Genomic DNA, 54,128 nt, shown 5'->3' on the forward strand with positions numbered 1-54,128 from the left:
GTTGATGATCATCGAGTGGGCCGTTGGGTAGTCGCAGGGGAGAAAATTATGGGGCTGGCAAAAAAACGTTCAGATGCAAAAAACCCAGCAACAGGCTGGGTTTTTGACTGGTATGCACCAGGAATTCAAATCGTTGGGGTGTCGAATCGAGCCGCTTTGATGGCCTCGGCTTTCTGCACCACGTCACGCTGAGAGGCGCTGGCCTTGCTGATGACGCCTTTCAAGACGTCGCGTCTCGTTTCATCGCTGGTGTTGGAAAAAAACTCAGTCAACACACTGATTTTCCCGGTATTTGCTGTATTCATAAATTCATACCTCTGCTAGCAGCTCAGTGAGCTGGGCTTGATCATAGGTCTCGGGTATTAGGGCGTCAATCGCTACAGTGCTGGCGTCAAGCTCTACAAGCTCACTGAGGCCGTCAAAATCCTTGATCAGCAGATCTACGTGGATTAGCCCACCGTATAAGCGTTTCAGCTCAATGACATTTCTCCGGGCTGCCAAAAACTGCCTGGAAAACTCTACCAAAGGGATATTTCTCCCCTCTGTTATTTCCCGTGCTTGAACAAATTGCCAGGCAAGCTCCGGCCGCTGGTAAACATACATGATCTGGGCATTCCGACCATTTCCCAAGACCCTGTCAATATTCCGCTTGGCTACCTCAATATTGGCCATCGTCCCATCAAGAATGAACGACAGACGCTTTTCAAATGCTCGATCCAGTACATTTTCCAGAATTTTGGTGACAGCACGCTGAAACAGGTATGAATTACTACCCTCATAGCCAGGGATCAAACATCTGAAATCATCAGGATCGATGCGAAGAACTCGCTGGACCTGAGGATTTGCGCTTCTCGCCTCCAAGACCTCTGCCATCGCTTTGGAAATTTCCGCTTTCCCGGCACCGGGAGAGCCTGCCATAAAGACCGTAAATGGCGCGTCTTCACTGAAAAATACTGCGGTATCGGCAACATGCCGCGCCAGGGATGCACGATTGGCCTTGGCAAACTCAAAGGCGGCTTGCTCGATGACTATCTCTTCTGGAGTCATAGGTAACTCGTATCTCAGCACTGACCAGTGGGTAGCCTAGAGCATCAATTATCAGCGTACAGGCAGAGGGCTCCGTACGAGCCGACATTCATCCCAAAAAACATACGGCCATACATTTCAGCCAACAATTTGCGGCGACGAGAAACGGTGCTTCTGGAAAGCGTCAATACTGACAGCTCTAATTCAAGTAATGTTTTACGGTAGGCGAGCTATCCAGCCCCCTTGAAACGTGAAGACAGCGATTAACTTCAGCTCCACTCTTTTCCATTCACCCCTACCTACCGGCAGCGCAACCAATGGATCAAACAATAAAAAGGACTTCCAGCCCGGCACCTCTCCATCGCGTGCTTCGGCCGGGATTGTGGCTACTGGGGCTGCTCTGCCTTGCAACCCTGGGCTTCTTTGCCTGGCAAAGCTTCTACCCGGTCAGCGCTGCCGATGACTGGAGTGTTCAAGTGATACACCGCGATGTGGCAAAGGCCGCATCGCTGATGCCGATGCCCGACGGCTCACTGATGGTCAGCCAGGAGTTGAGCGACGGACTTGGCAGTATCGTGCGCATTCTCCCGGACGGAAAGCGCGAACAGGTGGTAGGCAACCTCTCCAAGCCCGACGGGATGGTCGCCACTCAGGGCGGTTGGGTGTTCAGCCAGGAAGTAGACGGCGCGCCCGTCAGCTTCCTCAAGGACGGCGTGATCACCGAGCTGTTCAAGGGAAACAGCGTGCAAGGACTATGGGACGACGGCGAGTACCTCTACGCCATCGAGGACCGCAAGGTCGGTGCGCGGATCCTGCGCTATCGCTGGAGCGCCAAATCATTGAGCGTCGTGCGTGACCAACTCAGTGAAGGCGAGTCGATCGTTCGCTGCACGGATGGCCGCATGCTCTACACGGAAAAGAAAAAGGGCGTGGTCCGGGAACTGACCGACGATGGCAGCGACCCGGTGGTGTTGAGCCATCTGAACAAACCCACCTTCCTGATGTGCGATGAACGCGGGTTATGGATCAACGAGGATTCAACACACCGCGCGCGCTTGTTGTTGATCGACAAGCAAGGGCGCCAGCAGACGATTCTGTCTTTCCTGAAGGCGCCACAATCGATTGTGCGTACGACCAAGGGAACGTACCTGGTGGCCGAAGGTGGCCGTGACCGTATCCTGGAGTTGGTGCCCTCCGTGGCACAGGTAGACCCCGTTACAGCTGAAACCGCGCCACCGCCTCATTGAGGGACACCGCCAACCGCGCCAGCTCGTGGCTCGAGCCGTTGATCTGCCCCGCGCCCGAGGACGATTGCGCGGACAGGTCGCGAATGTTGACGATGTTGCGGTCCACTTCCTTGGCCACCTGAGCCTGCTCCTCGGCAGCGCTGGCGATGACCAGGTTGCGCTGGTGAATCTGGTCGATGGAGTCGGTGATCTGGCTTAGCGCGCCACCGGCCCCTTCGGCCAGGATCAAGGTTTCACTGGCCCGCTGGGTGCTCGACTGCATCGACGTCAATGCCTCGCTGGAACCGGTGCGCATCGCGCTGACCATCTGGTCGATCTCCAGGGTCGATTGCTGCGTACGATGGGCCAGCGCGCGCACTTCGTCGGCCACCACCGCAAAGCCACGCCCCGACTCTCCGGCACGCGCAGCTTCGATGGCGGCGTTCAGGGCCAGCAAATTGGTCTGCTCGGCGATGGAGCGAATCACGTCCAGCACCTTGCCGATATCCCGCGATTGATCGGCGAGGTTCTGCACCAGGTTTGAGGTTTCACCGATGTTGGTACTCAGCGCCTGAATCGCGCTGACCGTTTCGCCGACGCGCTGCTGGCCGTCGCGGGCCGTTTCATTGGAGAGCCGGGTGGACTCGGAGGTGGAGACAGCATTACGTGCCACCTCATCGGCCGCCGAGGTCATCTCGTTGACGGCGGTGGCCGCTTGCTCGATTTCAGCGGTCTGCTTTTGCAGGCTGCGACTGCTCTGGTCGGTGATGCCGTTGAGGTCGGTGGCCGATGCCGCCATTTGCCCGGCCGACTGGCGAATCAGTTGCAAGGTACTGCGCAGGCTGCCTTGCATGCTCTGTAGTGCCACGAGCAGGCGCGTCACTTCGTCATCACCCGTCACTTCAACAGTCTGGGTCAGGTCGCCCTGGGCGACGTTTTCTGCGGCGCGCACCGCGTGGCTCAACGGACCGACAATGCTGCGTGTCAGCAACCAGGCCAGCGCCACGGTGCTGAACGCCGCCAGCAGCACAAAGCCAAAGACCATCGTGCGTGAGCGGCTGTACTGCGACTCGGCCGTCTGGCCCTGCAGGTTTATCTGGGCGTTGTAATAATCGGCCAGGGCATTGAGCTGATTGCCGGAACCGTCGACCACGGTTTTCATGTCCACCAGCAGCAACTTGTTCAGCTCGGCAATCTGCTGCTTGTCAGCAAGGATGAACGACTGGGTGAGACCTTGCTGATACTGACGCAGGGAAACCTGGAACTGATCGTAGAGATTGCGCACCTCAGGGGTGTCGATGACCGCATTCAGGTCAGCGAGTTTTTTCGTCAGGTCCTGGCTGCGGGTGTCCATCTGGCTGCGGTATTGCGGGATGCTTGCCGCATTGGAATCCAGGGCCATGCGCAGGGAAATGGTGCGGATGCGCAGCATGATTTCGCGAATGTCCGACACCAGGCGCATTTTGGGCACCAGGCCACGTTCAACCTGCACCGCGCTTTCGCGGATGCTCGCCATGTTCGAGAGCGCAAAGAATCCCAGCAGCGCCACCAGCAAGGCAATCAAGGCAAAACCGAGACCCGCACGGCGGGCGATGGACAGATTGCGGAGCGACATGGCGATTGTTCTCATTATTGGCATACGACATCGTATGACATAGTTTCGGCCAGTCAGGGCGGGACTTGAGGGAGATTCGAGGGAAGTGTTCAGATATAAATTTTGCAAGAAAAAGCCCGCTGGCTTTTAGCTACAGCGGGCTTTGCGGGGCATCGTGGGCGATCACAGATTGGTGGGTTGATCCGCCGCAAATTGTCGGTCGAGTACCGAGTCCACCAACGCCCGAGCGTTCTCGATCAACTGCGCCAGGCCCATGGTCAATCGGTAGTGGGCGCTGTCTTGGCCTTCGGCGCAGCGGTAGGCCGTTTCCAACGCTGACGACAGGATTTCGGTGGCGTTGGCCAGTGCCTCTTCCGTACCTACATCGGCGCCTACGCTGAAAACCCTGCGGGGCGGGCGCTCGTCGATTTCAGCCGGTTCAGGCGCGGGGTCGCGCAAGTAATGGTCGAGTGCCCGTTGCGCCGCTTCAGACATTTTGTCGTCGGTGAATCTGTTATGCGCACGGGCGCCATAGGAATCAGGGGGATTGGGGGTGATCTTTTTCATGGTGTAGCTCCACGTTGTCAGAAGGAGCTGCCATTCCCCTGCTGTCAAACAGGATTGGGTGGCAGCTGTACGCGGGTTGACAGACCGGAAACGTGGAAACCCGGCGCACCCGAAGATGCCCCACGTACAACCGCCATAACACATAGGCACAGACAAGCGCCTGGAGCCATATACGGGGAAGTACAAAGATCGCACGTTATTCGGCCTGTCAAAACCGGTCGCCATGAGGGCAACGGGGCGAAGGTTACCGCCGAGCCTCAGGCAGCGCAACCCTGCATCGGCTGCTTGAGAATCAGGCTACAGACATCAGTGAAATGGCGTAATTTGCAAGTCACTTGGCCCCCTCTCGCTAGTGTATGAGACGGGCCCGTCCACCATCATTCGTTCACAGGTTGCTCCCGCTGTCTCAAACGAAGAGGTGTTCGAATGTCCAAAATCTGGTTTATCACCGGCAGTTCCCGTGGCCTCGGCCGCTCGATTACCGTCGCCGCGCTGCGGGCCGGTGATCGCGTGGTCGCCACCGCGCGCAATCCCAAGCAACTGGATGACTTGGTGGCCGAGTATGGTGATGCGATTTATCCCGTCGCGCTGGATGTCACCCACAACCAGCAGGTGCTGGAAGCAGTGGACGCCGCGGTGAAACATTTTGGCCGCCTGGATGTGGTGGTCAATAACGCCGGCTACGGCGATCTGGCTTCGGTGGAAGACGTGACGCTGGAAGATTTTTCGGCACAGATCGACACCAACTTCTATGGTGTGGTGCATGTCAGCAAGGCGGTAGTGCCGGTGCTGCGCGCCCAGGGCAGCGGTCATATCTTCCAGGTATCGTCCCTGGGTGGACGCATCGGCATGGCCGGCCTGGCCGCGTACCAGAGTGCGAAATGGGCGGTGGGTGGCTTTTCCACGGTGCTGGCACAGGAAGTCACACCACTGGGCATCCAGGTGACCGTGCTGGAGCCGGGCGGCATGCGTACGGACTGGTCGGGCAGTTCCATGACGATCCCCGCCATCAGTGAGCCCTACCAGCAAACCGTCGGCGCCCTGGCTGAATTGCTCAATTCACCCGGCATCCTGCCGACCGGCCCGGACCGGGTTGCCGAAATCGTGCTTGAGTTGGCACTGAACAAAGACGCCCCGCTACGCTTGCTGATCGGCAGTGACGCGGTGCAATACGCAGCCCGGGCAGCGGCAGACTTGGCCGAGTCCGATAAAAAGTGGCATGACCTCAGTGTGTCAGCCTCGGATTAATCTCACGGTTTGGAAAAAGGTGCGGCATGTCTGACGCGACCCAACCCCGTTTCAACGTACCGGATGTGTTCTGGCAAGCCCTGAAGAGCGTCGGGCTGGAGCCGTCCGTGGTGTTGCGCCAGGCACGCTTGCCCATGACCCTGCATATCCGCGAGCGGCGCGACCGGCGGCAGGTGACGACGCTGGAGTTCTTTCGCTTGTGGGAGGCGGTGCGGGTGCTTAATCCTGATCCGGCGGTAGGAATTCTGCTGGTGACGGGGCTTGATGTCACCGCGCTTCCGCCGTCCAGCTTTGCGGCCTTTATCGCCCGGGATTACCGCGATGGCCTGCACCGCCTCGCCCGCTTCAAGCAACTGTGCACGCCCGAGCGCCTGCAGGTTTGCGAGGAGGGTCGCAGGTGCACGGTGACCATCGACTGGCCGCACACGCCTGAGCCGCCACCGCCACTACTGGTGGACGCGGCGTTTGCCACGTTTATTGAATTGGGACGGCGAGGTTCCCGTGCGCCCATCATCGCGCTCAAGGTTGAACTGGCTCGCCCGGACGACGGCAGCACCGTACTGGCAGAGTTTTTCGGCTGCGCCGTGCGCTTTGGTGCCGAGCGCAACGCGCTGGTGTTGGACGCCGCGGATCTGGATCGCCCCTTTCCGGGATACAACCCGCAGATGCTGGAAATGCTGAACCCCGGCTTGGTGGCCGCACTCGCCGAGGCATCGGCACCGGCCAGCATTCGCCATCAGGTCAAGATCACCCTCAAGCGCTTTCTGGCCAGTGGCCGCCCGGAGATGGTCGAGGTGGCGCGGGAGTTGGGTATGAGCGAACGCACGTTGCAACGGCGTATTACGGAGGCCGGCACCAGCTTTCGACAACTGATGCTGGAGACCCGCCAGGAAGTGGTGCGCCATCTGCTCAGCGAGCCGACGATTGAAATAGACGAGATCGCCTGCCTGGTCGGTTATGAAGACACCAACTCGTTTTATCGGGCGTTTCGCGCCTGGGAAGGCACGACACCGGCCCGATGGCGGGCGCTGCAAGCCCCTACTTGTTGATAAACGCCGGTTGCTTGCACAGGGTCAGGTTGTTGAGGTTCTCGTTGATGTCGAGCTTTGACGAGCCAATATCAAATTGGTAGTAGACCTTCCACGAAATCGCCGCCCGATTGCCCGTGGTGCAGAACTTTATCAACTTGGCCTTGCAGGTGGCCTCGTAGAAAGAGCCCGCCAGCATGCGCGCCGGGCTGGCACCGGGGTCCTTCGACTGGCAGGGACAGTGGGACAGGAACACCTCGGCTTTGGCCGGCGGCCGGCCGCGCAGGCTGACGAAGTTTTGTACGCACTCGTCGAAGTGTTCGATCATCAACTCTTCCGCGTGGCGGCTTTCGACGTCGACTTGGCGCTGCGCCACCAGGTCCTGGGCCACTGGCAGCATCGACCGATATTTCTCCTGGTGCTGATCCGCCGTCAGCTTCGTTTTCATCAACTCTGCATGCAGTTTCAACTTGCTGCCCACCGCGCTGTTGGCGACTTGCTCGCGGGATTGACGACTGACAAACACATAGTACCGCGCGCCTTCCAGGCTCAATACCAAGCCGATTGCACCTGGGCGCTCACGAAGCGGCAGCGCTTCTTTGAGTGTGTCTCGGTAAACCAGCATAGGCCTCTCCCTCACCAATCGATAAACCCGAATCAACAGGACGCCAGATTCGGACAGGTACGTTGGTGAACGGTCGAGGGGCCTGGTTTATTCCATCCCGGTGACTACACGGCCAGGCTCTTCTCGGCACTGCGCGCCATGATTTGCAGATCTTCGAAAGGATTTCTGCCAATCAACATGAACGCATGGGTTGGGCTGGACCAAAACACCACGTTCAGGCCACGGCGCTGTTCAGTGGCCATGGCCACGGCACCATTTTTTGCCGCTGTGATGCACAGTGCCAGCGGGCCGTGGCGCGGGTCGAGGTAGGTCAGTTGGCCGATCAGCACGCCATCGTAATCGAGAATTTGTGCGCGCCTGAACGCCGCGCCCGGCAGGTTGATCGCTTCGGGGCTCAGCGGCAGACCGAGTTGGCGGCCTACCGAACTCAGTTGGGCGATATGCGACTCGGGATCGGTGCTGAGGTTTTCCAGGGTCTGGGGCGTGTACAACGCCATGTACTCGGCCACCGAGGCGCGCCAGCCCGAACCGGGCTCAGGTCGGGGCCATGCCATGAACAGTCGGTCAGCGACCACGCCAGCCACCGCAAAACTTGCGGCCACCGCAAGAAACCTGCGCCGGCTCAAGGTGGGTGTTTGTGCCGATGGCAAGCTGTCGAGCATCGCCTGCAAACGCTCGGTGGGAGCTTGATCGAGAACCGAATCGAAGGCAGGTTTGAACGACAAGTCACCACGCTTGAGCTGCTCCACGCGGGCAGCCATGGCGGGATCGATGCCCAGCAGGTTATCGATAATCTGGCACTGCCCGGGGTCCAGCTCACCGTCCAGATAAGCCACCAGCTGTTCATCCGACGGTGGGGTATGTTGAGTCATCGTCGTTCTCCGCTCGATTTATCCAACAGGCCGCTTGAGTGCGCCGTTTGCGCCAGTTTCAAGCGCGCAGCGGCCAGCCGGCTCATCACCGTTCCCACCGGGATGTGCAGGACCTCGGCAATTTCCTTGTATGAAAGCCCTTCGACGTAAGCCAGAAATACCGTCTCCCGCTGGGCTTCGGGTAGCGCATTGACGCGCTTGATGACCTGCGCGGCCAACACCTGGTCCTGCGCCTGGGTTTCGCCGTCGAACGACAATTCCTCCTCCGCGTCGACAAATCCCTGGCCCTGTCGTACTCGTTGCGAGCGCAATTCGTTCAGCCAGATCGAATGCATGATCGTCAGCAGCCAGCGGTCCAGCCGCGTGCCGACCACAAACTGGCCGGCGCGCTCCAGCGCCCGCACGCAGGTGGCTTGCACCAGGTCATCCGCCACGTGCTTTTGTCGCGACAGCACTAAGCCGTATCGCCATAAACGCGGCAACAGCTGGCTCAACTCACGGCGCACCTCAGCGTCTTGGGTGATGGCGACCTCCCGACGGTTTACCCACGGGCTTAAGCCTGAGGCGCGGCGGCGATGGCTTCGGCCAGGTCTTCGTACTCTTCGCAGGTGATACTGCACAGGGCTTTGATTTTCACCAGTTGCTCCTGGGCCAAGTCCACGCGGCCCTTGATCACATAGGCCTCGCCGAGGTACTCGCGCACTTGGGCGTAGTTGGGGTCCAGCGCCACGGACTTGAGGTAGTAGCTGATGCCTTCATCGGTGCGACCCAGCTTGCGGGTGGCGTAGCCGCGGTAGTTCAGCGCTTTGGCTGTGTTCGGGTTTTGCAGGGTATCGAGCAGGGACAAGGCTTCTTCATAACGCCCGTCCTTGGCCAGCCGATAGGCGTAATCAGTGCGGTCGGCGTCCGAGGTGGCCTTGCTCGTCTGCAACACACACTTGCCGGTCTTCGTGTCCCAGACCTGGCCTTTGGGGCAGTTGGGCTTGGGCGGCGCCGATTCGTCACCGGAAGCGTGGGCCTGGCCGGCCAGTAACGCGGCGGCCATACAGGCACCGAAGAACAGCGCAGTGCGGTAACCAACGGCGTATTCGTGACGATTCTTCATGGTTGTGATGCTCCGTAACGATAGGGAAAGTACCGCAGCAAACTCAGTGTTGAAGATCGCCCCGAGGGCCGGGCAGCATGCGGCGCAGGGTGCTGTCACGCTGGACATAGTGATGCCACAGCGCGGCGCAGGCATGCAGCCCCGCAAGCACGATGATCGCCCAGGCAACGTTGTTGTGCAGGCCACCCAGGGTGCCCCGCAATTCATGATCGATCACAAATGGCGCAGGCACCGGGAACAGTCCAAAAAAGTTGAAGGGCTCGCCCTGGGCCCAGCGGAACAGAAAGCCGAGGATGACCTGCGTGAGTAATAACAGGTATAGACAGCCGTGGGCGATTTTGGCGGCCACGTTCAGCGCTGGGTGCGTGTCGGCCTTTGGGTGATTGCCGCCGAACAGCCGCCAGAGGATACGTGCAGCAATCAGCACCGCCATGGCGATGCCCAGGGAGATATGCACGGATTGCAGGCCTTTGCGCAACGGCGTGCCTTTTTCCAGGTTTTCCCAGATGTGGGCGCTGGCGAACATGAAGATCACCAGGGCGGCGGTCAGCCAGTGGAAGGTGCGGGTCAGGCGGTCGTAGCGGTCGGCGGGGCTGGTCATGGGCGTTTCCTGGGTGGTCTGTGTGGTGAACACCGCAGCGGGGGGAGTTATTCGGTCGTGAGTGAAGTTTATGTGAGCGCGAACGAATACAACGCTTCTTGGGCTGGGAGGAAAACACCCAGAAACCAAATCACTCGCCTGCCACTTCGCGTTTTATGGGACTTACGGCTTATCTGAACATCACCCATCGGATGAAACGCACTTGAACAAGTCCCATGCTGGGACTAGGATCTTTAATGAGAATTGTCGCTGTCAGCCAACTAAAGGCCTTTTGGCAAAAACGCCCGGATGCAGAGCAATCATTCCTCGCCTGGATTGATGAGGTCAAAAAAGCAGACTGGAAGACCCCGGCTGATATCAAGGCTCAGTTTCGTCACGCCAGTGTTCTAAAAAGCCGCAGGGTCGTGTTCAACATCAGAGGTAACGACTATCGGCTCGTGGTTGCCGTTGCTTATCGCTACGGCGCCCTCTATATCAAATTCGTCGGTACGCATAAGCAGTACGACGTCATTGATGCCGATACCGTTGAAATGGAGTAAGCCATGAATATTCGCCCTATCCACACCGAGCAAGACTACCGGGACGCGCTGAAGTCTGTATCTCAATTGTTCGACAATGAGCCTGAACCCGGCACACCTGAAGGCGACTATCTTGATGTGATGATTACGCTAATTGAAGTCTACGAAGCGAAGCACTTCCCGGTGGATTTGCCCAACCCGGTGGATGCCATCCGTTTCAGAATGGAGCAGTCGGGGCTATCGGCAGCTGACCTGGTACCTGCTATTGGCCGACAGAATCGGGTTTATGAGGTACTGAACGGAAAGCGGGCTCTTACGCTACCGATGATTTGGAAGTTGCATGAGATGTTTGGGATTCCGGCAGAAAGCCTGATAAAGCCAGTAAAGATTGCTTGAGATCAGAAACGAAAAAGCCCCGTAGTTTATTCAACTACGGGGCTTTTTCTATGTAATGGCGGAGAGATAGGGATTCGAACCCTAGGTACCGGTGAAGGTACAACGGATTTCGAATCCGTCCCATTCGGCCACTCTGGCATCTCTCCAACGGCGCGCATCATAACAGCCTGTTTCGTGGAAGCAAAGCGCCTAAGCGATTTTTTTCCGTGCTATCAGATGCTTGCGTCGATTACAGCGGTACGCCAAGACGGTTGGCGACTTCTTCGTAGGCTTCAATAACGTCACCGAGGCCCTGGCGGAAGCGGTCTTTGTCCATCTTCTTGCGGGTGTCTTTGTCCCACAGGCGGCAGCCGTCCGGGCTGAATTCGTCGCCCAGGACGATGGAGCCGTCGTGGAACACACCGAATTCCAGTTTGAAGTCCACCAGCAGCAGGCCGGCGTCGTCGAACAGTTTGCTCAGGACGTCGTTGACCTTCAGGGACAACTCCTTCATGCGAGCCAGTTGCTCAGCAGTGCCCCAACCGAATGCCACCACGTGGGATTCGTTGATGAACGGGTCGCCCTTGGCGTCGTCCTTCAGGAACAGTTCGAAGGTGTAAGGGTTGAGCTTAAGGCCCTCTTCCACGCCCAAACGCTTCACCAGGCTGCCGGCGGCGTAGTTACGCACGACGCACTCGACCGGGATCATGTCGAGTTTTTTCACCAGGCATTCGTTGTCGCCCAGCAGCTTGTCGAATTGGGTCGGAATACCGGCCGCTTCGAGTTTCTGCATGATGAAGGCGTTGAACTTGTTGTTCACCATGCCTTTGCGGTCAAGCTGTTCGATGCGCTTGCCGTCGAACGCCGAGGTATCGTTGCGAAACAGCAGGATCAAGCGGTTGGCGTCGTCGGTCTTGTACACCGATTTGGCTTTGCCGCGGTAGAGTTCTTCACGTTTTTCCATGATGGGCTCCGCTTTACGTTAGGTGGGCTAGGCGATATGTCGCCAGTCGAGCCCTGAATCTTGATCGGCCAGTTGCAGCCAGTCCGGGTCGCACCCAAGGGTGTCGACAAAACATTGCCGGGCAAGCGTCGGCAGGTTGTTCTTGCTGCTCAGGTGGGCCAGGACCAGGTGTTGCAGGTCTTGCCAGCCCAACTCATACACCAGGTACGCCGCCTGATGGTTGTTCAAATGTCCAAACTGCCCGCCGACCCGCTGCTTGAGAAAGCTCGGATAGTGACCACGCGCGAGCAGGTCGCGGCAATGGTTGGACTCAATCATCAAGGCATCGAGGTCCCGATAACCGTCCAGCACCTTGGCGCAGTAGGAACCCAGGTCGGTGAGCAGGCCGAAGCGCCGCTCACCGTCACTGAATACGTATTGCGTCGGTTCCTGGGCATCGTGGGCCACTTCAATTACATCGATGCTCAAGGCACCGATCTGCAATTGCTCGCCACCGGCCAGCAAACCTGCGGGTTCAATCGGTTTGCGCATCCCGCGCAAGGTACCGCGACTGAGGTACACCGGAAGATTGTAGCGCCGAGACAGCAAACCCACGCCATGCACGTGGTCGGCATGTTCGTGGGTCACCAGAATCGCACTCAACTGCGTGGGGTGAACCCCCAGGCGCAGCAGGCGCCGCTCGGTTTCCCGCAGGGAGAAACCACAATCCACCAGGATATACGTGTCGTCGTGGGCTACAAGCGTGCCGTTCCCTTGGCTACCGCTGCCGAGAACGGCAAAACGCATCGGATCAGCCCAGGTTGTCCTGAATCACGCCCAACACTTTGCGCGCCACATCGGCCGGCGCCACGGTGTTGATGTTTTTCTCGACGGTGACTTGCACGCTGTCGCCGACCTTGCTCAAACGAACCTGGTAGCGATCGGCACGAGTCTCGATCTCTTCCTTGGTCGGCTTGCTGCCAAACAACTTGCTGAAGAAACCTGGCTCGTCGTCTTTCTTCTCGGCTTTTTCGGCCAAGTTGATGTAGTACAGGCCCAGGCTGCGGTTGATGTCTTCAACGCGCCATTCGCCGTGTTCCAGCGCGCGGCCGACACTCGACCAGGCGCGGTCCAGGTCTTCACCCAGGTTGAGTACCACGTTGCCGCTGCCGTCTTCACTGAGGCTGACGCGGTTAGGTGTGTCAAAGCTGCCGGCGGCGAGCAAGGAGACGGAACCGCCTTTCTCGGAGATACGGCTCATGCTGGCGAGCATTTCGTCGACCAGGGCAGCGTCCACGCCGGTGTTGACCGAGCGCGGGGTGAAGTCGACGTTGGCGGTGCTGCCGGCAGGACGCTCGGCGCTGACCACATAGACTTCACTGGTATTACGTTGCACGCCAGGCTCAATACGCACGCGGATGCGGGCTTCGCTGTCATTGGCGACGCCGCCGGCCTGCAGGCGCTTGGCCATGGATGCCGACAGTTCGCTGGTGTGCTGCCATGCAGTGGTGAATTCACCGGTCTGCGGGCGTTGCTCGTCAATGCGGAAACCGTTGTCCTCGAAGAACTGCACGGCCACCGGCCAGACTTCGGCAGGTGGACGCTGGGCCATCACCCAACGGGTGTCGCCGCTCTTCTGCAGGCTGTAGTCGCTGGCATCGGCCACGGCCGACAGCGGCTGTGGACGCGGCACTTCGTACTCACCCTTGAAGGTGTCGTCGGCCACGTTGCGCGGAATCGGCAGCAATGGGTCAAGGCGCTTGGCGACATTGACGTCCGGCGGCAGTTTCATCGGGGCGGTTTGTTGGGCTTCCAGGTAATCGCTACCGCGGTCGCGGAAGTAGCCTTCCGGGCCCCAGATCCAACCGCAGCCACTGGTGCTGGAGATAATCAAGGCAAGTGCGGAAAGTCCGGCCAATCGCTTCATGCGTAGTGCTTCCTCAATTAAACCAGGACGCCGGACTGGCGCAGGGCCTGTCGCAGCGGTTCGTGACAGGCTTCGCTGAGCCAGGTGAGCGGCAGACGGATACCGTCCGGCATCAGGCCCATCTCATGCAGCGCCCATTTCACGGGGATAGGGTTGGATTCGATAAACAGGGTTTTGTTGAGCGGTGCCAGTTGTTCGTGGATCGCCCGGGCCTTGACCGCATCACCGGCGATGGCCGCGGCGCACAGCTCGCTCATGGCGCGAGGCGCGACGTTGGCGGTCACCGAGATATTGCCTTTGCCACCCAGCAGGATCAGCTCGACGGCCGTGGCGTCGTCACCGGAATACACCAGGAAGTCGCTGCTGACGCCGGCCAGGATGTCCTTGGCGCGCTGCAGGTCACCGGTGGCTTCCTTGATGCCGATGATGTTCGGCACGGTGGACAGGCGAATCACGGTCTCGGCCTTCATGTCGCAGGCGGTGCGACCGGGCACGTTGTAGAGGATCTGCGGGATGTCGACGGCTTCGGCGATGGCGCGGAAGTGCAGGTACAAGCCTTCCTGGGTCGGCTTGTTGTAGTACGGCGTCACCAGCAGGCAGGCATCGGCGCCGGCTTGCTTGGCGTTTTTGGTCAGTTCGATCGCTTCGCGGGTCGAATTGGCGCCCGTGCCGGCGATGACAGCGATACGCCCTGCAACGCGCTTGACCACGAACTCGATCACTTCGATGTGTTCTTCCACATCAAGCGTGGCCGATTCACCCGTGGTGCCGACCGCCACAATGGCGTTGGTGCCCTCTTGCAGGTGGAAGTCCACCAGTTTGCCCAGGCTGTCCCAGTCGAGATTACCTTGTGCATCCATGGGTGTGACCAGTGCCACCATACTGCCCGCAATCATGCAACCGCTCCTGCCGGAAAAAGAGAGCGGTAATGGTACTGGCGCCAAGATGCTTGTACAAGCGAAGTACCGTCTGAGGATGCGTTCTGGATCAACTTAGTTCGCAGCAACGCCATCATTGGGCCAAAGCGGGGTTTGATGAAGCTGATTACGTAATGAAAACGCCACCTCCTAGCCCTTGGCGATGGTTTTCGCTACCCTTCATCCTTTGATTGATACCGCTTTCATCGTATCGACCGCTCATCGCTTTAGGAAGGCTGCATGTCCACCCCCACAGTCCGCGAACAATTCCTTGTCATCAGTGCCCTTGGCGCCAACCCCATGGAGCTGACTAACGTCCTGTGCCGCGCCAGCCATGAAAACCGCTGCGCCGTCGTGACCTCCCGCCTGACCCGCCATGGCGAGTGCAGTGCGCTGGTCCTGCAGATTTCCGGAACCTGGGATGCCCTGGCCCGCTTGGAAACCGGTTTGCCGGGTTTGGCCAAGAAGCATGACTTCACGGTCAACGTGGTGCGCAGCGCGGCCCTGGAGAACCGTCCCCAGGCCTTGCCTTACGTGGCCTATGTCAGCTCGGCCTACCGCTCGGACATCGTCAACGAGCTGTGCCAGTTCTTTATCGACCACAACGTCGAGCTGGAAAACCTGACCTGCGACACCTATCAGGCCCCGCAGACCGGCGGCACCATGCTCAACGCCACGTTTACCGTGACGTTGCCGGCCGGCGTGCAGATCAGTTGGCTGCGCGACCAGTTCCTGGATTTCGCCGATGCCCTGAACCTCGACGCACTGATCGAGCCATGGCGCCCACAGAACCCAATGTAAGGAAGTTTTCATGGCTGTAGTCATCGACACACCGGTAGCCGACTTCGAAGCCCAGGCCACCAGCGGGCAGACCTTCAGCCTTGCCGGGCTCAAGGGCAAGCAAGTGGTGATCTACTTCTACCCGAAAGACAGCACCCCGGGCTGCACCACCGAAGGCCAGGGCTTTCGTGACCAGCACGCAGCGTTCGAGGCAGCCAACACCGTGGTGTTTGGCGTGTCCCGGGACAGCGTGAAGTCCCACGAGAACTTCAAGGCCAAGCAGGCATTCCCCTTTGAGCTGATCAGCGACAAGGACGAAGCGGTTTGCCAGCTGTTTGATGTGATCAAGCTGAAGAAGCTGTATGGCAAGGAATACCTGGGCGTTGATCGCAGCACCTTCCTGATCGACAAGGAGGGCGTGCTGCGCCAGGAATGGCGTGGTGTGAAAGTGCCAGGCCACGTGGATGCTGTATTAGCAGCAGCGCAGGCGCTAAATAAAGCCTGACACCGAACCTGTAGGAGCGAGCTGGCTCGCGAAGGTCGTTAACGATAACGCGCCCTGCCTGAATGACGCGTTGCCTGTGAACTCTTCGCGAGCAAGCTCGCTCCTACCGTTACAACAATGGCGCTACAACGGGCTCCTGCCGCGGCCAGGCATCCAGCACCGCCTTGAATAGCGTCGCCAGGGGAATCGCAAAAAATACCCCCCAGAAACCCCACAACCCGCCAAACAACAACACCGCACAAATGATCGCCACCGGATGCAGGTTCACCGCCTCGGAGAACAACAGCGGCACCAGTACGTTGCCGTCCAGCACCTGAATGATGCCGTAGACCGCCATCAGGTAGATGAACTGATCACTCCAGCCCCACTGGAACAGCGCGATCAACATCACCGGCACCGTCACCACCACCGCGCCGACGTAAGGCACCACCACCGAGACGCCTACCAGCAGTGCCAGCAGCGCCGCGTAGTTCAGGCCCAGTGCGACAAAGCCAATGTAAGTCACCCCACCGCAGATAAAGATCTCAATGACTTTGCCACGGATGTAGTTGGCAATCTGCCGGTTCATTTCCTCGGCCACACGAGTGATCAGCGCCCGCTCACGGGGCAGGTAACCGCGCACCCAACGACCGATCATCTCGCGGTCCTTGAGGAAGAAAAACACCAGGATCGGCACCAACACCAGGTAGATCATGATGTTGACCAACAGCGGCAAGCTCGACAGGGAAAAAGTCAGCGCCCATTGCCCGAACTTTCCGATTTCACCGCGGGCCACTTCAATGGCCTGCAGTACCTGCTCGTCCGACACCAGGTGCGGATAGCGCTCGGGCAACAGCAAGAGCAGCGATTGCCACTTGGCGAGCATCCCCGGCAGCTCGTTGAACAAGGTAATCAACTGATGCCATAGCAACGGCACCACGATCACGATAAACACCAGCAAAAGCCCCATGAACAAGGCAAATACCAGGCCCACCGCCGCCCCGCCCGGCAAGCGCAAACGCTCCAAAATGGAGACCAGGCCTTGCATCAGGTAAGCCAGCACCATCCCCGCCAATACCGGCGCCAACATACCGCCCAAGGTGAGCACGGCCGTAAAGGCGAGAAACAGCAGGACGGCCAGCACCACAGCTTCTTCGTCGGAGAAGTAGCGCTGAATCCAGTCACGTAACACTTTGAACATCAATAAACCTCAGGCGATAAAGACGGCACATTCAAGTGATTCAGGCCTTGCGCAACCAGTAACGATACACGCCAGCTTCGTCCTCTTCATGCAATAAGGTGTGGCCGGCCAGTTTGGCAAATGTACGGAAGTCCCGCTGGGAGCCCGCGTCCGTGGCGATCACCTTGAGCACCGCGCCGCTGGCCAGCCGATTGAGTTCCAGCTTGGCCTTCAGCAGTGGCAGCGGGCAGTTAAGGCCACTGGCATCCAGTTCGGCATCGAAGGCTACAGCGTCGGTCATGGTTTTGCTCCGGGTGGGCGTCGGGGGCGCTTAGAATATCTGGTCCGAAGCTCAGTGTCCGGCTACAGTAAGCTCTTTGTCGAAAGGCTTTGTGCATGACTTTTTTGCGCCCTACCCTGCTGACGCTGGCTTGCCTGCTGGCCTCTCCAGGCTTCGCCGACGACCTGCCGTCACTTGGCGACGCCAGTTCTGCCATTGTCTCGCCAAAACAGGAATACGATTTGGGTCGGGCATGGCTGGCCTACCTGCGTGGCCAGGTCTCGCAACTCAACGACCCGCAACTCAAGGATTACGTCGAAACCAGTGTTTATAAACTGGTGGAGACCAGCCAGGTCAATGACCGGCGCCTGGAATTCATTCTGATCAACAGTCCGCAGCTGAACGCCTTTGCCGCACCCGGCGGTATCGTCGGGGTCAACGGCGGCCTGTTCCTCAACGCCCAGACCGAAGGCGAATACGCGTCGGTGCTGGCCCACGAATTGGCTCACTTGTCCCAACGCCACTTCGCTCGAGGCGTGGAAGCGCAACAGCGCATGCAGATCCCGATGATGGCCGCCCTGCTCGGCGGCATCATCGCAGCCGCCGCCGGGGCAGGCGATGCGGGCATTGCTGCGATTGCCGGCAGCCAGGCCGCTGCCATCCAGGAACAACGCCGCTTTTCCCGGCAAAACGAGCAAGAGGCTGACCGCATCGGCATTCTCAATCTGGAGAAGGCCGGCTACGACCCGCGCTCCATGCCGACCATGTTTGAACGCTTGATGCGCCAGTACCGGTTCGACGCCAAGCCGCCGGAGTTCCTGCTGACTCACCCGGTCACCGAATCGCGGATTGCCGACACCCGCAACCGTGCGGAACAAGCCAAGCCGGGCGGCATTGAAGACAGCCTGCGCTATCAACTGATCCGCGCTCGTGTGCAGCTGTATTACGAAGACACTCCAGGCCTGGCCGCCAAACGCTTCCAGGCTCAGCTGGATGAAAACCCGAAAAACGATGTGGCGCGTTATGGCCTCGCCATTGCCCAGATCAAAGGGACGCAGTTCAACCTGGCCCGGGAAAACCTCAAGCCGCTGCTGGCCAAGGCGCCCAACGACATCACCTACAACCTGGCGCAGATCGAGTTGGACATGACCAACAACCGCCTGCCGGATGCCCAGCAGCGCACCGACCGGATGTTGACCCAATACCCGGGCAACTACCCGCTGAACCAGGTACGGGTGGACCTGCTGCTCAAACAGAACCGCACCGCCGACGCCGAAAAAGCCCTCGAAGGCCTGCTTAAATCACGCCCGGACGACCCGGACGTCTGGTATCAGGTCGCTGAAACCCGTGGCCTTTCAGGCAATATCATCGGCCTGCATCAGGCCCGCGCGGAGTACTTTGCGCTGGTGGGTGATTTCCAGCAGGCCATCCAGCAACTGGACTTCGCCAAGCGTCGTGCCGGCAGCAACTTCCCGCTGTCCTCCCGCATCGATGCACGCCAACGTGAGCTGATCGAACAGGAGCGCCTGGTCAAAGGCATGATGAGCTAAACCTTTCAGCCACAAAAAAGCCCCGCTCTCGTGCATCGAGAGCGGGGCTTTTTATGGGTCTAGCGGATTACTCAGCCAGTTTGAAGGTAATGAAGCTGGCACGGCCCTGACGCAGGACACGCATCGACACCGAGCGGTTCTTCGGCAGCGCCTTGGCGATGTCGGTGAACTCTTTGGTGGAGTTGATGGCCTGGTTGTTCAGGTGAGTAATCACATCACCCGGTTGCAGGCCGATCAGGGAGGCAGGACCGTCCTGGACTTCCTTGATCACGACACCGCTCTTGAGGTCGAAGCTTTTCTTCTGTTCGTCGGTCAGCTCGACCACGGCGATGCCCAGGCGGTTACTGCTACGCTCGGCACCCGGCTTGCTGTTGCCCAACGCATCAAGCGCCGCGCCTTCTTCCGGGATCGCGCCTACTGTCAGCTCGACGTTCTGGCGCTTGCCGTCACGAATCACTTCCAGCTTGGCCTTGCTGCCGGCCTTGAGCGCGCCCACCAGGTGTGGCAAGTCTGCAGACATGACGATCGGCTGGCCGTTCATGCTCAGGATCACGTCACCGACCTGCAAGCCGCCTTTGGCTGCAGGGCCATCGTCCTGGATCTGAGCGACCAGGGCACCGGCCGGTTTGTCCAGACCGAAGGACTCGGCCAGGTCTTTGTTCACTTCCTGGATCACCACACCCAGCCAGCCACGGCTGACTTTGCCACCGGCTTTCAGCTGGTTGGAAACGTCCATCGCCACGTCAATCGGGATCGCGAACGACACGCCCATGAAACCACCGGAGCGGGTATAGATCTGCGAGTTGATACCGACCACTTCGCCCGCCAGGTTGAACAACGGACCACCGGAGTTACCCGGGTTGATCGGCACGTCGGTCTGGATGAACGGCACGTAGTTTTCATTCGGCAGGCTGCGGCCGATGGCGCTGACGATACCTTGGGTCACAGTGTGGTCAAAACCAAACGGAGAACCGATGGCGACGACCCATTGCCCGGCTTTCAGGTCCTGGGATTTACCCAGCTTGAGCACCGGCAGGTCCTTGCCTTCAATTTTCAACAAGGCAACGTCGGAGCGTGGGTCAGTGCCCACCAGCTTGGCTTTCAGCTCACTGCGGTCAGCCAGGCGCACCAGAATCTCGTCGGCGTCGGCAATCACGTGATTGTTGGTGAGGATGTAGCCGTCCGGCGAGATGATGAAACCCGAGCCCAGGGACTGGGCCTCACGCTGGCCGCCACCGCCACGAGGTGTGCGCGGCTGAGGCATGCCACGTTCAAAAAACTCCCGCAACATCGGCGGCAGGCCTTCCAGGTCAGGCATCTGCTGGTTGGAGACTTTACGATCCGGCAGCTTCTGCGTGGTACTGATGTTCACCACGGCAGGCGACGCCTGCTCCACCAGTTGGGTGAAGTCAGGCAGCTCGGCCGCTTGCGCGGTAACGGCCTGACCCAGCACCAGCACCGTGGCGACTATGGATAGGTAAGACTTCAAACGTGGTATCGACATACAGCTCCCGTTACGACGAGCAGGGTTGAGCGACAGGGTTCAATAAACGCCGAAAACTACGACCGACATTTTTGTTCCGCGAACAAAACAAGGCCATGGCCCATAAGCCCTGACCTATAAAAAACATAGGGGATTTTAGCAAGTGAAAATAATGGTCCATACATTTCATATTTCCCGGCAGAGGCAGGCATCGACTTCCCTCTGCGCAACATTGAAATATCAGGATGAACATAGGATTAACAGCTCACGGTTTAGCGGGCGTGCTGCCGATGCGGGCAGACAGCGCAATTCGCTCGGCGGTGCCAATCGGGATTTCACCGACGACGGTCACCATCACTTCGCCCTCCACGGTATTCAGACGCCGTGACACGGCGACGGTCGGGCCCAGTTGAGTGCGGGTTTCCATCACGGTCGCGCCGTTAAGCGGCTCCAGAAACACTGAAAAACGCGCCAAACCATCGTCATACATCAAACTGCTGACGATGACCTTGGTGTGGGCATCTTTGTGGGCGCCGCTGTTGACCAACTGGAAGCCTGGCGGCAACCAATCGAGGTGCCAATCCTGAGGAATATCGACCGCAGGGGCCTTGACGCTGGTAACAGCGATAGGCGTGCATTCACCGCTTGGCTGCAAATCACGATCATCGGGGACCGACGTATTGAGCTGGGTGAACTGGAATCGCTCCAACAACTGGCCCTGATCGTTAAGCAATAACGACTTCAGTGGCAGCGCGGTTTCGCGGTCGAGGTGCAACTCAAATCCGTAGCGGTATTGATCACGGGGCGCTACCGAGACGATCACTGCATTTCGGCCGGCCACGCGTGATTTACCGATAACGGCAAGGTCGTAGAAGGCTTTGAGTTTTTGCGGATCAAGGGCGCGTGCAGGGGAGTCAGGGGAGCCCCCAAGCCCGGCAACCAGTGTGCCGCTTACGCATTGGGTATGGCCGTCGACACGCACGACTTCCTGGGCAGAACCATCGAGCTGCAAAAGCCGCTCACGGACCTGACCGTTCTGGACGCGATGCCAGATGTCATGGGTAGAAAAACTACCGTTACGCTCGTAGATGAAGGTGCCCTGGAAGCTTTGTTGTTGCTCCGCCCGCCCAAGACGCGTCAGCCAGTCTTGGGCTTCGTCGGCATGGGCGGGGACTACAAACCAGCCACTGAGCAAAAGCGCAAGGAGCGGTATGGCGCGCATAAAGCTCCTTGGCGGACTAGCGGTTTTCCAGGCTTGCAGCGCGAGCGTATGGCAGAGCGCTTTCAGTGCCTTTCAAGGCCGATTCCTGTGCGTGTTGGCGCAGGTAGCCTGGAAGACGCTGATCTTGCCAGCCGGATTGCCCTTGAAGTACACCGTTGGCCATAGGCCCGGTGGTATCGGAGCTTTCCTTGTAGCCGGCCAGTACGGCTGGGCCCTTGACCTGCGGGCCGGCCATGACCGGTTGCTGGGTCTGCTGGGCCAGTTCGGCACCGGCGATTTCGTCCTGGTTGTACAGGCGAACACCTGCCAATACAGCGACGGTCACCGAAGCAGCAACGGCCAGACGACCCAGGCTACGCCAAGGACCGCGAGCAGCTTTTGCCGGAACGGCTTCATCAGCCAGTGCAGCAGAAACGGCCGCAGCAATATCCAGACGAGGGATTAGAAGATCCTTGTGCATCACCGCCCGAGCGACTTGGTAACGAGACCAGGTATCACGGGTTTCGGCGTCATCAAATGCATTAAGCACTCGACGAAGTTCCAGTTCATCCGCTTCGTTATCCATCACTGCGGACAGCGATTCCTGCAGGGCATCACGACTCATGGCGGTTCCTCTCTTGGCTGTCGCCGCTGTCTCAGTTTTCCTGCAACAACGGCTGCAGGGCTTTATCGATGGCTTCCCGAGCCCGGAAGATCCGGGAACGTACGGTACCCACCGGACATTGCATGACGCTCGCAATGTCCTCGTAACTCAGACCATCGAATTCACGTAAAGTTAATGCCGTACGTAAATCTTCTGGTAGTTGCTGAATAGTGCGATGAACGGTTCCTTCGATCTCGTCGCGCAGCAATGCACGCTCCGGCGACTCGAGATCTTTGAGGCCGTGATCACCATCATAAAATTCAGCATCTTCCGAACTAACATCGCTATCCGGCGGGCGGCGACCGCGAGAAACCAGATAGTTCTTCGCCGTGTTGATGGCGATGCGGTACAGCCACGTATAAAACGCACTGTCACCGCGGAAATTACCGAGTGCACGGTACGCCTTGATAAAGGCTTCCTGTGCAACGTCCTGCGCTTCATGGGTGTCGTGCACAAACCGCACGATCAACCCGAGAATTTTGTGCTGGTATTTCAGCACTAGCAGATCAAATGCCCGCTTGTCGCCGCGTTGAACGCGCTCGACCAGCTGCTGATCCTCTTCCTGGGTTAGCATGAACACTCCTCGTTGTACTTGAAGGAGGCTTGCATAACTAATCGATCAGGCTTGCAAACATAGACTCGGACTTTTCGCAAAAGTTCTCCCCCCTCCAAGCAAGTTTCCGGTACGCACTGATTTGGCACACACGAAAAACGCAGCGCGGACAATGCCGGCTGCGCGAATAATCTGTCGCCAGTTTCCTGACGCGTCTGACGCAGACGCCGATCAGTGAATCCAGCGTGTTCCCAGCTTTCGGGCATCCTGCTATTGAGTCGAGGCTTATGCAAAAAGTTCCCATCTCAATCGCTGTCCGCTTCATGAAAGCCGTGCAGTTCGTTGCCCGTAGTCTCACAATGCCACGAATGCCCGGCTATTGTGCCGCTCCCCCCCTCTATATACTAGTGGGCCGTGTGACCCTTTGATTCGCCGATCCAGGCGTCCTGTTTGCGCCCCCTTCGGATCGCTTTTTGCGGAATCCTTCAAATGAGCCAACAGTTTCAACACGATGTCCTGGTGATTGGCAGCGGCGCCGCGGGCTTGAGCCTTGCACTGACCTTGCCGAGCCACCTGCGCATAGCCGTACTGAGCAAGGGCGACCTGGCCAATGGCTCGACATTCTGGGCCCAGGGCGGTGTCGCCGCGGTGCTCGATGACACCGACACCGTGCAATCCCACGTCGAGGACACCCTGAATGCCGGCGGCGGCCTGTGCAATGAAGAGGCGGTGCGCTTCACCGTCGAGCACAGCCGCGAAGCCATCCAGTGGCTGATCGACCAGGGCGTACCCTTCACCCGCGATGAACATTCCGGCACCGACGACGGCGGCTTTGAATTCCACCTGACCCGCGAAGGCGGCCACAGCCATCGGCGCATTATCCATGCCGCCGACGCCACCGGTGCCGCGATCTTCAAGACCTTGCTCGCCCAGGCCCGGCAACGCCCGAACATTGAACTGCTGGAACAGCGTGTCGCCGTCGACCTGATCACCGAAAAACGCCTGGGCCTGCCCGGCGAACGCTGCCTGGGCGCCTACGTGCTCAACCGTGCCAGCGGCGAAGTCGACACCTATGGCGCGCGCTTCACCATTCTTGCCTCCGGCGGCGCGGCGAAGGTCTACCTCTATACCAGCAACCCCGACGGCGCTTGCGGTGATGGCATCGCCATGGCCTGGCGTTCGGGTTGCCGGGTGGCGAACCTGGAGTTCAACCAGTTCCACCCCACCTGCCTGTACCACCCGCAGGCCAAGAGTTTCCTGGTCACCGAAGCCCTGCGCGGCGAAGGGGCGCACCTGAAGCTGCCCAACGGTGAACGCTTCATGCAGCGCTTCGACCCGCGTGCCGAGTTGGCCCCGCGAGACATCGTCGCCCGGGCCATCGACCATGAAATGAAGCGACTGGGCATCGACTGCGTCTACCTGGACATCAGCCACAAACCCGAAGCCTTCATCAAGACTCACTTCCCGACGGTGTACGAGCGCTGCCTGACGTTCAATATCGACATCACCAAAGGCCCGATCCCGGTGGTCCCGGCGGCGCACTACACCTGCGGCGGCGTGATGGTCGACCAGCACGGGCGCACTGACGTGCCCGGCCTGTACGCCATCGGCGAAACCAGCTTCACCGGCCTGCACGGCGCCAACCGCATGGCCAGCAACTCGTTGCTGGAATGTTTCGTGTACGCCCGCTCCGCCGCCGCCGACATCCTCGAACAACTGCCGCGCATCCCGGTGCCGGCCGCCCTGCCCCGCTGGGACGCCAGCCAGGTCACCGATTCGGACGAAGACGTGATCATCGCCCACAACTGGGACGAGCTGCGGCGCTTCATGTGGGACTACGTGGGGATCGTGCGCACCAACAAACGCCTGGCACGGGCGCAGCACCGGGTTCGGCTGCTGCTGGATGAAATCGACGAGTTCTACAGTAACTATAAAGTCAGCCGCGACCTGATCGAGCTGCGCAACCTGGCCCAGGTGGCGGAACTGATGATCCGCTCGGCCATGGAACGCAAGGAGAGCCGGGGCCTGCATTACACCCTCGACTACCCGCAAATGCTGCCCGAGGCGCGCGACACTATTCTGGTGCCAACCACCTACGGCGGCTGAACTTCAAGCGCACCCGCAGGCGCCGATGCACATCGGTGGCCTGCGAATCCGCCGGGATACACATCGAACGCACCCGCCAATCACCCTGCACCCGAAAGCGCAGCACCACGATCATAGGCAACGCCAGGCTGTCGGGACGCAGTTGCACGCTGTGCCAACCCCGTGCGGCGCTCCATAACTGCCAGCCGTCCTCATCCCGGCGCAGGCCACGGATCGACGAACGGTGAGTCAGCAGAATGTGACGTGGCAACACCCAGCCGGCGTGAGCCAGGCACACCAAGGCGCCGAAAGCGGCTATCCACGGGGACACATCGAGAAACCACAACGCACCCAGTGCGAACGCCTGGGCGAACAGATAAGCCGCCAGCAACTGCCCGGAGGCATGCCAGCGGCATTCGAACGTATTACTTGGGCTGGACACGATCCAGAATCATCCGGACCATGCGCTGCAGCTCAGGGTCTTCCGATTCGGCGCGTTCCATGAACCAGCCGAACATGTCCTGATCTTCGCATTCCAGCAGCTTGCGGTAGCAATCGCGGTCGACGTCGTTAAGGTGCGGATAGACCTCCCTGACAAACGGTACCAGCAACACATCCAGCTCAAGCATGCCACGGCGGCTGTGCCAATAGAGGCGATTGAGTTCTACATCTTCGACCATGGAGCGCTCCTCAAATAGAGCGCAAGTATACAGGCCGATGCTGCCTGGAACAGTCGGCTTTGGTCGGCCATACCGAAACTATCCATTTGCCGGGCGCCCCTCTATGATGCACCCATGACTTTTTAACCTGCGATGACCCATGGCTGACTCTGCTTTCTTCTGCCCCCTGTCCCACGAAGGCGTTCTCGCCGTCCGCGGTTCCGACGCTGCCAAGTTCCTCCAGGGACAACTGACCTGCAACCTCAACTACCTGAGTGACACCCAGGCCAGCCTGGGCGCGCGCTGCACGCAAAAAGGGCGCATGCAGTCGAGCTTCCGCATCCTGCTGCAAGGTGATGGCGTGTTGCTGGCCATGGCCTCTGAGTTGCTGGAGCCGCAACTGGCGGACCTGAAGAAATACGCCGTGTTCTCCAAATCCAAACTCACCGACGAAAGCGCCGCCTGGGTGCGGTTCGGCGTGTCGCAGGCGGATCCTGTATTGGCCAGCCTCGGCCTTGAGCTCCCCGCCGAGACCGACAGCGTGGTGCACAGCGACGAGTTGATCGCCATCCGCGTATCGCCAGGCCGCGCCGAACTCTGGGCCCCTGCCGCCCAGGCCGAAGCCCTGCACAGCCAACTCGCCGCAAAATTGAACGAAGGTGAACTGAACCAGTGGCTGCTGGGCCAGATCCGTGCCGGCATCGGCCAGGTCATGCCCCAGACCCGCGAACTGTTCATCCCGCAAATGCTCAACCTGCAGGCCGTCGGCGGCGTCAGCTTCAAGAAAGGCTGCTACACCGGCCAGGAAATCGTCGCGCGCATGCAGTACCTGGGGAAGCTCAAGCGCCGCCTGTATCGCCTGAGCCTGAACGCCGGCGAATTACCGGAGCCTGGCACCCCGCTGTTTTCGCCGACGCATAACAGCGCCATCGGCGAGGTGGTGATGGCCGCCCGGGCCGGCGAGTTGATTGAACTTCTAGCGGTGCTGCAAGCCGAAGCAGCAGAGAGTGGCGATGTGCATGTAGGCACGCTGGAAGGCCCGGGCCTGCAGTTGCTCGACCTCCCCTACTCGCTGGACCGTGATCGCGAGATCCAGCGCTGATCGTCGTACCTTTTTGCAACACCCTAGAGATCATGAATGAACAAGCTGGCGGAAAGAGTCCAACAGGCTTTGGTTGTGGCCATCGATAACGATGACCTGGTTCTGCCAACGCTACCGGAAGTGGCCCTGAACATTCGTCAGGCCGCCGAAGACCCGGACATCAGCATCAGCCACCTGAGCAAAGTGATCAGCCGTGACACCGCCTTGTCGGCGCGGTTGATCAAAGTGGTCAATAGCCCGCTGTTGCGCGCCACCCAGGAAGTCACCGACCTGCACACCGCCATCACGCGCCTGGGCACCAACTACAGCAGCAACCTGGCGATCGGCCTGGTGATGGAACAAATCTTCCATGCCCGTTCCGACGTGGTCGAACAGAAGATGCGTGATGTCTGGCGGCGCAGCCTGGAAGTGGCGGGCGTCAGCTATGCGCTGGGTCGCAACCACAGCCAGTTGAAACCTGATCAGGCAGCCCTCGGCGGTTTGGTACACCAGATTGGCGTGCTGCCGATCCTGACCTACGCCGAAGATCACTATGAACTGCTGTCAGACCCGGTCAGCCTCAATCACGTGATTGAAAGCATCCACCCGCTGCTGGGGGACAAACTGCTGCAACGCTGGGACTTCCCGGAAATGCTGGTGAGCCTGCCTGGGCAGTACATGGACCTGGAGCGCGATTCCCAGCGCCTGGACTATATAGACTTGGTGCAGGTCGCCGTGCTGTATTGCCACCGCGACACCGATCACCCGCTGGCCAGCGTGCCCATAATGGAGCTGCCCGCGATGAAAAAACTGCGGATCGACCCCTACAGCGATACCTTGCGCGCCGAGCTGGATGAAGCGCGGTCGATGTTCTACTGATTACCCCGCAATAAAACTGACCCGCACCTTCAACCCCGCCGACTCACCGTCATGCAAACTGATCTGCGCCAGGTGCGCCCGGCAGATCTCACCGACAATCGCCAGCCCCAAGCCTGAACCCAAGCCCTGCTGACTGCGCCGATAGAAGCGCTCGAACACCCGGTCCCGCTCATCCTGCGGAATGCCCGGGCCGTCGTCTTCCACCTCAAGTATGGCCGGCGCCGTGACCCGCAGAATCACGTTGCCTCCCGGTGGCGTATGGGCCAGAGCGTTGTCCACCAGGTTGCTCAACAACTCGTTCAACAAGGTCGGCTCGCCCCGTAACCACACCGGCTCGTCCGCCTCCAGCGCCAGGGCCACGCCCCGCGCATGGGCCAGCGGGGCCATGGCCATGCCCAGCTCGCGGGCCAACTGGCTCAAGTCGAGCAATTGCGCGCCGCCTTCGGCAATCGCACGGGCGCCGTTTTCGATGCGCGCCAGCGAGAGCAATTGATTGGCCAGGTGCGTCAGGCGATCAGTGCCCTGGGCGGCGCTCTCCAGGGTGGTGCGCCAGGTGGCCGGGTCTTCGGCGCGCAGGCCAAGCTCCAGCCGGGCCTTGAGCGCCGCCAGGGGTGTGCGCAGCTCATGGGCGGCATCGGCAATAAACTGCGCCTGGCGTTCGAACTGCCCGCGCAGGCGTTCGGTGAAATGGTTGAGGGAGCGCACCAGCGGGCCCAACTCATGCTGCACTTCCACCAGCGGCAAGGGCCGCAAGTCATCCGGCTGGCGCTCCTCTACCGCGGTACGCAAGCGCTCCAGCGGCCGCAGGGCCGCACTCACGGCAAAGAACACCAACAACAACGCACCAATGGCCAGCATTCCCAGGCGCAGCAGGGTATCGGCCATCAGGCTGCGGGCCATGGCGACTCGCGCCTCATCGGTTTCGGCCACGCGAATTTCCGCCATGCCGTTCATGTTCGGTTCGGACACCGCCTTGAGCAGGCTGACCACCCGCACGTTCTGCCCCTGATACTTGGCGTTATAGAAGCGTGCCAGCGCCGGATAGTCATCGGTGCGCGGCGTACCCGGTGGCGGGCCCGGCAGGTGTTCGTAGCCGGAAATCAGCTTCTGCTGAATATCGTTAACCTGATAGTAAATACGCCCGGCGCTGTCATACGCGAAAGTATCCAGCGCCACGTAGGGCACATCGGCACTCAAGGTGCCGTCGCGGTTGGACACGCCGGCGGCGATGGTCCGTGCCGACGCCAGCAGCGTGCGGTCGTAAGCCGTGTCCGCCGCCTCGCGCCCATTCCAGTAAGCGCTCAAGCCACTGGCGATCATCAGCACCACCAGCAGCAGCGCCAGGTTCCACAGCAGGCGCCAACGCAGGCTGCTGGGCTTATGCATCGCGGGATTCCAGCAGGTACCCCAGGCCACGGAAGGTGACGATGGCCACAGGCTGGCCATCGAGTTTCTTGCGCAGGCGGTGCACGTAGATTTCGATGGCATCGGGGCTGGCTTCTTCATCCAGGCCGAACACCTGGGAGGCCAGTTGCTCCTTGCTCATCACCCGGCCGGGGCGGGCGATCAGCGCCTCAAGCACCGCCTGCTCGCGGGAGGTCAGGGTCAGCAGTTCACCCCCCAGGGTGAAACGCCGCGTATCGAGGTCGTAAATCAGCACGCCACACGCCTGCTGCCGCTCACCGCCCAGCACGCTGCGACGCAGCAGCGCCTTGACCCGCGCTTCCAGCTCGGTCAGCTCAAACGGCTTGGCCAGGTAGTCGTCCGCCCCCAGGTTGAGGCCATGCACGCGGTCCTTCACATCGCTGCGGGCGGTCAACATCAACACCGGCAGATTTTTCCCACGGGCCCGCAAGCGCGCCAACACCTCAAAACCGTCCATGCGTGGCAACCCCACATCGAGGATCGCCACCGCGTATTCCTCGCTGCTCAAGGCCAGGTCTGCGGCCACGCCATCGTGCAGCACATCGACCGTCAAACCCGTGCTCTTGAGCGCCTGGGCGACGCTTTCGGCCAGTTGCAAATGGTCTTCGACCAGAAGGACACGCATGGGTTTTTACCTCGTTCGGGGGTGGTCGGTGCCACGCTTTGCCGGGGAGTTTACAGGCGCCACCTGCGCTGTGAAGCCCGAAAACATTGAAAGGCGACTGAAAGGTTAGTGAAAGCTTCACCCTTTAGCATCCAACCACGGTGGGTTTCGCCTGCCGAGCTATTTCACCGATAGCGCCCGAAAAACGCCTCGAAGCGTTTTCGCCAAAATAAGAACAATAACGGAGTACACCCACGATGCTGCGCACACAGCCGCCTGCTCGTTCTTCTCGTTTCACCCAGACCGCCCTTGCCAGTGCCGCCGCCCTTGCCGGTTTTTCGCCCGCAGGCCACGCCGCGTTTTTCGAGGACAGCAGCGCCACCCTCGAAACCCGCAACATGTACTTCAACCGCGACTTTCGCGACGGCACCAGCGCCCAACAATCCAAGCGCGACGAATGGGCCCAGGGCTTCATGCTCAACCTGCAATCGGGCTACACCGACGGCACCGTCGGCTTTGGCGTGGATGCGCTGGGCATGCTCGGGGTCAAGCTCGACTCCAGCCCCGACCGCACCGGCACCGGCCTGCTGCCCACCCATGATGACGGCCGCGCCGCCAACGAATACTCCAAACTCGGCCTGACCGGCAAAGTGAAGATCTCCGCCACGGAGCTGAAAATCGGCGCGCTGATCCCCGAACTGCCGATCCTCAAGCCCAACGACGGGCGCATCCTGCCGCAGACGTTTGAAGGCGGCCTGTTGAGTTCCAAGGAATTCAAGAACCTGGTGTTCACCGGCGGGCGCCTGAACAAGGCCAAGGACCGCGACGACACCAACTACGAAGACATCGGCCTCAACAACAAGAACAGCCGCTTCCTCAGCGGCGCCACCGGCAAGCATTTCGACTTCGGTGGCGTGGACTACAAGTTCGCCGACAAGATCACCGGCAGCTACCACTTCGCCCAACTCGACGACGTGTACCGCCAGCACTTCCTCGGCCTGGTGGCCTCGCGTCCGATGGGCCCGGGTACCTTCGGCGCCGACCTGCGCCTGGCCGTCAGCGATGACACCGGTGCAGCCCGCGGCGGCAAGATCGACAACACCTCCCTCAACGGCCTCTTCAGCTATGCCCTCAATGGCCATAAGCTCAGCGCCGGCTACCAGCACATGTCCGGCGACAGCGCCTTTCCCTATGTGGATGGCAGCGACCCGTACCTGGTCAACTTCGTGCAGATCAACGACTTTGCCGGTGCCGAAGAACGCTCCTGGCAAGCACGCTACGACTACGACTTCGCCAAACTGGGAATTCCCGGCCTGAGTTTCATGAGCCGTTACCTGTCGGGTGACAACATCAAGCTCAAGAACGGCGAGACCGGCAAGGAGTGGGAACGCAACAGCGAGATTCGCTACGTGGTGCAAAGTGGCACCTTCAAGGACGTGGCCGTGCGCCTGCGCAATGCCACCTACCGTTCCAACTATTCGGCCCGTGATGCGGATGAAGTGCGTTTGCTGGTGAGCTACAGCGTCGCCCTTTGGTAACAGCAACCTCATAACAACAATGATGGAGATGAACATGACCCTTTCACTGCGTAAATTCGCCCTCGCGGCCGGCTGCATGCTGTTCGCAGGCCAACTGCTGGCGGCTGATGGCGAGCCCAAGCGCCCGGAATGCATCGCCCCGGCTTCCCCGGGCGGTGGTTTTGACCTGACCTGCAAACTGGCGCAAAGCGCGCTGGTCAACGAGAAGTTGCTGAGCAAGCCGATGCGCGTGACCTACATGCCGGGTGGCGTAGGCGCGGTGGCCTACAACGCGGTGGTCGCCCAGCGCCCGGCAGACGCCGGCACCTTGGTGGCGTGGTCCAGCGGTTCGCTGTTGAACCTGGCCCAGGGCAAATTCGGCCGCTTCGATGAAGACGCCGTGCGCTGGCTCGCCGCCGTCGGTACCAGCTACGGTGCCATCGCCGTGAAAAGCGATTCGCCCTACAAAAACCTCGACGATCTTGTTCAAGCGTTGAAGAAAGATCCGAGCAAAGTGGTGATCGGCTCCGGCGGCACCGTCGGCAGCCAGGACTGGATGCAAACCGCGCTGATCGCCAAGGCCGCCGGGATCAACCCCCGTGACCTGCGCTACGTGGCACTGGAAGGCGGTGGTGAAATTGTCACGGCCTTGATGGGCGGCCACATTCAGGTGGGCAGCACCGATATTTCCGACTCCATGCCCCATATCCAGAGCGGTGACATGCGCCTGCTGGCGGTGTTCTCCGAAGAGCGTCTGGACGAGCCGGAAATGAAGAACATTCCGACCGCCAAGGAGCAAGGCTACAACATCGTCTGGCCCGTGGTTCGTGGCTTCTACCTCGGGCCAAAAGTCAGCGATGAAGACTACGCCTGGTGGAAAGCCGCCTTTGACAAACTGCTGGCTTCCGACGAGTTCGCCAAGCTGCGAAACCAGCGCGAGTTGTTCCCGTTCGCCATGACCGGCCCGGAGCTCGACACCTACGTGAAGAAACAGGTGGCTGACTACAAAGTGCTGGCCAAAGAGTTCGGCCTGATCCAGTAATCGCCCCTTGTTCGCGCGGCCACGCCCTTGCGCATCAGGGGCGTGGCCCAGGAGTTTTCCATGCTCTTACAACGCATTTTTTGTGCCGCGCTGTTGCTGGCCTGTGCCGGCCTGGCGCTGATGGCGTGGCCGTATCACGCGTCATTTTCCTACGAACCCGTAGGACCCCGGGCCTACCCGCTGCTGATGCTCGGGCTGATGAGCCTGGCGCTGATCTACATGCTGTTTCGTCCGCAAGCGACCAAACACACCGAGGAAGAACCCGCGCTGGATCGCCCGACGCTGATCAAGATCGGCCTCTGCGTGCTGCTGTTGCTGGTGTTTGCCGGCACCTTTGAATCCCTGGGTTTCATCCTCAGCAGCATGCTGATCGGTATTCCGATGGCACGGCTGTATGGCGGCCGCTGGTTGCCTGGTGCGGTGATCATCACCTTGATGAGCGTCGGCCTTTATCTGTTGTTCGATAAAGCCATGGACGTACCGCTACCCCTCGGTCTGCTCGACGTACTGGAGAACTGATATGGATACGCTTGGCTATTTGGGCCAGGGCTTCGGCGTTGCGCTGACCCCTTACAACCTGGTGACCGCACTGTGCGGCACCCTGATCGGCACCGTGGTCGGCCTGTTGCCGGGCCTGGGCCCGATCAACGGCGTGGCGCTGCTGATCCCCATCGCTTTCGCCCTCGGGCTGCCGCCTGAGTCGGCGCTGATCTTGCTGGCGGCCGTGTACCTGGGCTGCGAATACGGCGGGCGTATCAGCTCGATCCTGCTGAACATTCCGGGCGAAGCCTCCACCGTGATGACCACCCTCGACGGCTACCCGATGGCCCGTAAAGGCCTGGCGGGCGTGGCGTTGTCGCTGTCGGCATGGAGTTCATTCATCGGCGCGTTTATCGCCACCTGCGGCATGGTGATGTTCGCCCCGCTGCTGGCGAAATGGGCGATTGCCTTCGGCCCGGCGGAATATTTCGTCCTGATGGTGTTTGCAATTGTCTGCCTGGGCGGCATGGCCGGTGACAAGCCACTGAAAACCTTTGTGGCGGCGCTGATCGGCCTGTTCCTGTCAGCGGTGGGTATCGACGCCAACAGCGGCGTGTACCGTTTTACCGGGGACAACATTCACCTGACCGACGGCATCCAATTCGTGGTGCTGGTGCTGGGCCTGTTCTCCATCAGCGAGATCCTGTTGCTGCTGGAAAAAACCCACCACGGCCAGGAAGCCGTCAAGGCCACCGGGCGCATGATGTTCAACTTCAAGGAAGCTTCGTCGGTGTTCGTGGTGAACATCCGCTGTGGCGTACTGGGTTTCATCATGGGCGTGCTGCCGGGTGCCGGTGCTACGTTGGCGAGTGCCGTGGCCTACATGACCGAGAAACGTATCGCGGGTGCCAGCGGCGAATTCGGCAAGGGTGACAAGCGCGGCCTGGCGGCGCCGGAAACCGCCATCGGCGCGGCGGCCTGCGGTGCCTTGGTGCCGATGCTGACCCTCGGTGTACCGGGCTCCGGCACCACGGCGGTGATGATCGGCGCGCTGTCGCTGTACAACATCACCCCCGGCCCGCTGCTGTTCCAACAACAACCGGACATTGTCTGGGGCCTGATCGCCTCGTTGTTTATCGCCAACATCATGCTGGTGATCCTCAACATCCCGATGATCCGCATCTTCACCCGCATCCTCGCGGTGCCGAACTGGGCACTGGTGCCGGTAATCGCCATCATCACCGCGATCGGTGTGTACGCGGTTCACGCCACCACCTTCGACCTGTTCCTGATGATCGGCATCGGTATCTTCGGCTACATCCTGCGCAAGCTGGATTTCCCGCTGTCGCCGGTACTGCTGGGCTTTATCCTCGGTGGCTTGATGGAACAGAACCTGCGTCGTGCGCTGTCGATTTCCAACGGCGAATTGCAGATCCTCTGGTCCAGCCCGATCACCTTCGGCGTGTGGGTACTGACGGCTCTTATGCTGCTGATGCCGATCCTGCGTATCTGGCGCAAGCGTTCCCTGCAGCGTCGTGCCGTGGCCGATGTCTGAGGCCACGTTTAAAAACTGGTGGGCAACACCGCTGGTCGGTCTGCTGGGCGGTTACCTCGCCAGCCAGATCGGCTGGCCACTGCCGTATATGGTCGGCTCGTTGCTGGCGATCATCCTTGTGCGCTGCCTCACACCCTGGCAGCTCGCAGAAATTCCTGGCGGCCGCAAATGCGGCCAATGGGTGGTGGGCATCGGCATCGGCCTGCACTTCACCCCGGTGGTGATCGAGCAGGTGATGAGCCACTTCGGTTTGATCTTCTTCGGTGCACTGGTCACCAGCCTCTCCAGCGTTGTGGGGGTGTGGTTGATGCGCCGCAGTGGTGAAGACCGCGCCACGGCTTTTTTCTCCAGCATGCCGGGTGGGTCCGGCGAGATGGTCAACCTCGGCGCACGCAATGGCGCGGTGCTCAGCCGTGTCGCGGCGGGGCAGAGTTTGCGGGTGTTGGTGGTGGTGCTGTGTGTGCCGGCGGCCTTCAAGTATGTGCTCGGTGAAGGGGCGCCGCAGTTTCATCCGGCGAATGTCGACTGGGCGTGGCTGGCGGTGCTGTTTCCCGTCGGCGCGCTGGTCGCCTGGGGCTGGCAGCGCTTGCGCCAGCCGAACCCGTGGCTGTTCGGGCCGTTGCTGGTCAGTGCCGCCGTCAGCATTACCTGGGACTTGCACATCGGCCTGCCCGACGGTGGCAGCCAGATCGGCCAATGGCTGATCGGCAGTGGGTTGGGCTGCCACTTCAACCGGCAGTTCTTCCGGCGTGCGCCGTTGTTCATGGGCCGGACCTTGATCGGAACCGCGTTGACCATGTTGATCGCGACGCTGGCGGCGGTGGGTTTGAGTGCCCTCACGCAACTGGACCTGCGCTCATTGACGTTGGGCATGATGCCCGGCGGGATTGCGGAAATGAGCCTCACGGCAGAAACCTTGCAACTGTCGGTACCGCTGGTGACCGCGATGCAGGTGATGCGTTTGTTGTTTGTGTTGTTCCTGGCGGAGCCGTTATTTCGCCACTGGAACCGACAGCCAGACAAGGTTTGAAGCCATACAACGTTCAACAGTGGGAGCTGTCGTGCTTTAGCGAGGCTGCGATAGCGGTGGTTCAGCCAACCTTTATGTCGACTGTGCCGCCGTCTTCGCAGCCTCGCTAAAGCTCGACAGCTCCCACATTGGATGGGTGTCAGCTCAATAACGCTGCGCTTACACCGGCGGCAATCGCCACTCGATCGGCGCCTCGCCGTTTTGCTCCAGAAACTTGTTGGTGCGGCTGAAATGCCCGCAGCCATGGCGACGTTCAACGGTGGGAGCTGTCGAGCTTTAGCGAGGCTGCGATAGCGGTGGTTCAGCCAACCTTTATGTCGACTGTGCCGCCGTCTTCGCAGCCTCGCTAAAGCTCGACAGCTCCCACATTGGGTGGGTGTCCGCTCAATAACGCTGCGCTCACACCGGCGGCAATCGCCATTCGATCGGCGCCTCGCCGTTTTGCTCCAGAAACTTGTTGGTGCGGCTGAAATGCCCGCAGCCAATAAATCCTCTATACGCCGACAACGGTGACGGATGCACCGAGGTCAGCACCAGGTGCTTGGTGGCATCGATCAGTTTCTGCTTGCCCTGCGCGTGGGCGCCCCACAGCAGGAACACCAGATGGGGCTGATGGGCGCTGACAATCTCGATGATCCGGTCAGTAAAGAACTGCCAGCCCTTGCCCGCATGGGCGTTGGCATTCGCGCGCTCCACGGTCATGGTGGTGTTGATCATCAGCACGCCCTGGTCGGCCCAGCTTTGCAGGTAGCCGTGGTTGGGGATGTCGATGTTCAGGTCGCGCTTGAGTTCTTTGTAGATATTGACCAGCGACGGCGGCGCAGGCACGCCCGGTTGCACCGAGAAGCACAACCCGTGGGCCTGGCCGGGGCCGTGGTACGGGTCCTGCCCGAGGATCACCACCTTGACCTTGTCCAGGGGTGTGGAGTTGAGCGCATTGAAGATCATCGGGCCCGGCGGGTAGATCTCCTTGCCGGCGGCGTGCTCCTGGCGCAGGAATTCCCGCAACTGGGCCATGTACGGCTGGTCGAACTCGTCACGCAGGGCGTGTTTCCAGCTGGGTTCGAGTTTGATACGGTCGTCGGTGGTCATGGTTGCATCCAGAAAAAACAATGGTGCGAACCCTAGGAAAGCCCACCCTGCTTGTCAATTGATCTGACGCAGAACCGGCACTTTCCCACGAACCGATCATACTGAACCTTCACTTTCTCGATTGAGGTCATGATGAACCTGCACTTCGAAGAGCTGATTGGCACCGACGGCGCCCGCATTGGCATCGCCAGCCTGGACGCTGAAAAATCCCTCAACGCCCTCTCCTTGCCGATGATCCTGGCCTTGAGCGAACGCCTGGACAGCTGGGCCAAAGACCCGCAGATCGTCTGCGTGCTGCTGCGGGGCAATGGCCCCAAGGCGTTTTGTGCCGGTGGCGAAGTACGTAGCCTGGCCCAGGCCTGCCGTGAGCACCCCGGCGAAGTGCCGGCGCTGGCCGCGCAATTTTTCGCGGCCGAATACCGCCTCGACTATCGCTTGCACACCTACCCCAAACCGCTGATCTGCTGGGGCCACGGTTATGTGCTGGGCGGCGGCATGGGCTTGCTGCAAAGCGCCGCGGTGCGCATCGTCACCCCGAGCAGCCGCCTGGCCATGCCGGAAATCAGCATCGGCCTGTACCCGGATGTGGGCGCCAGCTGGTTCCTGTCACGCCTGCCCGGCAAGTTGGGCTTGTTCCTCGGCCTGACCGGCGCCCACATGAATGGCCGCGACGCCCTGGACCTGGGCCTGGCTGATCGCTTCCTGCTGGATGAACAACAAGACGAACTGCTGGAAGGCCTGCTGCAACTGAACTGGCAGGAACAGACCGACATGCAGCTCAACAGCCTGCTCAAGGCCCTGGCCCAGGAAGCCGTCGGCCAGATGCCCGAAGCCCAATGGCTGCCGCGCCGTGCGCAGATCGATGAATGGCTGGATGTGGGGGATGTACGCTGTGCGTGGCGGGCCCTTAGCCAATTGCGCGACCACGCCGACCCACTCTTCAACCGCGCCGGCAAGACCCTGAGCGAAGGCTGCCCGCTGACCGCGCACCTGGTGTGGGAGCAGATCCAGCGGGCGCGGCATTTGTCCCTGGCCCAGGTGTTCCAGATGGAATACACCTTGAGCCTGAACTGCTGCCGTCACCCGGAATTCAGTGAAGGGGTGCGGGCGCGGTTGATCGACAAGGACCAACAGCCCCACTGGCATTGGCCGGACATCAATCTGATCCCCGAGGCGGTGGTGCAGGCGCACTTCCACAAGGTGTGGGAAGGGCGCCATCCACTGGCGGATTTGTCCGACTACTGAAAACCCTCAGCGGTGCCCGCCGCCATGGCCGCCACCCTGATTGCCGCCACCCTGGCCACGGCCACCGCCATTACCCCAGTGATTGCCCCCACCCTGGTTGGGGTAAGGCCGGTAACCGGCTCGCGGCCCTGAAGGGTAATAACGAGGCGCCGGCTGGTAATAACGCGGCGACGGGTAATAACGCTGTGGTGGCGGGTAGTAACCCTGGCGGTAGTGATAGTAGGGGCCGCCGCCGTAGTAATACGCGGGCGCAGGCGCTGTGTAGACCTCGGAACCGTAATAGGCCTGGCCGCCACCGTAATACGGCGCGCACGCAGACAGGGTCAGACCGAGCAAAGCGATGAGAAGCAGTCGACGATACATGGCGGCCTCCTGGACCGCGGAAGAGCACACCCAGCGACGCTGGGGGGCGGCAAACAGCTTTCACTGCTTGACGAAATATCTGACATCAAAATCGGAATCTGGTGCGATTTCGACATAGATTGATACATCTGATCGTCGCCTCATTGCAGTGCAACCCCGCACCAGCACAACGCACAGTCTGCGCGCCCTGCGCCCTCCTCCTCGCGCCAACCCGCGCCGTTGCTGCGCCGGTGCCACTTGGCACGACTCTCGCTTTACCTCTTCCGTGCAGGAGTCATCACAGGTTCGCGGCACCACAATTTGCAATGGCTGACTAGGGTTCCGGCTCGCTAAGGCGAGTGGCTGGTCCGAGAGTTGGCGACCTCCAGTTGAGGTTACACGGCGGGATAAAAGCCCGGGAGACAAGCCACCGTTTACGGTGCCGCGTTGCTCCTGCTCGCCCTTGATCAACTGGAGAACCATCCATGCCCTCAATACGTTTACCCGCCCTGCTCGCCGCCGCCTTCGCCGCCGTGGTGAGTTTTTCCGCCCAAGCCGCCCCCAAAGACCATTTCAGCGTGTGCTGGACGATTTATGCCGGTTGGATGCCGTGGGAGTACGCCGGCAGCCAAGGCATCCTCGACAAGTGGGCCAAGAAGTACGGCATCAAGATCGACATGGTGCAGCTCAATGACTACGTCGAATCCATCAACCAGTACACCGCCGGCCAGTTCGACGGCTGCACCATGACCAACATGGACGCCCTGACCATCCCCGCCGCCGGTGGCGTGGACAGCACCGCGCTGGTGGTCAGCGACTTCTCCAACGGCAACGACGGCGTGGTCATCAAGGGCGAAGGCAAAACGGTCGCCGACCTCAAGGGCATGAACGTCAACCTGGTGGAACTCTCCGTGTCCCACTACCTGCTGGCCCGCGCCCTGGAGTCAGCCGACCTCACCGAAAAAGACCTGAAAGTGGTCAACACCTCCGACGCCGATATCGCCGCCGCCTTCAACACCGAGGAGGTCAAGGCCGTCACCACCTGGAACCCGATGCTCTCGGAGATCAAGGCCAAGCCCGGCGTCACCGAAGTGTTCGACTCCAGCAAAGTGCCCGGCGAAATCATGGACATGATGGTGGTCAACACCCAGACCCTCAAAGACAACCCCAAGCTGGGCAAAGCACTGACCGGCGCCTGGTTTGAAGTGGTCGCCCTGATGAACGCGAAAAACGCCGCCAGCACCCAAGCCCTGGAACACATGGCGAAGGCTTCCGGCACTGACCTCAAGGGTTTCCAGTCCCAACTGGACACCACCAAGCTGTTCGCCACGCCCAAGGAAGCCCTGGCCTTCGCCACCAGCGCGCAGTTGCCCGCCACCATGCGCAAGGTCGCCGAGTTCTCCTTCCAGCACGGCCTGCTGGGTGAAGGCGCCAAGGACACCAGCGCCGTGGGCATGAGCTTCGCCAACGGCGTGACCAGCGGCGACACCGCCAACCTCAAGCTGCATTTCGACCCCAGCTACGTGCAGATGGCCGCCGACGGCACGCTGTAAGAGGACCCGGCCATGCGCCTGATCAACCGTCACCCGGAACGCTCCAGCCGCCTGCTGTTGGTGCTGCTGCCGTTCGCTTTGCTGCTGTTCGCCTACTTCGTGGGCTCGGCCGAGCGCCTGGCAGACAACCCCAACGACAAGCTGCTGCCCAGCGCCGTGCAAATGGGCGACGCGGTGAAACGCCTGGCCTTCAGCGCCGATAGCCGCACCGGCGAGTACGTGCTGTGGCAAGACAGCGCCTCCAGCCTGCGCCGCCTGGCGATTGGCTTGGGCATCAGCGCCCTCGCCGGCCTGTGCCTGGGCATCGCTGCCGGCACCTTGCCGCTGTTCGGTGCGCCGTTGTCGCCATTGTTGACGGTGCTGTCGATGGTGCCGCCGCTGGCGATTCTGCCGATCCTGTTCATCGTGTTCGGGCTGGGGGAATTGTCGAAAGTGATGCTGATCGTGATCGGCATCACTCCGGCCCTGGCACGGGACCTGGAGCAGCGCGCCCGGGAAATTCCCGTGGAGTTGCTGGTGAAGGCGCAGACCCTCGGCGCCTCCACCTGGACCCTGATGCTGCGGGTGGTGCTGCCGCAATTGCTGCCGCGCCTGCTGATCTCCCTGCGCCTGATGCTGGGCTCGGCGTGGCTGTTCCTGATTGCCGCCGAAGCGATCGCCTCCACCGACGGCCTGGGTTACCGGATCTTCCTGGTGCGCCGCTACCTGGCGATGGACGTGATCCTGCCCTACGTGGTGTGGATCACCCTGCTGGCATGGCTGATGGACTGGGGCCTCAAGGCCCTGACCCGGCGTGCGTTCCCCTGGTACGAAGGAGCGCGCGCATGAGTTTTATCAGCGTCAACAATGTGTGGCAGCGCTACGGCGACCAAGTGGTGTTGGAACGCTTGAACCTGCACGTGGCCGAAGGCGAGTTCTGCACCTTGGTCGGCACTTCCGGTTGCGGTAAATCCACCTTCCTGCGCCTGCTGCTGGGCCAGGAAACCGCCAGCCATGGCGAGATCCTGCTGGACGGTAACCCCCTGGCCGCCGAACCCGATGCCAGCCGTGGCGTGGTGTTCCAGCGCTACTCGGTGTTCCCGCACTTGACGGTGCTGAACAACGTGGCGCTGGGCCTCGAACTGCCCCGCTCACCGTTACTCGGTCGCCTGTTTGGCAGCGCAAAAAAACAGGCACGGGAACAGGCCGCGGCCTTGCTGCATAAAGTCGGTTTGGGCCATGCCCTGGACAAGTACCCGGCGCAGCTTTCCGGCGGCATGCAACAGCGGCTGGCCATCGCCCAGGCGCTGATCATGAAGCCTCGCGTGTTGCTGCTGGACGAACCCTTCGGCGCCCTCGACCCGGGCATTCGCAAAGACATGCACCTGCTGTTACTGGAGCTGTGGCGCGAAACCAGGCTGACGGTGTTCATGGTCACCCACGACCTGAGCGAAGGCTTCAGCCTCGGCACCCGCTTGCTGGTGTTCGACAAGGTGCGCCTCGACCCGCACGCCCCCGGCGCTTACGGCGCCCGCATCACCTACGACATCCCTTTGAACAGCGAGCGCCGCAAGGCGATCGCCGCCGAACTTGGAGCCACTTCCAAATGACCGACTCAACGCAATTGTTCCCACCCTTCGCCGAGGAAATGCTCCCCGGCGGCGGCCACCGTTCCTTCGTGCTCAAGCGCGGCCAACTGCTGCGCCTCACCGACATCCGCGGCGGTGCCAACGTCAGCCTGACCCTGCTCAACGCCAACGAAAAAACCGAGCGCCTGAACCTGCCCGACAGCCTCAAATGCCAACACACCGCCAAACTCACCAGCGGCCATTGCTTGTACTCGGACATGGGCCGCGTGCTGGCCGCCATCACCGCCGACACCTGCGGCTGGAGCGACAGCATCGGCGGCGTGCTATGCGCCTCCGAGGTTGCGGAAAAATACGGCAATGGCCGCTATCAAGAGCTGCGCAACGGCTTCTACCGCAACGGCACCGACAACCTGCTGGTGGAATTGGGCAAGTGGGGCCTGGGGCTTTCCGACCTGCTGATGACCCTCAATCTGTTCAGCAAAGTCACGGTGGATGACGCCGGCGGCCTGCATTTTGTGGCCGGTCATTCCAAGGCCGGCGACTACATCGAACTCTACGCGCCGATGGACACCCTGGTGGTGCTCACCGCCCTGCAGCATCCCATGGACCCGAACCCCGAATACGCGCCGCAGCCGCTGAAACTCAGCTGGATGAACGCCGACAAAAGCGTCGCCGAACACTGCCGCACCTCGCGCCCGGAAAATGAGCGCGGCTTTATCAACACCGACCGTCTGTTCGCCTGAGGACCTGCCATGTCTATCGCACTCGCCAAACAACCGGACGCGGCCGTGTACCGCGCGACCATCCCCGCCGGCGAACCCTGGCTGATGGAAGTCAAGGCCGGCCAGACCCTGCGCATCCTCGACCTTGAGGGCAACCAGGCGGTCGACACGCTGTTCTACAGCCTGCAAAACCCCAAGGAACGCTACGACGTGCAGCGCACCTTACGCCGGCAAAACAGCGTGTACCTGAGCACCGGCAGCGTGCTGTATTCCAACCTCGGCCAGCCGATGCTGACCCTCATCGACGACACCTGCGGGCGCCACGACACCCTCGGCGGCGCCTGCGCCCAAGAGAGCAACACCGTGCGCTACGCCCTGGAAAAACGCTACATGCACAGCTGCCGTGACAACTACCTGCGGGCCTGCGCCCACGATGGCCGGCTGGGCAAAAGTGACATCGGGCCGAACATCAATTTCTTCATGAATGTGCCGGTGACCGCCGATGGCGGGCTGACGTTTGAAGACGGTATTTCCGCCCCCGGCAAATACGTCGACCTGCGGGCCGAGATGGACGTGATCGTACTGATCTCCAACTGCCCGCAACTGAACAACCCGTGCAACGGCTACAACCCCACCCCGGCGGAGTTACTGGTATGGAACTGAAAATGAAGCGCTTGCGTCAGTGGTTGTTCGCCCTGTGCCAGGCCCGAGCGGGGCAGTGCCTCCAAAAACGCTGAAGACCAACTGTGGAAGATGACCTGTGGGAGCTGGCTTGCCTGCGATAGCGGTGGATCAGCCAACATATGAGGTGACTGACCCACCGCCATCGCGGGCAAGCCCGGCTCCCACCGTTGATCTCCATTGGTGTTGAAATTTGCGCTCCGGACGACCGCAGCGCCCTCCACTTTTGCGGGACGGCCCGCATCCCAGGACAAGGCCGAGCACTCATCGGCCTGCGGGGTTTTGCCATGTTCGAAAAACTGTTGATCGCCAACCGTGGCGCCATCGCCTGCCGCATCCTGCGCACCTTGCGCGAGCTGTCGGTAAAGGGCGTGGCGGTGTATTCCGAAGCCGATGCCGCCAGCCTGCATATCCAGCAGGCGGACGAGGCCTACAGCCTGGGCGAAGGCGCGGCGGCCGGCACGTATTTGTCGGTCGAGAAAATCCTCGCCACGGCCAAGGCCTGTGGCGCCACCGCGATTCATCCCGGCTACGGCTTTCTCTCGGAAAACGCCGCCTTCGCCGAAGCCTGCGAAACAGCCGGCATCGCCTTCGTCGGCCCGACGCCGGAACAGCTGCGGGTGTTCGGCCTCAAGCACACCGCCCGTGCGTTGGCCAAGCAGCACCACATCCCGCTGCTGGAAGGCACCGAACTGCTCAACAGCCTCGACGCCGCGCTGCTGGCCGGTGAAACCGTGGGCTATCCGATCATGCTTAAAAGCACCGCCGGCGGTGGCGGCATCGGCATGCGCGTGTGCCACAGTGCCGATGAATTGCGCGACTGTTTCGAGGCGGTCAAACGCCTGGGCCAGAACAACTTCAGCGACGCCGGTGTGTTTATCGAGAAGTACATCCAGCACGCCCGGCACCTGGAAGTGCAGGTGTTTGGTGATGGGTGCGGCGAGGTGATCGCCCTCGGCGTGCGCGATTGTTCGGTGCAGCGGCGCAACCAGAAAGTGCTCGAGGAAACCCCGGCGCCAAACTTGCCCGACGGCATGGCGGATGAGCTTTGCCGTGCTGCCATCACCCTGGCCAAGGCGGTGAATTACCGCAGTGCCGGCACCGTGGAATTTATCTTTGATAGCGCCGATGGCCGCTTCTATTTTCTGGAAGTGAACACCCGGTTGCAGGTGGAGCATGGCGTCACCGAGCAAGTGTGGGGCGTGGACCTGGTGCGCTGGATGGTGCAGTTGGCCGCCGACGAATTGCCGCCTTTACACACGCTGGAACTGAAGCCTCACGGCCACGCGATTCAGGCGCGCCTGTATGCCGAAGACCCGGGCAGGGATTTTCAGCCAAGCCCGGGCTTGTTGACCTGTGTGGAGTTCCCGGTTGCTGAAGGCCTGCGCGTCGACACGTGGGTGGAGGCCGGTTGCGAGATCCCGCCCTACTTCGACCCGATGATCGCCAAGCTCATCACCTGGGCGCCGACCCGCGAACAGGCGCGGCTGGACCTGCATCAGGCGCTAAGCAACAGCCAGTTGTACGGCGTGGAAACCAACCGCGATTACCTGCGCCAAATTCTGCTGGCCGCACCCTTCGCCAGCGGGCAGCCGTGGACCCGCTGCCTGGAAGATCTGGTGTACCACGCCGATACGTTTGAAGTGCTGAGCGCCGGCACGCAGACCAGTGTTCAGGATTACCCCGGGCGCCTGGGTTACTGGGCCGTGGGCGTACCGCCGTCGGGGCCGATGGACAGCCGCGCCTTGCGCCTGGGCAATCGCCTGCTGGGGAATGCCGAGGGTGCCGCCGCGCTGGAAATCACCATGAGCGGGCCGTTGTTGCGCTTCAAGTGTGCGGCGGTGGTGGCGGTGACCGGCGCGGACGTTGCGCTGCGATTGAGTGATGAAGCGGTGCCGATGAACACCGCGTTGTTGATCCCGGCGGGCGCGACCTTGAGCCTGGGCACCATCGCCGGGGCCGGTGCCCGCAGCTACCTGTGCGTGCGCGGCGGGCTGCAGGTTCCGGATTATCTGGGCAGCAAAAGTACCTTCACCCTCGGGCAGTTTGGTGGGCATGGCGGGCGGGCTTTACGGGCGGGGGATGTGTTGCATTTACGGCCATTGGAGGATGGCAGTTGCGGCAAGACCTTTACGCCCGAGCCGCTGGCCGAGGTTCGCACATTGCGGGTGATTTATGGCCCTCATGGCGCGCCGGAATACTTCAAGCCGGAGTACATCGAAACGTTCTTTGCCACTCAGTGGGAAGTGCATTTCAACTCCAGCCGCACGGGTGTGAGGCTGATCGGGCCGAAGCCGTTGTGGGCACGTACGGACGGTGGCGAGGCGGGGTTGCATCCGTCCAACATCCACGACAATCCCTATGCGATTGGCGCGGTGGATTTCACCGGGGACATGCCGGTGATCCTCGGCCCCGATGGCCCGAGCCTGGGTGGGTTTGTGTGCCCGGTGACGGTGATCGAGGCGGACTTGTGGCAGTTGGGCCAACTCAAGGCTGGCGACAAAATCCGCTTCACCCCGGTCGACATAAAGACCGCCCGCGATCTCGCCTTGAAATGGGACCACGTGTGGGAGTCGGGCTTGCCCGCGATGCAAGCAACACGGTCCGACAGGCAGACCGAGGCGATGCTTTCGCGAGCAAGCCCGCTCCCACAGTTGATCGAGTCGCCGGAGGTGTTGGAGGTTGGCCGTGACGACACCCGCCTCGTCGCCCGCCTCGCCGGCGACACCCACCTGCTCCTGGAAATCGGCGCTCCTGAACTGGACCTGGTGCTGCGCTTTCGCGCCCACGCCCTGATGCAAGCCTTCGAAACCCGCGCCCTGCACGGCGTCATCGACCTGACCCCCGGCATCCGCTCCCTGCAAATCCACTACCAGCCTGAGCAACTGCCCCTCGCCGACCTTCTGGCATTGATCACCACCGAATGGCACACCGTCTGCGCCAGCCACAACCTTCAAGTGCCGTCGCGCATCGTTCACCTGCCACTGTCCTGGGACGACCCGGCCTGCCAACTGGCCATCGAAAAATACATGACCACCGTGCGCAAAGACGCGCCCTGGTGCCCGAGCAACCTGGAGTTCATCCGCCGCATCAACGACCTGGCCAACCTCGACGAAGTGCGCCACACGGTCTTCGATGCCAGCTACCTGGTAATGGGCCTGGGCGACGTCTACCTCGGTGCACCGGTGGCCACGCCGCTGGACCCGCGCCACCGCCTGGTCACCACCAAATACAACCCGGCGCGCACCTGGACCGCTGAAAACTCCGTGGGCATCGGCGGCGCCTACCTGTGCGTGTACGGCATGGAAGGCCCCGGCGGTTATCAGTTCGTCGGGCGCACCTTGCAGATGTGGAACCGCTACCGGGAAGTGGCGGCGTTCGATGGTAAACCGTGGCTGCTGCGCTTCTTCGACCAGATCCGCTTTTACCCGGTGAGCGCGGATGAGCTGGTGCAGATTCGCCGGGATTTCCCCCTTGGCCGGTTTGAACTGAACATCGAACACAGCCAATTGAACCTGACGGATTACCAGGCGTTCCTCACCCGGGAAGCCGAGAGCATTGGCGCGTTTCGCGGGCAGCAGCAACGCGCGTTCAACGCCGAGCGCGACCGCTGGATCGCCAGCGGCCAGGCGCATTTCGACAGCGAGGAACTCGCCGCACCACTGGGCGCAGACACGCCGTTGCAGGCCAACGAATACAGCATCGACAGCCACATCGCCGGCAATCTCTGGCAAGTGCAGGTGACTACTGGAGAACGCGTTGCTGCGGGTGATGTGTTGGTCATCCTGGAGTCGATGAAAATGGAAATCCCGGTGCTCGCGCCGTTCGCCGGCACCGTGCGCGAGATCCCCGTGCAACCGGGCAGCGGTATTGGTGCAGGGCAACGGGTGGTCGTGCTGGAGCGTGATTTGCAATAACGCGGCGGGGCTGTATCGTGCAAGGCACACCGGGTTTCACCGGGACCTTGTCCGATACAGCCTGAACCGACCGATGACCACGCCAACCCTCTGCCCCGCCTGCGGCGCCCGCAACGACTGCGCCCTGGCCGACCCGCGTACTGCCGACCAGGCCTGCTGGTGCTACTCCGTGAGCATCGACCCGGCGGTGCTTGAAGCGTTGGCGCCGGAGTTGCGCAACAAAGCCTGCCTGTGCCCGCGCTGCGCCCAGGTCGACGAACAACTGCGCGGGAACGAGCGGTCGTAATGCGCGTAGATCGCTTCCTCAGCAACCTGCCCCGTTTCAACCGCAAGCAAGTGCGCCTGTTGCTGGTGGAGCGGCGGATTACCGTCAACGGCCAGGCCGTCAGCGACCCGCACCACCCGGTAAGCGAGTTCAGCCGCGTGTTGCTGGATGACGAGGTGCTGCAAGCCGGCAAACCTGCGCGCTACTTCATGCTGCACAAACCCCAGGGCTGCGTGAGCGCCACATCAGACCCGCAACACCCCACCGTGCTCGATCTGCTGGACGAACCGGACAAGCACGAGCTGCACATCGCCGGTCGCCTGGATTTCAACACCACCGGCCTGCTGCTGATCACCAACGACGGCCAGTGGTCGCGCCGCCTGACCCAGCCGCAAACCAAACTGCCCAAGGTCTATTACGTCGAGACCGAGCAGGATATTGGCCCGGAATACGCGGCCACCTTCGCCGCCGGCCTGTACTTCGCCTTCGAAGACCTCACCACCCAGCCGGCGGAACTGGCGCTCTTGGGCCCCAGAACGGCGCGCCTGAGCATCATTGAAGGGCGTTATCACCAGGTGAAGCGCATGTTCGGGCACTTCGACAACAAAGTGATGCGCCTGCACCGCGAGCGCATGGGGCCGCTGGAACTGGATGCGGCCCTTGCCCCAGGGCAGTACCGGGCGCTCACGGACGCTGAAATCCAACAGGTCTGATGACCGTTCAGCCGATGATGGCAAAAAACCACGCCGTCGACTGGCGAACTGGCATCCCTGATGCTTGAATCAACCCAGCCAGCCGCAATCTGACTGGCGAGTCACCCCTACCTACAAGAAACACTTTGCCCGTCCGCACGCTTGATCTGCGGGCCTCTCACGGCAAATTGCCCGCCATAACAACACCCGTCGGCCTGCCAGTACCGGACCGACATGGGCCCTCACTTTCAGGCGTATGCCTACCTGTCACAAAGCTCGTGCAGAGTGATCTGCGCGCATTACCCGCTTGCCAGGAGTCTTACGACATGAGGCCAGAAATCGCTGTGCTGGATATACAGGGTCAGTATCGGGTTTACACGGAGTTCTATCGCGCGGACGCAGCCGCCAAGACCATCATCCTGGTCAACGGCTCAATGGCCACTACCGCGTCTTTCGCCCAGACCGTGAAAAGCCTGCACCCGACGTTCAACGTGGTTTTGTACGACCAGCCCTACGCCGGTCGCTCCAAAATCCACAACCGCCACGAGCAGATGCTGACGAAAGAAGTCGAAGGCCAGATCCTTCTGGAACTCATCGACCACTTCGCCGCCGAACACGTGCTGTCCTTTTCCTGGGGCGGTGCCGCGACCCTCGTCGCCCTCGCCCACCGGCCACGCCGTGTGGAAAAGGCGGTGATCAGCTCATTCTCCCCGGTGATCAACGCGCCCATGCGCGACTACCTGGAGCGCGGCGTCGACTACCTCGGCAACCTCGACCGCGACCGCGTGGGCCACCTGGTCAACAACACCATCGGCAAACACCTGCCGTCGCTGTTCAAACGCTTCAACCACAAGCACGTGAGCAGCTTGGCCGAGCATGAATATGGGCAGATGCACTTCCACATCAGCCACGTGCTGAACAGCGACCGGCTGTGCTACCTCAAGGCGGCGAAGCAGATTGATATACCGGTGCTGTTTTTGAACGGCGAATGGGACGAGTACACCAGCGCTCAGGACGCCAAGCTATTTGGGCAACATATTGCGAAAAGCAGCTTCGGGACGATTCAAGCGACCGGGCACTTTTTGGACATGGAGCACAAGGCGGCGTGCCGGGATAGCCGAGAGGCGTTGATGGGCTTTTTGCGGCCGGAGCAGCAACCGAGCCGGTTGCGGTACCACGCGTCGCAGCCACAGCATGCCTTCGCGCTATGAGCCACCGCCCACCTGTGGGAGCGGGCTTGCCCGCGATGGACGTCAACGATAACGCGGGTTTCCTGGAAAAACGCGGCGCTCTTGAGTCCATCGCGAGCCAGCTTGCGCCTGCAAAGGGCCGTTGCTGGTTTGCTGAACGACCGCAAACCACACATTTTTCGAAGAAAAACTTCAAATCCGCGAGCACATCTGGTACAAAGTCAGCCGCTCTGAGCGGGTATAGTTTAGTGGTAGAACGAAAGCTTCCCAAGCTTTAGATGAGGGTTCGATTCCCTCTACCCGCTCCACTCAGATTTAGGTCCTGCGTCAGGCTGGTTGTTGACGGGGGATGTGTAAAAAAACCGGCTCTTGGTGGCCGGTTTTTTTATGGGTGCGTCAAAGCCCCAACTCCAACGCCAGCAAGTCCGACAACGGTTGCGGGCGTCGAATCAATTTCCCCTGCCCGTGCTCGATCAAGACTTCGGGCAACAAGGGGCGGCTATTGTAATTGGACGACATGGCGGCGCCATACGCGCCAGCATCGTGAATCACCAACCAATCACCCACCTGCGCTTCAGGCAACATGCGCGGCGTGATGCCTTGGTCATCCTGGGTGAAAATATCGCCAGCCTCGCACAACGGGCCGCCCACTACGCACAGGTGCTCCGAGCGGCTGACCGGCACACCGTGGGCATCCAGTAATGTCATGTGGTGATAGGCACCATAGAGCGCAGGCCGCATCAGGTCATTGAAGCCGGCATCCACCAGGATGAAGTTCCTGCTACCCACTTTTTTTACCGCCCGAACTTCGGTGACCAGATAGCCCGACTCCGCGACCAGGAAGCGGCCCGGCTCGATCTCCATCCGCACCGGATGAGCAAGCCAGGTTTCAATCTCCTGTTTGGCCTGGCGCCAGGTGCTCGCATAACTCTGGATATCCACCGGTTCGTCCTCCACACGATAAGGCGTGACAAGCCCCCCACCGATGGAAAACGCTTCGATATCGTGGTCCAGTGCCTTCACCACTGAGACCATGGCACAGCCCACTTGCTCAAGGTGTGCGTAGTCCACACCGGAGCCGATATGCATGTGCACGCCCACCAGCTTCAGGTCGAATTGCCGGATCACGTTGAGCGCGTCCTGCACCTGCTCGTGCCAGATGCCGTGTTTGCTGTTTTCGCCACCGGTGTTGGTCTTGCGGCTGTGACCGTGACCAAACCCCGGGTTGATCCGCAGCCACACGCGGTGGCCGGGCGACCGCTGACCCAGTTGGCGCAGCATATCAATCGAGCCGGTGTTCACTTCCACCTGCAGCTCCACCACACGGCGCAACGTCGCTTCATCGAATAGATCACAGGTAAAAACAATGCCGGCCGGGTCGCCATCAGGGCTGAATCCAGCCAACAGTGCCCGCTCGATTTCCCCCAGCGACACCGCATCGATCCGTACGCCTTGTTCGCGAATCAACCGAAGAATATGCAGGTTGGAGCAGGCTTTCTGCGCGTATCGAACCCCATCAAAACCCTGCAATTGATGGATGCGGGCCCTGATGGTCTCGGCCTCATAACACCAGAGCGGGGTACCGTGCTGTCTTGCAGACTCGGCCAATGACTGGAAAACGGAGGTGGTGGGCATGGCGTTTTTCTTTCTGAAATAGGGAGAGAAACCAGCATGCCCGGCGTTCCTAATTCAATAAAATACCTATTCTTTGCCGCGCGATTCAGTTTTGATATGGACCTGGTTAATTGGGTAGAGGTCAGGGATGGAAGTATCCATACGGCATATCGAGGTGTTCCGGGCCATCATGCAGGCCGGCAGCGTCACGGGAGCGGCGCAGTTGCTATTTACTTCCCAACCGACGGTCAGCCGGGAACTGGCGCGACTGGAAAAGCTTTCGGGCCTGCGACTCTTTGATCGCGCGGGAGGGCGGCTGGTACCGACGGCCCAGGCGATCATGCTGTTTGAAGAGGTTGAGCGTTCCTACATCGGCCTGGAACGAATCAACAGCGTTGCGCAGTCAATTCGTCGCTTTGAACATGGCCAACTGAGCATTACCTGTCTTCCGCTGTTTTCCCAGACGCTTTTGCCCAAGGTCTTTAAGCGTTTCCAGCAACAGCATGCCGGCATCGGCTTGAGCATCGCAGCACAGGAAACGCCCCTGCTGGAAGAATCACTCAGCGCCCAGCGATACGACCTCGGATTGACCGAAGGCGAACATGCGCCTCAGGGCACACAGGGGAAACTACTTTTTTGTTCCGACATGGTGTGCGTACTGCCGGACGGTGACCCTTTGTTGGCTAAACCGTTGCTGACACTGGAAGACTTTCAGGGGGGCAATTTCATCAACCTGTCGGGCCTGGATATCTATCGTCAAACCCTCGATGAGCAGTTCCGCCGGGCCGGCGTCGACAGGCATATTGTGGTTGAAACAACCAACGCTGCGTCGGTGTGTGCCATGGTCAAGCAACAGCTTGGCGTGGCGATTATCAACCCGTTGACTGCGGTGGCGGAGGCCGGTAGCGGGCTGGCGATTCGGCCGATCAACGTATCCATTCCCTACCGGGTCATGTTGATCAAGCCCGACTATCGGCCATCCTCTCTCTTCGTCGACGCGTTCTGTAACGCGCTGATTGAAGAGGCGGCGAGTCTCGCAGACCGTTTGGATTTGAAGCGGGAACGTTCGAGCTAACAAAAATTTGGCTTCCTTCCCCTTGGTATGGGCGGCCTGGGAAGGTGAGCCTGTTACAGAATGCCTAGGCGACTGAGTCCACGCGGTCTTGTGCCGCCTCCACCAGCATCAGGCCCAACTCAATGGTTTGCTGAATCGCCAAGGCCAGACAGCGATGCTCGTCTGGCAGGTTATCGGCAAATTCGTTGGTCATGGCGCCAGCACCGGCAATGGTTTCGTAGGCATTGGCGAGCAATGCATCGGTGCCGATTTCGGGACGTACGCTGAATATTTTTACGGGTGAGTTATACGAGTCAGTACACATCTGTTGATCCTCAAGAAGGACCACCACCCAGTACTACAGAAATAGGGTGGCAGCTGTACGCAGGTTAGTAGACCGGGAAGTTTCAGAACCGGCGCGCCCGAAGACGCCCTGCGCACAGCTACCATTAGGCACAGGCAATGAAATGCCTGGCCGATAAGACAGCCGTACGCCAAAACTTCACAGGGCTACTAAACCCGACCGCTGATGGGCAGCGGCTGACGAACCTTAAAGAGGTCGCCCAAGGCGTACAACCGGGACGATTCTGATGGTTGTGTAGGCAATGGAGCAAGATTCAAATATTCAGACTAGTCCGCGCTTCAGCCTTCAATTCCCTCCAACTGCGCAAGATCCACAAGCAACCCCCGCCCCACCGGTTCCCATCCCAACGTCGCGCGCGTAATCGCACTGGATGCCGGCACATCGTGAGCGGTAAACATCGCCAACCAACCAAAAAATCCCTGAGCCTCTTCCGCCGAAATTGATTTAACCGGCAACCCTAGCCGCGCGCCCAACACCTCGGCTATCTCCCGCTGCGACACGCCCTCCTCCGCCACCGCGTGATACCTCGCGCCCGGCTCAGCCTTTTCAATCGCCAGCCTGTAGAGCCGCGCCACATCCAGAATATGTGCCGCGGGCCAACGGTTTTTCCCGTCGGCGATGTAAGCGCAAACGCCCTTCTCGCGATACAACTCGATCACCGGGCTGACCAGCCCCTGCCTGAAGGTGTCGTGTACCTGTGGCAAGCGCATCACCGATACATTCACACCCGTGGCGGCTACAGCGTTGGCCGCTTCTTCCGACGCGGCACGGGGAATCTGCGTGGAGGTCACCACCGCGCCATCCTCCGTCGCCAACTGGCCCGGCACGGTGCTCGCGATCCCCACGCCGGAGGTGATGATCAGCGGTCGATCCGACCCGGCAAGTGCCTCTCCCAGCGCCTGGATAACCCGGCGGTCATCCTCGCAGTTCGCGACGAATGTCGAGAAGTCATGATTGAACGCCAGGTGTATCACGCCATCCGCTTGGGCGGCCCCGGCCTTGAGGCTTTCAAGGTCCTCAAGCGACCCACGGTGCACCTGGGCACCGGCCGCCTCCAGCGCTGCCACCTTGTCATCCGAACGGCACAACCCCAGCACTTCATGGCCCGCCGAAATCAGTTCCTTGACGACAGCCGACCCGATAAATCCGCTGGCACCCGTGATAAATATGCGCATGAACCGTATCTCCGTGTGTATTCAGAGACTAATCTGTGCGCTCGCCCTATACGGGTAAAGTAGTGACGTTATCAGGGTATAGAGGCTAACAGGCTATGAGCGCAAACCAGCTGGGCAGCTATCTGAAAGACCGTCGCACACGGCTCGATCCGGCGGCGTTCGGCTTCTCATCGGCACGGCGGCGTACGCCCGGGTTGCGCCGCGAGGAAGTGGCGCAGCGCGCCAACATCAGCCCCACCTGGTACACCTGGCTCGAACAGGGCCGTGGCGGCGCGCCGTCGGTGGAAGTGCTGGAACGGATTGCCCATGCGCTGATGTTGACCGATATCGAACGCGAGCATCTGTTCCTGCTGGCCTTCGGCCGCCCGCCAGAGGTGCGCTACCAGCAGAACGAAACGGTGACGCCACGCCTGCAACGGGTGCTGGATGCCTTGAACCCCAGCGCCGCGATCCTGCGTACGGCGACGTGGGATGTGGTGGCCTGGAACCAGGCGGCGACGGTGATGTTGATGGACTACGGATCCCAGGCGCCGGAACAGCGAAATATCCTGCGTTTCATGTTCCTGGATCCCAATTCCCGCGCGGCCCAATACGATTGGGAAAGCGTGGCGCGGTTTGTATTGGGAGCTTTCAGGATTGATACGGCGCGCTCAGGTGCGGCAGAGCAGGTGCAGCCGATGGTCGATGAACTGTGTCGGCGCAGTCCGGAGTTTAAGGCGATGTGGAGTGAGAACGATGTTCAGGGTGCCCATGGCGATCGCATCAAGCGGATACGCCATTCGGTGTTGGGGCCAATTGAATTTGAGTATTCGGTGTTTGCGGTCGATGGGCGCAAGGATCTGAATATGGTGGTGTATAACCCGGCGACGCCGGAGGATGCGCAGCGGATTGCGTCATTGATGGATCAGGCGTCAAGTCCAACACTGCAATCGCTCGCAACAAGAGAGCATTTGAATCCTTAGCCTCACTCACATCATTCTCCTGCGCCTAACCGCGCCGTACGCACGTGCTCATGCCTATTGCCAGATAGTATCCATATGGATACAGTGAGAATCCGTGAACTATCTTGTCCAGCAAACGCAGACCTTCATTACCTGGCATTCAGCAATACGTGATTTACGCGCCAAAATCGCCATCGCCCGGCGAATCGATCGCGCATCCGCTGGCAATCTGGGCGATATCAAGACAGTAGGCAATGGTGTCTCGGAAATGCGTGTAGATATCGGTCTGGGTTATCGAGTGTATTTCACGCTGCGAGGAAGAACCGTCATCGTCTTGCTAGCCGGTGGCGATAAATCCTCACAAGACGCCGACATCCGGCGAGCAAAAAAACTGGCAAAGGAAGTTTGATCATGAGCCAAACACTGACGACATTTGATATGGCGGCACTGCTCGACAGTGATGAAGCCATCAGCGAATACCTTTCTCAAGTTCTGGCCGATGGTGATAACGAGGAGTTCCTCAGGGCCGTCGGGTACGTGGCCAAAGCTCGTGGGATGGCGCGGGTCGCGACCGATACCGGCATGGGCCGTGAGAGTCTGTACAAGGCA

At 60.6% G+C, this 54,128-nt stretch carries 59 protein-coding genes, 2 tRNA genes, 2 pseudogenes and 1 riboswitch (2 of these 64 only partly in view); of the genes and pseudogenes, 31 read left to right on the forward strand and 32 right to left on the reverse strand.

The annotated features are described in order from the left end of the window. The 3 genes from HX855_RS09400 to HX855_RS09410 form a co-directional block, all read right to left on the reverse strand. Positions 1–12, reverse strand: partial view of a LysR family transcriptional regulator gene (locus HX855_RS09400; protein ID WP_177082560.1) — the 5' end (the start) only. It extends 891 nt beyond the left edge of the window; only the first 12 of its 903 coding nucleotides appear in the window; it begins with the start codon at positions 10–12; its stop codon lies beyond the left edge, outside the window. Positions 13–125: 113 nt separating this feature from the next. After that, positions 126–305 carry a hypothetical protein gene (locus tag HX855_RS09405; RefSeq protein WP_177082562.1) on the reverse strand — a complete coding sequence of 60 codons (180 nt, stop codon included), beginning with the start codon at positions 303–305 and terminating at the stop codon, positions 126–128. Between the two features lie 4 nt (positions 306–309). Then, positions 310–1,047, reverse strand: coding sequence for a zeta toxin family protein (locus HX855_RS09410; protein WP_177082564.1), 738 nt, complete (start codon positions 1,045–1,047; stop codon positions 310–312). Positions 1,048–1,421: 374 nt separating this feature from the next. Here HX855_RS09410 and HX855_RS09415 point away from each other — a divergent pair, with 374 nt between their 5' ends. Then, positions 1,422–2,273 (forward strand): hypothetical protein, encoded by an 852-nt coding sequence (locus HX855_RS09415; protein ID WP_177082707.1) that lies wholly within the window; start codon positions 1,422–1,424, stop codon positions 2,271–2,273. On the opposite strand, the gene HX855_RS33845 is transcribed toward HX855_RS09415, so the two are convergent. The 3 genes and pseudogenes from HX855_RS33845 to HX855_RS09425 form a co-directional block, all read right to left on the reverse strand. Beyond that, the gene (locus tag HX855_RS33845) at positions 2,242–3,105 is read right to left on the reverse strand and encodes a methyl-accepting chemotaxis protein (RefSeq protein WP_375140070.1); all 864 of its coding nucleotides are present in this window, start codon (positions 3,103–3,105) and stop codon (positions 2,242–2,244) included. The genes HX855_RS09415 and HX855_RS33845 overlap by 32 nt on opposite strands. Next, a pseudogene (locus tag HX855_RS33850) lies at positions 3,100–3,891 on the reverse strand (MCP four helix bundle domain-containing protein); the annotation flags it as partial. The pseudogene HX855_RS33850 and the gene HX855_RS33845, both read right to left, overlap by 6 nt. A gap of 138 nt (positions 3,892–4,029) precedes the next feature. Then, on the reverse strand, positions 4,030–4,413 hold the full coding sequence (locus HX855_RS09425) for a DUF6124 family protein (RefSeq protein ID WP_256352939.1): 384 nt from the start codon (positions 4,411–4,413) through the stop codon (positions 4,030–4,032). A 426-nt stretch (positions 4,414–4,839) separates the two neighbouring features. Here HX855_RS09425 and HX855_RS09430 point away from each other — a divergent pair, with 426 nt between their 5' ends. Next, a complete protein-coding gene (locus HX855_RS09430; RefSeq protein WP_177082568.1) occupies positions 4,840–5,661 on the forward strand; it encodes an SDR family NAD(P)-dependent oxidoreductase in 822 nt (273 codons plus the stop codon). Positions 5,662–5,687: 26 nt separating this feature from the next. Beyond that, a complete protein-coding gene (locus tag HX855_RS09435; protein ID WP_177082570.1) occupies positions 5,688–6,710 on the forward strand; it encodes an AraC family transcriptional regulator in 1,023 nt (340 codons plus the stop codon). Here the strand turns inward: HX855_RS09435 and HX855_RS09440 are convergent. The 5 genes from HX855_RS09440 to HX855_RS09460 all read right to left on the reverse strand — a co-directional run bounded on the left by HX855_RS09440 (position 6,700) and on the right by HX855_RS09460 (position 9,892). Next, on the reverse strand, positions 6,700–7,314 hold the full coding sequence (locus HX855_RS09440; RefSeq protein ID WP_177082572.1) for a hypothetical protein: 615 nt from the start codon (positions 7,312–7,314) through the stop codon (positions 6,700–6,702). The genes HX855_RS09435 and HX855_RS09440 overlap by 11 nt on opposite strands. Before the next feature lie 104 nt (positions 7,315–7,418). Continuing rightward, positions 7,419–8,186 carry an anti-sigma factor gene (locus HX855_RS09445; RefSeq protein ID WP_177082574.1) on the reverse strand — a complete coding sequence of 256 codons (768 nt, stop codon included), beginning with the start codon at positions 8,184–8,186 and terminating at the stop codon, positions 7,419–7,421. Further along, the gene (locus HX855_RS09450) at positions 8,183–8,680 is read right to left on the reverse strand and encodes an RNA polymerase sigma factor (protein WP_177082576.1); all 498 of its coding nucleotides are present in this window, start codon (positions 8,678–8,680) and stop codon (positions 8,183–8,185) included. The genes HX855_RS09445 and HX855_RS09450 overlap by 4 nt, the downstream gene beginning before the upstream one ends. Before the next feature lie 59 nt (positions 8,681–8,739). Beyond that, positions 8,740–9,291, reverse strand: coding sequence for a tetratricopeptide repeat protein (locus HX855_RS09455; RefSeq protein WP_256352940.1), 552 nt, complete (start codon positions 9,289–9,291; stop codon positions 8,740–8,742). Between the two features lie 43 nt (positions 9,292–9,334). Then, a complete protein-coding gene (locus tag HX855_RS09460) occupies positions 9,335–9,892 on the reverse strand; it encodes a cytochrome b (protein WP_177082578.1) in 558 nt (185 codons plus the stop codon). A gap of 236 nt (positions 9,893–10,128) precedes the next feature. On the opposite strand from HX855_RS09460, the gene HX855_RS09465 reads away from it, so the two are divergent. Next, positions 10,129–10,431, forward strand: a complete 303-nt coding sequence (locus HX855_RS09465) for a type II toxin-antitoxin system HigB family toxin (protein WP_177082580.1) — start codon at positions 10,129–10,131, stop codon at positions 10,429–10,431. 3 nt (positions 10,432–10,434) lie between these two features. Then, positions 10,435–10,806 carry a type II toxin-antitoxin system HigA family antitoxin gene (locus tag HX855_RS09470; protein WP_177082582.1) on the forward strand — a complete coding sequence of 124 codons (372 nt, stop codon included), beginning with the start codon at positions 10,435–10,437 and terminating at the stop codon, positions 10,804–10,806. A gap of 56 nt (positions 10,807–10,862) precedes the next feature. On the opposite strand, the gene HX855_RS09475 is transcribed toward HX855_RS09470, so the two are convergent. From HX855_RS09475 to dapA, 5 genes are all read right to left on the reverse strand, one after another. Beyond that, positions 10,863–10,952, reverse strand: a tRNA-Ser gene (locus tag HX855_RS09475). Positions 10,953–11,035: 83 nt separating this feature from the next. Further along, complete coding sequence (gene purC / locus HX855_RS09480) at positions 11,036–11,749, reverse strand: phosphoribosylaminoimidazolesuccinocarboxamide synthase (RefSeq protein WP_003211975.1); 714 nt, start codon at positions 11,747–11,749, stop codon at positions 11,036–11,038. Between the two features lie 27 nt (positions 11,750–11,776). Then, positions 11,777–12,535, reverse strand: a complete 759-nt coding sequence (locus HX855_RS09485) for an MBL fold metallo-hydrolase (RefSeq protein ID WP_177082584.1) — start codon at positions 12,533–12,535, stop codon at positions 11,777–11,779. A 4-nt stretch (positions 12,536–12,539) separates the two neighbouring features. Then, the gene (bamC, locus tag HX855_RS09490; RefSeq protein ID WP_177082586.1) at positions 12,540–13,655 is read right to left on the reverse strand and encodes an outer membrane protein assembly factor BamC; all 1,116 of its coding nucleotides are present in this window, start codon (positions 13,653–13,655) and stop codon (positions 12,540–12,542) included. Between the two features lie 17 nt (positions 13,656–13,672). Further along, positions 13,673–14,551, reverse strand: coding sequence for a 4-hydroxy-tetrahydrodipicolinate synthase (gene dapA / locus HX855_RS09495; RefSeq protein WP_177082588.1), 879 nt, complete (start codon positions 14,549–14,551; stop codon positions 13,673–13,675). Positions 14,552–14,812: 261 nt separating this feature from the next. On the opposite strand from dapA, the gene HX855_RS09500 reads away from it, so the two are divergent. Together HX855_RS09500 and HX855_RS09505 are read left to right on the forward strand one after the other, a co-directional pair. Next, the gene (locus tag HX855_RS09500) at positions 14,813–15,373 is read left to right on the forward strand and encodes a glycine cleavage system protein R (RefSeq protein WP_003172487.1); all 561 of its coding nucleotides are present in this window, start codon (positions 14,813–14,815) and stop codon (positions 15,371–15,373) included. A gap of 10 nt (positions 15,374–15,383) precedes the next feature. Continuing rightward, entirely contained in the window at positions 15,384–15,857 is a 474-nt protein-coding gene (locus HX855_RS09505; protein ID WP_177082590.1) for a peroxiredoxin, read from the forward strand. Between the two features lie 109 nt (positions 15,858–15,966). Here the strand turns inward: HX855_RS09505 and HX855_RS09510 are convergent, their stop codons facing one another. Together HX855_RS09510 and HX855_RS09515 are read right to left on the reverse strand one after the other, a co-directional pair. Continuing rightward, entirely contained in the window at positions 15,967–17,037 is a 1,071-nt protein-coding gene (locus tag HX855_RS09510) for an AI-2E family transporter (RefSeq protein WP_003211986.1), read from the reverse strand. A gap of 40 nt (positions 17,038–17,077) precedes the next feature. Next, the gene (locus tag HX855_RS09515; RefSeq protein ID WP_003211989.1) at positions 17,078–17,317 is read right to left on the reverse strand and encodes a sulfurtransferase TusA family protein; all 240 of its coding nucleotides are present in this window, start codon (positions 17,315–17,317) and stop codon (positions 17,078–17,080) included. Between the two features lie 95 nt (positions 17,318–17,412). Between HX855_RS09515 and HX855_RS09520 the strand changes: the two genes are divergently transcribed. After that, complete coding sequence (locus HX855_RS09520; RefSeq protein ID WP_177082592.1) at positions 17,413–18,846, forward strand: M48 family metalloprotease; 1,434 nt, start codon at positions 17,413–17,415, stop codon at positions 18,844–18,846. A gap of 67 nt (positions 18,847–18,913) precedes the next feature. On the opposite strand, the gene HX855_RS09525 is transcribed toward HX855_RS09520, so the two are convergent. From HX855_RS09525 to rpoE, 4 genes are all read right to left on the reverse strand, one after another. Next, entirely contained in the window at positions 18,914–20,350 is a 1,437-nt protein-coding gene (locus tag HX855_RS09525) for a DegQ family serine endoprotease (RefSeq protein ID WP_177082594.1), read from the reverse strand. Between the two features lie 244 nt (positions 20,351–20,594). Then, on the reverse strand, positions 20,595–21,551 hold the full coding sequence (locus tag HX855_RS09530; protein ID WP_177082596.1) for a MucB/RseB C-terminal domain-containing protein: 957 nt from the start codon (positions 21,549–21,551) through the stop codon (positions 20,595–20,597). Positions 21,552–21,567: 16 nt separating this feature from the next. Further along, positions 21,568–22,155, reverse strand: coding sequence for a sigma-E factor negative regulatory protein (locus HX855_RS09535; RefSeq protein WP_003172479.1), 588 nt, complete (start codon positions 22,153–22,155; stop codon positions 21,568–21,570). Positions 22,156–22,186: 31 nt separating this feature from the next. Then, the gene (gene rpoE / locus HX855_RS09540; protein ID WP_003172477.1) at positions 22,187–22,768 is read right to left on the reverse strand and encodes an RNA polymerase sigma factor RpoE; all 582 of its coding nucleotides are present in this window, start codon (positions 22,766–22,768) and stop codon (positions 22,187–22,189) included. 468 nt (positions 22,769–23,236) lie between these two features. On the opposite strand from rpoE, the gene nadB reads away from it, so the two are divergent. Further along, a complete protein-coding gene (gene nadB / locus HX855_RS09545) occupies positions 23,237–24,853 on the forward strand; it encodes an L-aspartate oxidase (RefSeq protein WP_177082598.1) in 1,617 nt (538 codons plus the stop codon). Here the strand turns inward: nadB and HX855_RS09550 are convergent. Next, positions 24,822–25,274 (reverse strand): protein YgfX, encoded by a 453-nt coding sequence (locus HX855_RS09550; protein ID WP_177082600.1) that lies wholly within the window; start codon positions 25,272–25,274, stop codon positions 24,822–24,824. The two genes, nadB and HX855_RS09550, sit on opposite strands and share 32 nt — an antisense overlap. Further along, complete coding sequence (locus HX855_RS09555; RefSeq protein WP_003212000.1) at positions 25,258–25,512, reverse strand: succinate dehydrogenase assembly factor 2; 255 nt, start codon at positions 25,510–25,512, stop codon at positions 25,258–25,260. The genes HX855_RS09550 and HX855_RS09555 overlap by 17 nt, the downstream gene beginning before the upstream one ends. Positions 25,513–25,651: 139 nt before the next feature. On the opposite strand from HX855_RS09555, the gene HX855_RS09560 reads away from it, so the two are divergent. Together HX855_RS09560 and HX855_RS09565 are read left to right on the forward strand one after the other, a co-directional pair. Beyond that, positions 25,652–26,593, forward strand: a complete 942-nt coding sequence (locus HX855_RS09560) for a folate-binding protein YgfZ (protein ID WP_177082602.1) — start codon at positions 25,652–25,654, stop codon at positions 26,591–26,593. A 36-nt stretch (positions 26,594–26,629) separates the two neighbouring features. Next, positions 26,630–27,451, forward strand: coding sequence for an HDOD domain-containing protein (locus tag HX855_RS09565; RefSeq protein ID WP_177082604.1), 822 nt, complete (start codon positions 26,630–26,632; stop codon positions 27,449–27,451). Here HX855_RS09565 and HX855_RS09570 read toward each other — a convergent pair whose 3' ends face one another. Both HX855_RS09570 and HX855_RS09575 read right to left on the reverse strand, forming a co-directional pair. Beyond that, positions 27,452–28,837, reverse strand: a complete 1,386-nt coding sequence (locus tag HX855_RS09570) for a sensor histidine kinase (protein WP_177082606.1) — start codon at positions 28,835–28,837, stop codon at positions 27,452–27,454. Next, the gene (locus HX855_RS09575; RefSeq protein WP_177082608.1) at positions 28,830–29,501 is read right to left on the reverse strand and encodes a response regulator; all 672 of its coding nucleotides are present in this window, start codon (positions 29,499–29,501) and stop codon (positions 28,830–28,832) included. Before HX855_RS09575 ends, HX855_RS09570 begins: the two co-directional genes overlap by 8 nt. A gap of 236 nt (positions 29,502–29,737) precedes the next feature. On the opposite strand from HX855_RS09575, the gene HX855_RS09580 reads away from it, so the two are divergent. The 5 genes from HX855_RS09580 to HX855_RS09600 are packed head-to-tail and all read left to right on the forward strand — an operon-like array spanning position 29,738 to position 35,104. Next, the gene (locus tag HX855_RS09580; RefSeq protein WP_177082610.1) at positions 29,738–31,018 is read left to right on the forward strand and encodes an OprD family porin; all 1,281 of its coding nucleotides are present in this window, start codon (positions 29,738–29,740) and stop codon (positions 31,016–31,018) included. 28 nt (positions 31,019–31,046) lie between these two features. Continuing rightward, complete coding sequence (locus HX855_RS09585) at positions 31,047–32,039, forward strand: tripartite tricarboxylate transporter substrate binding protein (protein WP_177082612.1); 993 nt, start codon at positions 31,047–31,049, stop codon at positions 32,037–32,039. A gap of 60 nt (positions 32,040–32,099) precedes the next feature. Beyond that, positions 32,100–32,558 (forward strand): tripartite tricarboxylate transporter TctB family protein, encoded by a 459-nt coding sequence (locus HX855_RS09590; RefSeq protein WP_177082614.1) that lies wholly within the window; start codon positions 32,100–32,102, stop codon positions 32,556–32,558. Between the two features lies 1 nt (position 32,559). Continuing rightward, entirely contained in the window at positions 32,560–34,074 is a 1,515-nt protein-coding gene (locus HX855_RS09595; protein WP_177082616.1) for a tripartite tricarboxylate transporter permease, read from the forward strand. Continuing rightward, positions 34,067–35,104, forward strand: a complete 1,038-nt coding sequence (locus HX855_RS09600) for an AbrB family transcriptional regulator (RefSeq protein ID WP_177082618.1) — start codon at positions 34,067–34,069, stop codon at positions 35,102–35,104. Before HX855_RS09595 ends, HX855_RS09600 begins: the two co-directional genes overlap by 8 nt. 159 nt (positions 35,105–35,263) lie before the next feature. Here HX855_RS09600 and HX855_RS09605 read toward each other — a convergent pair. Beyond that, a pseudogene (locus HX855_RS09605) lies at positions 35,264–35,347 on the reverse strand (uracil-DNA glycosylase); the annotation flags it as partial. A gap of 156 nt (positions 35,348–35,503) precedes the next feature. Further along, positions 35,504–36,196 (reverse strand): uracil-DNA glycosylase, encoded by a 693-nt coding sequence (ung, locus tag HX855_RS09610; protein WP_177082620.1) that lies wholly within the window; start codon positions 36,194–36,196, stop codon positions 35,504–35,506. A 132-nt stretch (positions 36,197–36,328) separates the two neighbouring features. Between ung and HX855_RS09615 the strand changes: the two genes are divergently transcribed. Beyond that, a complete protein-coding gene (locus tag HX855_RS09615) occupies positions 36,329–37,441 on the forward strand; it encodes an enoyl-CoA hydratase/isomerase family protein (RefSeq protein ID WP_177082621.1) in 1,113 nt (370 codons plus the stop codon). Between the two features lie 6 nt (positions 37,442–37,447). Here the strand turns inward: HX855_RS09615 and HX855_RS09620 are convergent, their stop codons facing one another. Continuing rightward, on the reverse strand, positions 37,448–37,804 hold the full coding sequence (locus HX855_RS09620; protein ID WP_177082623.1) for a hypothetical protein: 357 nt from the start codon (positions 37,802–37,804) through the stop codon (positions 37,448–37,450). 302 nt (positions 37,805–38,106) lie between these two features. Continuing rightward, positions 38,107–38,207: riboswitch (guanidine-I (ykkC/yxkD leader) on the forward strand. Positions 38,208–38,268: 61 nt separating this feature from the next. Between HX855_RS09620 and HX855_RS09625 the strand changes: the two genes are divergently transcribed. The 10 genes from HX855_RS09625 (at position 38,269) to HX855_RS09670 (ending at position 48,679) form a co-directional block, all read left to right on the forward strand. Continuing rightward, positions 38,269–39,336: a putative urea ABC transporter substrate-binding protein gene (locus HX855_RS09625; protein ID WP_177082625.1), complete on the forward strand. Its 1,068-nt coding sequence runs from the start codon at positions 38,269–38,271 to the stop codon at positions 39,334–39,336. 12 nt (positions 39,337–39,348) lie between these two features. Beyond that, positions 39,349–40,164, forward strand: a complete 816-nt coding sequence (locus HX855_RS09630) for an ABC transporter permease (protein ID WP_177082626.1) — start codon at positions 39,349–39,351, stop codon at positions 40,162–40,164. After that, a complete protein-coding gene (locus tag HX855_RS09635; RefSeq protein ID WP_177082628.1) occupies positions 40,161–40,925 on the forward strand; it encodes an ABC transporter ATP-binding protein in 765 nt (254 codons plus the stop codon). Before HX855_RS09630 ends, HX855_RS09635 begins: the two co-directional genes overlap by 4 nt. Next, positions 40,922–41,647 carry an urea amidolyase associated protein UAAP1 gene (locus HX855_RS09640; RefSeq protein ID WP_177082630.1) on the forward strand — a complete coding sequence of 242 codons (726 nt, stop codon included), beginning with the start codon at positions 40,922–40,924 and terminating at the stop codon, positions 41,645–41,647. Before HX855_RS09635 ends, HX855_RS09640 begins: the two co-directional genes overlap by 4 nt. A 9-nt stretch (positions 41,648–41,656) precedes the next feature. Beyond that, positions 41,657–42,289, forward strand: coding sequence for an urea amidolyase associated protein UAAP2 (locus HX855_RS09645; RefSeq protein WP_177082632.1), 633 nt, complete (start codon positions 41,657–41,659; stop codon positions 42,287–42,289). Between the two features lie 305 nt (positions 42,290–42,594). Continuing rightward, complete coding sequence (gene uca / locus HX855_RS09650) at positions 42,595–46,224, forward strand: urea carboxylase (protein ID WP_177082634.1); 3,630 nt, start codon at positions 42,595–42,597, stop codon at positions 46,222–46,224. Between the two features lie 73 nt (positions 46,225–46,297). Next, complete coding sequence (locus HX855_RS09655; RefSeq protein WP_177082636.1) at positions 46,298–46,510, forward strand: cysteine-rich CWC family protein; 213 nt, start codon at positions 46,298–46,300, stop codon at positions 46,508–46,510. Then, positions 46,510–47,202, forward strand: a complete 693-nt coding sequence (locus HX855_RS09660; protein ID WP_177082638.1) for a pseudouridine synthase — start codon at positions 46,510–46,512, stop codon at positions 47,200–47,202. Before HX855_RS09655 ends, HX855_RS09660 begins: the two co-directional genes overlap by 1 nt. Positions 47,203–47,507: 305 nt before the next feature. Next, positions 47,508–48,392 (forward strand): alpha/beta fold hydrolase, encoded by an 885-nt coding sequence (locus HX855_RS09665; RefSeq protein ID WP_177082640.1) that lies wholly within the window; start codon positions 47,508–47,510, stop codon positions 48,390–48,392. Between the two features lie 213 nt (positions 48,393–48,605). Then, a tRNA-Gly gene (locus HX855_RS09670) sits at positions 48,606–48,679 on the forward strand. 88 nt (positions 48,680–48,767) lie between these two features. On the opposite strand, the gene lysA is transcribed toward HX855_RS09670, so the two are convergent. Further along, entirely contained in the window at positions 48,768–50,006 is a 1,239-nt protein-coding gene (gene lysA / locus HX855_RS09675; RefSeq protein WP_177082642.1) for a diaminopimelate decarboxylase, read from the reverse strand. A 127-nt stretch (positions 50,007–50,133) separates the two neighbouring features. On the opposite strand from lysA, the gene HX855_RS09680 reads away from it, so the two are divergent. Next, positions 50,134–51,060 (forward strand): LysR family transcriptional regulator, encoded by a 927-nt coding sequence (locus tag HX855_RS09680; protein WP_177082644.1) that lies wholly within the window; start codon positions 50,134–50,136, stop codon positions 51,058–51,060. 64 nt (positions 51,061–51,124) lie between these two features. Here HX855_RS09680 and HX855_RS09685 read toward each other — a convergent pair whose 3' ends face one another. Together HX855_RS09685 and HX855_RS09690 are read right to left on the reverse strand one after the other, a co-directional pair. Further along, positions 51,125–51,364, reverse strand: coding sequence for a DUF6124 family protein (locus HX855_RS09685; RefSeq protein ID WP_010176613.1), 240 nt, complete (start codon positions 51,362–51,364; stop codon positions 51,125–51,127). A gap of 317 nt (positions 51,365–51,681) precedes the next feature. Continuing rightward, entirely contained in the window at positions 51,682–52,578 is an 897-nt protein-coding gene (locus HX855_RS09690; RefSeq protein ID WP_177082646.1) for an SDR family oxidoreductase, read from the reverse strand. A 95-nt stretch (positions 52,579–52,673) separates the two neighbouring features. Between HX855_RS09690 and HX855_RS09695 the strand changes: the two genes are divergently transcribed. The 3 genes from HX855_RS09695 to HX855_RS09705 all read left to right on the forward strand — a co-directional run. Next, entirely contained in the window at positions 52,674–53,540 is an 867-nt protein-coding gene (locus tag HX855_RS09695; RefSeq protein WP_177082648.1) for a helix-turn-helix transcriptional regulator, read from the forward strand. Positions 53,541–53,634: 94 nt separating this feature from the next. After that, the gene (locus tag HX855_RS09700; protein WP_177082650.1) at positions 53,635–53,928 is read left to right on the forward strand and encodes a type II toxin-antitoxin system RelE/ParE family toxin; all 294 of its coding nucleotides are present in this window, start codon (positions 53,635–53,637) and stop codon (positions 53,926–53,928) included. 2 nt (positions 53,929–53,930) lie between these two features. Further along, positions 53,931–54,128, forward strand: the 5' portion of a protein-coding gene (locus HX855_RS09705; protein WP_003212064.1) for an addiction module antidote protein. Its footprint extends 111 nt past the window's final position; the window shows 198 of its 309 coding nt (coding positions 1–198); the start codon lies at positions 53,931–53,933; the stop codon falls past the right edge of the window.

Source organism: Pseudomonas sp. IPO3778, from assembly GCF_013386825.1.
Classification (GTDB): domain Bacteria; phylum Pseudomonadota; class Gammaproteobacteria; order Pseudomonadales; family Pseudomonadaceae; genus Aquipseudomonas.

What these genes read in the sequence shown, in the direction of transcription:
- HX855_RS09405 (WP_177082562.1), bottom strand. Translation starts at nt 305, where the DNA reads ATGAATACAGCAAATACCGGGAAAATCAGTGTGTTGACTGAGTTTTTT.
- HX855_RS09410 (WP_177082564.1), bottom strand. Translation starts at nt 1,047, where the DNA reads ATGACTCCAGAAGAGATAGTCATCGAGCAAGCCGCCTTTGAGTTTGCC.
- HX855_RS33845 (WP_375140070.1), bottom strand. Translation starts at nt 3,105, where the DNA reads ATGCAAGGCAGCCTGCGCAGTACCTTGCAACTGATTCGCCAGTCGGCC.
- HX855_RS09425 (WP_256352939.1), bottom strand. Translation starts at nt 4,413, where the DNA reads ATGAAAAAGATCACCCCCAATCCCCCTGATTCCTATGGCGCCCGTGCG.
- HX855_RS09430 (WP_177082568.1), top strand. Translation starts at nt 4,840, where the DNA reads ATGTCCAAAATCTGGTTTATCACCGGCAGTTCCCGTGGCCTCGGCCGC.
- HX855_RS09435 (WP_177082570.1), top strand. Translation starts at nt 5,688, where the DNA reads ATGTCTGACGCGACCCAACCCCGTTTCAACGTACCGGATGTGTTCTGG.
- HX855_RS09440 (WP_177082572.1), bottom strand. Translation starts at nt 7,314, where the DNA reads ATGCTGGTTTACCGAGACACACTCAAAGAAGCGCTGCCGCTTCGTGAG.
- HX855_RS09445 (WP_177082574.1), bottom strand. Translation starts at nt 8,186, where the DNA reads ATGACTCAACATACCCCACCGTCGGATGAACAGCTGGTGGCTTATCTG.
- HX855_RS09455 (WP_256352940.1), bottom strand. Translation starts at nt 9,291, where the DNA reads ATGAAGAATCGTCACGAATACGCCGTTGGTTACCGCACTGCGCTGTTC.
- HX855_RS09460 (WP_177082578.1), bottom strand. Translation starts at nt 9,892, where the DNA reads ATGACCAGCCCCGCCGACCGCTACGACCGCCTGACCCGCACCTTCCAC.
- HX855_RS09465 (WP_177082580.1), top strand. Translation starts at nt 10,129, where the DNA reads ATGAGAATTGTCGCTGTCAGCCAACTAAAGGCCTTTTGGCAAAAACGC.
- HX855_RS09470 (WP_177082582.1), top strand. Translation starts at nt 10,435, where the DNA reads ATGAATATTCGCCCTATCCACACCGAGCAAGACTACCGGGACGCGCTG.
- purC (WP_003211975.1), bottom strand. Translation starts at nt 11,749, where the DNA reads ATGGAAAAACGTGAAGAACTCTACCGCGGCAAAGCCAAATCGGTGTAC.
- HX855_RS09485 (WP_177082584.1), bottom strand. Translation starts at nt 12,535, where the DNA reads ATGCGTTTTGCCGTTCTCGGCAGCGGTAGCCAAGGGAACGGCACGCTT.
- bamC (WP_177082586.1), bottom strand. Translation starts at nt 13,655, where the DNA reads ATGAAGCGATTGGCCGGACTTTCCGCACTTGCCTTGATTATCTCCAGC.
- dapA (WP_177082588.1), bottom strand. Translation starts at nt 14,551, where the DNA reads ATGATTGCGGGCAGTATGGTGGCACTGGTCACACCCATGGATGCACAA.
- HX855_RS09500 (WP_003172487.1), top strand. Translation starts at nt 14,813, where the DNA reads ATGTCCACCCCCACAGTCCGCGAACAATTCCTTGTCATCAGTGCCCTT.
- HX855_RS09505 (WP_177082590.1), top strand. Translation starts at nt 15,384, where the DNA reads ATGGCTGTAGTCATCGACACACCGGTAGCCGACTTCGAAGCCCAGGCC.
- HX855_RS09510 (WP_003211986.1), bottom strand. Translation starts at nt 17,037, where the DNA reads ATGTTCAAAGTGTTACGTGACTGGATTCAGCGCTACTTCTCCGACGAA.
- HX855_RS09515 (WP_003211989.1), bottom strand. Translation starts at nt 17,317, where the DNA reads ATGACCGACGCTGTAGCCTTCGATGCCGAACTGGATGCCAGTGGCCTT.
- HX855_RS09520 (WP_177082592.1), top strand. Translation starts at nt 17,413, where the DNA reads ATGACTTTTTTGCGCCCTACCCTGCTGACGCTGGCTTGCCTGCTGGCC.
- HX855_RS09525 (WP_177082594.1), bottom strand. Translation starts at nt 20,350, where the DNA reads ATGTCGATACCACGTTTGAAGTCTTACCTATCCATAGTCGCCACGGTG.
- HX855_RS09530 (WP_177082596.1), bottom strand. Translation starts at nt 21,551, where the DNA reads ATGCGCGCCATACCGCTCCTTGCGCTTTTGCTCAGTGGCTGGTTTGTA.
- HX855_RS09535 (WP_003172479.1), bottom strand. Translation starts at nt 22,155, where the DNA reads ATGAGTCGTGATGCCCTGCAGGAATCGCTGTCCGCAGTGATGGATAAC.
- rpoE (WP_003172477.1), bottom strand. Translation starts at nt 22,768, where the DNA reads ATGCTAACCCAGGAAGAGGATCAGCAGCTGGTCGAGCGCGTTCAACGC.
- nadB (WP_177082598.1), top strand. Translation starts at nt 23,237, where the DNA reads ATGAGCCAACAGTTTCAACACGATGTCCTGGTGATTGGCAGCGGCGCC.
- HX855_RS09555 (WP_003212000.1), bottom strand. Translation starts at nt 25,512, where the DNA reads ATGGTCGAAGATGTAGAACTCAATCGCCTCTATTGGCACAGCCGCCGT.
- HX855_RS09560 (WP_177082602.1), top strand. Translation starts at nt 25,652, where the DNA reads ATGGCTGACTCTGCTTTCTTCTGCCCCCTGTCCCACGAAGGCGTTCTC.
- HX855_RS09565 (WP_177082604.1), top strand. Translation starts at nt 26,630, where the DNA reads ATGAACAAGCTGGCGGAAAGAGTCCAACAGGCTTTGGTTGTGGCCATC.
- HX855_RS09570 (WP_177082606.1), bottom strand. Translation starts at nt 28,837, where the DNA reads ATGCATAAGCCCAGCAGCCTGCGTTGGCGCCTGCTGTGGAACCTGGCG.
- HX855_RS09575 (WP_177082608.1), bottom strand. Translation starts at nt 29,501, where the DNA reads ATGCGTGTCCTTCTGGTCGAAGACCATTTGCAACTGGCCGAAAGCGTC.
- HX855_RS09580 (WP_177082610.1), top strand. Translation starts at nt 29,738, where the DNA reads ATGCTGCGCACACAGCCGCCTGCTCGTTCTTCTCGTTTCACCCAGACC.
- HX855_RS09585 (WP_177082612.1), top strand. Translation starts at nt 31,047, where the DNA reads ATGAACATGACCCTTTCACTGCGTAAATTCGCCCTCGCGGCCGGCTGC.
- HX855_RS09590 (WP_177082614.1), top strand. Translation starts at nt 32,100, where the DNA reads ATGCTCTTACAACGCATTTTTTGTGCCGCGCTGTTGCTGGCCTGTGCC.
- HX855_RS09595 (WP_177082616.1), top strand. Translation starts at nt 32,560, where the DNA reads ATGGATACGCTTGGCTATTTGGGCCAGGGCTTCGGCGTTGCGCTGACC.
- HX855_RS09600 (WP_177082618.1), top strand. Translation starts at nt 34,067, where the DNA reads ATGTCTGAGGCCACGTTTAAAAACTGGTGGGCAACACCGCTGGTCGGT.
- ung (WP_177082620.1), bottom strand. Translation starts at nt 36,196, where the DNA reads ATGACCACCGACGACCGTATCAAACTCGAACCCAGCTGGAAACACGCC.
- HX855_RS09615 (WP_177082621.1), top strand. Translation starts at nt 36,329, where the DNA reads ATGAACCTGCACTTCGAAGAGCTGATTGGCACCGACGGCGCCCGCATT.
- HX855_RS09620 (WP_177082623.1), bottom strand. Translation starts at nt 37,804, where the DNA reads ATGTATCGTCGACTGCTTCTCATCGCTTTGCTCGGTCTGACCCTGTCT.
- HX855_RS09625 (WP_177082625.1), top strand. Translation starts at nt 38,269, where the DNA reads ATGCCCTCAATACGTTTACCCGCCCTGCTCGCCGCCGCCTTCGCCGCC.
- HX855_RS09630 (WP_177082626.1), top strand. Translation starts at nt 39,349, where the DNA reads ATGCGCCTGATCAACCGTCACCCGGAACGCTCCAGCCGCCTGCTGTTG.
- HX855_RS09635 (WP_177082628.1), top strand. Translation starts at nt 40,161, where the DNA reads ATGAGTTTTATCAGCGTCAACAATGTGTGGCAGCGCTACGGCGACCAA.
- HX855_RS09640 (WP_177082630.1), top strand. Translation starts at nt 40,922, where the DNA reads ATGACCGACTCAACGCAATTGTTCCCACCCTTCGCCGAGGAAATGCTC.
- HX855_RS09645 (WP_177082632.1), top strand. Translation starts at nt 41,657, where the DNA reads ATGTCTATCGCACTCGCCAAACAACCGGACGCGGCCGTGTACCGCGCG.
- uca (WP_177082634.1), top strand. Translation starts at nt 42,595, where the DNA reads ATGTTCGAAAAACTGTTGATCGCCAACCGTGGCGCCATCGCCTGCCGC.
- HX855_RS09655 (WP_177082636.1), top strand. Translation starts at nt 46,298, where the DNA reads ATGACCACGCCAACCCTCTGCCCCGCCTGCGGCGCCCGCAACGACTGC.
- HX855_RS09660 (WP_177082638.1), top strand. Translation starts at nt 46,510, where the DNA reads ATGCGCGTAGATCGCTTCCTCAGCAACCTGCCCCGTTTCAACCGCAAG.
- HX855_RS09665 (WP_177082640.1), top strand. Translation starts at nt 47,508, where the DNA reads ATGAGGCCAGAAATCGCTGTGCTGGATATACAGGGTCAGTATCGGGTT.
- lysA (WP_177082642.1), bottom strand. Translation starts at nt 50,006, where the DNA reads ATGCCCACCACCTCCGTTTTCCAGTCATTGGCCGAGTCTGCAAGACAG.
- HX855_RS09680 (WP_177082644.1), top strand. Translation starts at nt 50,134, where the DNA reads ATGGAAGTATCCATACGGCATATCGAGGTGTTCCGGGCCATCATGCAG.
- HX855_RS09685 (WP_010176613.1), bottom strand. Translation starts at nt 51,364, where the DNA reads ATGTGTACTGACTCGTATAACTCACCCGTAAAAATATTCAGCGTACGT.
- HX855_RS09690 (WP_177082646.1), bottom strand. Translation starts at nt 52,578, where the DNA reads ATGCGCATATTTATCACGGGTGCCAGCGGATTTATCGGGTCGGCTGTC.
- HX855_RS09695 (WP_177082648.1), top strand. Translation starts at nt 52,674, where the DNA reads ATGAGCGCAAACCAGCTGGGCAGCTATCTGAAAGACCGTCGCACACGG.